This is a genomic window from Bradyrhizobium sp. Ken51 (assembly GCF_055807435.1).
This window is the reverse complement of sequence record NZ_JBVVPB010000004.1, coordinates 1-56,606: the sequence shown is the minus strand read 5'-3', so window position 1 is coordinate 56,606 and position 56,606 is coordinate 1. Positions and strand designations below refer to the sequence as shown.

Here is a 56,606-nt window from a genome sequence, read left to right as displayed (position 1 = left end):
AAGCCGAACCAGTTCGCGCCCTTGGACGGCAGCGTGCGCATCACGCCGACGATCGAGCCCATGATCAGCGCGATGATCCAGGCGAGCGCACCCGTCTTGAGGGTCAGCACCAGGCCCGACAACAGCATGTCGAGATAGGTGCCGGTCCCCATCGGGTTCGGCTCGAAGAAAATTCCCCAGTTCCAGTGGTAGTTCACGTGTCCCCCGCGCGAACGCGCCAGTCATGGATGTCCTGGCGCCTATGCAAATGTCCGGCCACTCTCCCTCCAGAATGGCTGGAATATGCTGCCTCTCCCCGCAAGCGGGGAGAGGCGAACAACTCAGCTTACTTATAGTCGTCCGGGTTTGGCGAGTCCGAAGGTTTCGCGAACTCGTTCTTCAGCTCGGCCGAGATCGGGGTGTTGAGGTTAAGCCCCTTCGGCGGAATCTTCTGGGTGAACCACTTCTCGTAGATCTTCTGGCCTTCGCCGGAGGTGTAGAGCGCGGCGGTCGCCGCATCGACCACCTTCTTGAACGGCGCGTCGTCCTTGCGCAGCATGATGCCGTAGGGCTCAGGCTTGGAGAACGCGTCCTTGGAGATGACGTAGTCGTCGGGCGACTTCGAGCCGGCCACGAGGCTCGCGAGCAGGATGTCGTCCATCACGAAGGCGACGGCGCGGTCGGTCTCGACCATCAGGAAGGATTCGGCGTGGTCCTTGGCCGGGATGATGTTGGCGCCGAGGCTTTTCGCAACATTGGCTTCGGTGAGCTGCTTGATGTTGGTGGTGCCGGCGGTCGAGACCACCGTCTTGCCCTTGAGATCGTCGATCGACTTCAGGCCGCTCGACTTCTTGAAGACGTAGCGGCTGGCAGTCAGGTAATGGGTGTTGGTGAAGGCGACCTGCTTCTGGCGCTCGGCGTTGTTGGTGGTCGAACCGCATTCGAGGTCGATGGTGCCGTTCGCCATCAGCGGAATACGCGTCGCCGAGGTTACCGGGTTGAGCTTGACCTCGAGCTTGTCGAGCTTGAGCTCCTTCTTCACGGCGTCGACGATCTTGTAGCAGATGTCCATCGCGAACCCGATGGGCTTCTGGTTGTCGTCGAGATATGAGAACGGGATCGAGGAGTCGCGGAAGCCGAGCGTAATGGCGCCGGTGTCCTTGATGTTCTTGAGCGTGCCGGTCAGCTCCTGGGCCCCGGCCTGGCCGACGGCGAAGGTCGCGGCGAGCGCGAGGCCGATGCTACGGAAATGTTTCACTTTTTGGTCCCCTTTCAGGATGATGCCGGCGGGATGCAAGCACAAATTGGGTTGGAATAGAATGTGACTTTTGGCTGGATCGCGGCTCCGGTTAACGGCTCAGGCCAGCGGGTGTGTTAGCGGTCCCGGCAATTCCCCGAGATCCCAGAACAGCCCGGCCATCACCGTCAAGGCCTCTTCGGTCAATGGCAGCAGGATGTGCTCATTGGGCGCATGCTGGGAGCAGCCGGGATAGGAGTGCGGCACCCAGATCGTGGGCAGGCCCAGGATCTCGGAGAACACGTCGTTGGGCAACGAGCCGCCGAAATTGGGCAGCACCGCCGGGACCCTGCCAGTGGTCTGACGCACCGAATCCGCCGCCCATGCGATCCAGGGGCTGTCGAAATCCGTGCGCGAGGCGGCAAAGCTCTGCGCCGCCCGCACCTCGACCATCGGAAAGCCCTTCTGCACCAGATGCGCGCGGATCGCCTCGATCAGCCCATCGATCTCAGTACCGACCACGAAACGCAGCTGCAGCACGGCATTGGCGTGGCCGGGAATGGCGTTGGCCGGCTTCTCGATATTGCCCGACGACATAGCCAGCACTTCGAGCGTGTTCCAGGCATAGAGTCGCTCGGCCGCCGAAAGACCCTCCTCGCCCCAGTTCTCGGCCAACGCCGGCTCGTCCTCGGTCGGCACCACCTGCACGTCCGCAAGATAGCTGCGGATCTGGTTGGTGAGCCGGGGCGGCTTCAACGCATCCAGCTGAAGGCGGCCGTGGCCGTCGACCAGCGTCGAGATCGCGTTGACCAGAATGGTCGCGGGGTTGGCGAGCACGCCGCCCCAATTGCCGGAGTGATTGCCGCCGTCGCGAAGGTTCACATCGAGATGTATGCGGATGCCGCCACGGCAGCCGAGGAACAGGGTCGGACGGTCGGCGGACAGGCGCGGCCCGTCGGAGGCCATGAACAGATCGGCGTTGAGTGCATCGCGATTGAGATCGCAGACCTTGCCGAGATCCGGCGAGCCGATCTCCTCGCCCATCTCGAGGATGAACTTGGCGTTGAAGCCGAGCTTGCCGCCGCGGGCCTCGCGCACCGCGCGGAGTGCGGCCATGTTGATGCTGTGCTGGCCCTTGTTGTCGGCCGTGCCGCGACCGTAGAGACGCGTGCCCGAAACCGTGGTGCGCCAGGGATCGCGGCCGTCGCGCCACTCGCCTTCCATGCCATCGACGACGTCGCCATGGCCGTAGATCAGCACGGTCGGGGCCGTCTCGCTCTCGTGGTGTTCGGCGAACAGGAACGGCGCCTTGCCGCTGGGAGATTCGACCATGCGGCTTTCGAAATCGAGCGCGGCGAAAGCGGGCACCATCTCCTGTTCCAGATAGGCGCGCAGCTCGACGCTCCGGTTCGGATTCTGGCTCTCGGTCCGGTAGGCGACGCGACGGTCGAGTTCGGCGAGGAACGCGCCGGATTTGAAATCGTCACGGGCGCGGGCGATGGCATCGGCTCTGGTCATTATTTTCTTTTTAGGTTGTCAGACGAAGGAGCATACCCGATACGGGCAGGCCTTCGAAAGTGGCGGGGACTTCGATAGTCTTGGGATTTCGTTCTTGCTCTCTTGAGATTGGCTTGCCAAGCGCGGCAGCGCCGCTGATTTTGGCCTTGCCAACGTCGCGCTATATGCAAGAACTTCGCCAAGTTCGGGCGCAGCTCTATCATTCGAAGAGCGCCCGGTACAGGGCGCCGGGGGACCATCATGGCCAAGCAGATCAGGCTCAATGCATTTGCGATGAATTGCGTCGCGCACCAATCACCGGGCTTGTGGACCCATCCGCGCGACCGCACTGCCGAATATAACCGCCTGCCCTACTGGATCGATCTTGCCAAAACGCTGGAGCGCGGCCGTTTCGACGGGCTGTTCCTGGCCGACGTGCTCGGCGTCTATGACGTCTACGGCAACAGTCCTGACGCAGCCTTGCGCAATGCAGCCCAGTCGCCCTCGAACGATCCGCTGCTGCTGCTGTCGGCCATGGCGGCGGTGACGCAGAATCTCGGCTTCGGCGTCACCAGCAATCTCTCCTTCGAGCCGCCCTATCCGTTCGCGCGGCGGATGTCGACGCTCGATCATCTCACCGAGGGACGTATCGGCTGGAATGTCGTCACGGGCTATCTCGACAGCGCCGCGCGCGGCGCCGGCAAGGACAAGCAGATCGGGCACGACGACCGCTACGAGATCGCGGACGAATATATGGAGGTCGTCTACAAACTCTGGGAAGGGAGCTGGGAGGACGACGCCGTGCTGCGCGACCGCAAGCGCGGCATCTTCACCGATCCCACAAAGGTCCATCGCGTCAACCACGAGGGCGCGAACTGGCGCATCAACAACACCATTCATCTCAGCGAACCGTCGCCGCAGCGGACGCCCGTGCTGTACCAGGCCGGCACCTCGCCGCGCGGACGGAAGTTCGCGGCACAGCACGCCGAATGCGTGTTCATGTCGGGGCCGTCGGCCAAGGTGATCGCGCCGCGCGTGTCGGCGATCCGTCAGGAGGCCGCCGCGTTCGGCCGCAATCCGGCGGAAATCCTGATGTTCTCGATGATGACGATCATCCTCGGGCGGACAGAGGCCGAGGCGAACGAAAAATATGCCGACTATCGCCGCCACATCAGCCCGGAAGGCGCGCTGGCCCTGATGTCGGGATGGACCGGCATCGACTTCTCCGGCTACGAGCTCGATCAGCAGGTGCGTCATGTTCAGAACGATGCCGGCCGCAGCGCACTCGACAACGTCACCCGCGCCGATCCCGATCGCGTCTGGACCGTGCGCGACGTCATCGAGCATGTCGGCGTCGGCGGCGCCGGTCCCGTCGTGGTCGGCACGCCGGAGACGGTCGCGGACAAGATCGAGGCGTGGTTCGAGGCGACCGACGTCGACGGCCTCAACGTCGCCTTCGCGATCTCACCCGGCGATTTCGAGGACATCGCCGACATGCTGGTGCCGGAGCTGACGCGGCGCGGGCGGTACAAGGCGGAGTACGCGCAGGGCACGTTGCGGGAGAAGCTGTTCGGCGAGGGACGTGCGCGGCTAGGTGCGCCGCATCCTGCAGCGGGGTATCGGGTGGGGAAGAAGGGGTAGGCGGAAGATCGCGCCACACCCTCAGTGTCGTCCCGGCGCAGGCCGGGACCCATAACCCCAGGGAGCAATTTGGCGAAGACTGGTTGTTCGGGACCGGCACCACCTGCGATCGATAAATCACGCGGTATGGGTCCTGGCCCCCGTGCGCAATTGCGCACTAGGCCAGGACGACGAGTTGAGACAGCGTGCCCTACACCTTCCCGTCCACCATCACCTCGATCAGCTTCGTCCCCGGCCGGCCAAACGCCGACGCCAGCGTCGCCGTCAGCTCCCGCGGATCGCTGACCTTGATCGCCTCGCATCCCAGCGCCTTCGCCACGCCCGCGAAATCCACCGGCGGATCGACGAAATCCATGCCGACGTAATTATTGTCGCCGTGGAAGGCGAGCAGACGCTGCTTGATGATGCGGTAGCCGCCATTGTTGGCAATGACCACATTGAGCGGCAGCTTGTGATGCGCTGCCGTCCACAGCGACTGGATCGAATACATCGCGCTGCCGTCGCCGGAGAAGCAGACCACGGGACGATCGGGATTGGCGATGCTCGCGCCGACGGAGGCCGGCAGGCCCCAGCCGATGCCGCCGGAGGCAAGGCCGTGATAGCCGAAGCGGTCGCGGTGCGCACGCAGTGCCGTGATCTGGCGGCTCGAAGTGAGGCCCTCGTCGACGAGGATGGCATTGGCGGGCATCGCCTCCACCATTTGCAGCACCAGCCAGTCTGGATCGATGGGGCTGCGGTCTGCGGCCTTGCCGATCTGCTCGACCAACGCGGTGCGCCGTGCGGTCCAGTTCTTCGGCGCGAGCTCGGCGAGACGTTGCCTCGCACGTTGCGCCAGGGCAGCGCCGCCCATCTCCTTCAACACCGGGATCAGCGCACGCAGCGTTTCCTTCAGATCCGCCTTCAGCGCGATCTCGGCACCGTAGTTCTTGGCGATCTCCCAATCGCCGAGGCCGATCTGCACGATGCCGAGGCCCTCGGGCAGCGCATCGACCTCGCTGTAGACTGACATCCGCAGGGGATCGCCGCCGAGCGCGATCAAGAGATCGTACGGCGCAAGCGTGTCGCGCGCGACTTTCTGAACCCGTGCCAGCGCGCCGACGAAGCTCGGGCTCTCCGAGAGGAAGTGCGAGCCGTAGGGCGTCGAGGATTGGTACGCAGCCGCGCCCAAAAGCTCGGCGAGTTCGGCCGCCTCTTTCAGTGCGTCGCTCTTCACCACCTCGTCCATGGTGACGATCACGGGACGCTCTGCCTTGAGCAGCCGCGCGGCGAACGCGTTTAGTGCCTCATCCGATGGCCTTGTGCGGGCGTCGATGCGGGTGGAGCGGCCGAGGTCGATGCCTGCTTCGCTGTTGAGGATATCGCCGGGCAACGAAATGAATACTGGCCCGGTCGGCGGGGTGGTCGCGACTTTTGCGGCGCGGCGCACGATGCGCGGCAGATCCTCGAGCCGCGTCACCTCGACCGCCCATTTCACCAGCGGCTCGGCCATGCGCACCAGCGGGCCGTAGAGCACCGGCTCCATCAGGCCGTGGCCCTGCTCCTGCTGGCCCGCTGTCAGGATCATCGGCGTACCCGTGAACTGGGCGTTGTAGAGCGAGCCCATCGCGTTGCCGAGGCCGGGCGCGACATGGACGTTGCAGGCGACGAGCTTTCCGGAGGCGCGGCTGTAGCCATCCGCGATCGCCACCACCAGGCTCTCCTGCATCGCCATCACATAGGTGAGATCAGGGTGGTCCTTCAGCGCATGCATGATCGGCAACTCGGTGGTGCCGGGATTGCCGAACAGATGCGTGATGCCCTCGTCCTTAAGCAGCGCGAGAAAGGCGGAGCGGCCGGTGATCTTGTTCTTCATGTTTCCTCCAGGAGCGGACGTTGCCGCAAGGACGAAGGCATGATGGCCGAAATCGCGGGAGGCGCCAAGGAAGCACGGTCATGGCTGCGTTGCGTACGCGAGGCGTTACATTTCCTCGCGCCCCAGCTCGAACGGGTCCTCTCCGCCCGCCCGCTTCTTCTTCTTCGAGCGCTGCCAGACCACACCGGGAAAGCCTTTCAGCGGCACCAGCGGCTCGCCGGTATAGGTCCATTCCTGCAGCTCCCCGATCGCGATGTGATAGAGCGGCTGGCGGCCGGTGCGTTCCCTAAACAGCGCACGGGGGATGTTGACCATATGCGGCCCGCGCGGGCGCTCATATGCGATCGGCGTGCCGCAATGCGCGCAGAAGCTGCGTGCGGTCTTCGTTGCCTTATCCTCGTAGCGGGTCAGCGCCGTCTTGCCTGCGGTGATGCGAAACCGTTTCTTCCAGCTTCCGACATAGGTCGCATAGGCAGCGCCGTGGGCGCGACGGCTGGCGGCGGAGTGATCGTGCCAGGCCCAGCGTGCGGGGACGTCGATCTCGAAGGTGACCTTGCCGCAGAGGCATTGGCCCGTTGCGACTCCTGCGGCGGCTGCGGCTTTGGCCATGGTGAATTCCCTGAATTGTCGTCGTGACCACGACAATACATGATTGTCATTCCGGGGCGCGACGAAGTCGCGAGCCCGGAATCCATCGCACGGCATATCTGAAGGCGGAATGGATTCCGGGCTCGATGCTTCGCATCGCCCGGGAATGACAGACGAGAACGCTTACGCGGGCGTCGGCTCGTCATGCACCGGATAATCCGTATACCCCTTTTCCTCGCCGCCGTAGAACGTCGCACGGTTATACGGCGTCAGAGGGTAATCGTGCTGCAGGCGGCGCGGCAGATCGGGGTTGGAGATGAAGATGCGACCGAAAGCGATGAGGTCGGCATGCCCCTCTGCTATGGCGGCGTTCGCCGTCTCGCCCGTAAACCCGCCGGCGGTCATCAGCACGCCGCTGTAGAGCGGGCGGAACAGCAGCATTGCCGACGGCACGTTCTGCCAGTTGACTTCGGCGCGCCCCGAGCCGCTGGAGCGCGGTTCGATGAAATGCAGATAGGCAAGGCCGAGTTCGTCGAGCGCCTTCACCACGTGCGTGTAGAGCGGCATCGGATCTGGCTCGCCGGAATCATTGGCAATGCCGTGGGGCGACAGCCGCACGCCGACGCGGCCCGCGCCCCAGACGTCGATCGCGGCCTGGGTCACTTCGAGCAGAAGCCGCGCGCGGTTCTCGATCGAACCGCCATATTGATCGGTGCGCTGGTTGCTGCGTGATTGCAGGAATTGCTCGAGCAGATAGCCGTTGGCGCCGTGGATCTCGACGCCGTCGAAGCCGGCGGCGAGCGCGTTCTTCGCGCCCTGCCTGAACGCCTCGACGATTCCCTTGACCTCGTCCGTCTCCAGCGCGCGGGGCGTCTCATAGTCGGAGATCTTGCCGTCGGCGGTCATTGCCTTCATGCCTTCGACCCTGATCGGGATCGCCGAGGCCGAGACCGGCAGCTCCCCGCCGTGGAAGGAGGAATGCGAGACGCGGCCCACATGCCAGAGCTGGAGAAAGATGATGCCGCCCTTGGCGTGCACGGCGTCGACCACCTTGCGCCAGCCCGCGATCTGCGTCTCCGAATAGATGCCGGGCGTCGCCGGATTACCGCGGCCGTGCGAGAGCACGGGCGAGGCCTCGGCGATGAGCAGGCCGCCTTGGGTAGCGCGCTGACCGTAATATTCGGCGTTGAGCTGGCGCGGCGAAAAGCTCTCGCGCTCGGCCCGCATGCGCGTCAACGGCGCCATCGCGACGCGATGCGCGAGCTTGTACGGACCAACCTGCAACGCTTGAAACAATGCCTCGAATTTCATGCCGGCCCCGAAATCATCGATGAGAGGACGAGGATCATAAGAGAAAGGCTCGCAGCTCGGAAGCTGCATGGGGGAATGGCTGGCCAGCCAAAAGAGGCGGGGAATAAAAAAAGCCCCGGGCCAGGCCCGGGGCTTTTTGTCTGTTCAGAATTGCAGGTCAGTATTTTGCGACGACCGCGCCTGCGCCGAACTTGTAGTTCAAACCGACGCGCGCGATGTGGCCCGAGAAATTCGCGGTTGAGTCAAAGCCGCGCGCCGGGCCGGGCGTGAACGGGAACAGCGGATTGAAGATCGTGTATTTCTCGCTGCCGAGATCGTAGTAGAGATATTCGAGCTTGACGCTCCAGTTCGACGCAAAATGGTACTCGCCACCGCCGCCGACCGTCCAGCCCACGCGCCAGCTTTCCACCGCGCCGGCGCTACAGATCACATTGAGGCACGGCGTGCCGCTCGCACCCGTGGGATCCACGATCGAGGTCGACGCCTTGACGTGCCCATAGGCAAGACCGCCGGTCGCGTACAGCATCAAGTCGGGCATAACGGCGGCACCGATCCGGCCGCGCACGGTCCCCAACCAGTCGACCTTCTGATCTTGCGTGGTCATGATCGTCGGGAAGACCGGCAAGGTTCGGGTCACCGTTGAGCTACCCTTGATGTCGGTCGCCGCGATATCGGCTTCGACGCCCCACACCAACGAGCCCGTCTGCACATTGTAGCCGGCCTGCAAGCCGCCCATCACGCCACGCGCGTTTGTTGCCAGCGAAGCCGGGACAAGGCCGCCCGCCAGTGCGACGTCGAGCACGCCCGCGGTGAACACCGGATCATGCGGCACGAGATCGTTCGCACCATCGCCCCACCCATACCCGACATTCACGCCGGCGTAGAAGCCCGACCAGTTGTAGGCGACGGGCAGTGGCGACGCCTTGTACGCCGGCGCACGTGCGGTCATGTCGGCCGCGAGCGCGGGGTACGCCGAGGCGACGCCCAAAGCCACAAACAGGATCGGAGCAAAGCGAAGCATTATCGATATTCCAATTCCGAAGATTGACGGTGACCAGAACTAACCGGCCAACATTCGAAATGGGATAGCAAGTCTTGCAAAAGCGCGGACGACGCGCGCTTTCAAAATCGCATGTAGCGTCCGGGCAACAACCTCAAGTCGCTGCAAGCGCTCTGTCGTCGCCGCAAGCAGGACCGATCGCTGAAGTCCGGACGCGATGGCGCGTTAGGCCGTCTTGATCCACACCGCCTTCACGTTGAGATATTCCTCGACGTGCTGCTTGCCGGATTCGCGGCCGTAGCCGCTCATCTTGTAGCCGCCGAAGGGGACGGCCGGGTCCATCGCCTGGTAGCAGTTCACCCACACCGAGCCGGCACGCAGGCGTTTCGCGACCGCATGCGCCTTGCTGACGTCCCGCGTCCACAGGCCCGAGCCGAGACCGAACGTGGTGGCGTTGGCGCGCTTGACCAACTCGTCCATGTCCTTGAACGCGATCGCGGAGATGACGGGACCAAAAATCTCCTCCTGCGCGATCCGCATATCGTCCTGAACGCCCGCGAACACTGTCGGCGACACGAAGAAGCCCTTTGACAGCGCGCCTTCGGTGACGCGGCCACCGCCGGCGAGCGCCCGCGCGCCCTCCTTTTGGCCGATATCGAGATAGCTGGTGACGCGCTCGAGCTGCTGCTCGGATACCAGCGGTCCGATCTGGGTGTTGGGATCGAGACCGTTGCCGACCTGCAGCTTCTTGCCGAACTCGGCGACGCGGCCGACGAATTCCTCGTAGATCGACTGCTCGACGAACAGCCGGGTGCCGGCGCTGCAGATTTGCCCCGAATTGGCGAACACCGCCATGGCGGCGCCTGGCACGGCCGCATCGAGATCGGCATCCGCGAACACGATGTCCGGCGACTTGCCGCCGAGCTCGAGCGAAACGCGCTTGAGGTTGCCGGCCGAGGCGCGGATGATCGACTGACCCGTGACATGCGAGCCGGTGAAGGCAACCTTGTCGACGTCGTGGTGCGAAGCAAGCGCAGCACCCGCGGTCTCGCCATAGCCAGGCACGACGTTGATGACGCCGGGCGGCACGCCCGCTTCCATCGCGAGCTCGGCGATGCGCAGCGAGGTCAGCGGCGCTTCTTCGGCGGGCTTGAGCACGACGGTGCAGCCGGTCGCGATCGCCGGACCGATCTTCCAGATCGTCGCAGTCAGCGGTCCATTCCAGGGAATGATGGCGCCGACGACGCCGATCGGCTCCTTCAGCGTATAGGAAAAGATTTCGCCAGGCAGCGAGTTCTCGATGGTCTCGCCGTGAATCGCGGTGGTCTGGCCGGCATAGTAGCGCAGCATGCCGACGGCGCGCAGGCGATAGGCGCGGGTCCGGCTGAGCGGCGCGCCCATGTCGAGCGTGTCGAGCTGCGACAATTCGTCGAAATTTTTCTCGACGAGGTCGGCAAGCTTCAGGAGCAAGTTCTGCCGCTCGAAGGGCTTGACCCTGCTCCACGGCCCTTCGAAGGCGCGGCGGGCGGCAGCGACCGCACGATCGATGTCTTCCTTGTCGCCCTCGGCAACGGTTGCGAGCAGTTCGCCGGTTGCGGGGTTGTGGGTCTCGAAGCGCTTGCCGGAGGCAGCATCGACCCACTTCCCATCGATCAGCATCTGCTTGTAGGACCCGTTGGCGAATGGATGGCGCGTGATCGGAATAGCCTGCGACACAGCCATGGCTGAACTCCCTGTCAATGATTGATTGGTTCGATCTGGGCGGGATCGTTGGTCGAGAGAATACTGCGATGCCGGACAGGCGTAAAGGAGAGGCGTAAAGTCGACGCGGAACGAAGACCTCCCATGCCGAGTTGTGCGGGGTCGCGCGAGTGCCATGTTATAGCACGACCGAGCCCCCCGGAGACCGATCCATGCCCCACCCCGCGATCGTCAAGGACAATGTTGCCGTGATCACCGGCGGTGCGTCCGGCATCGGATTTGCCGCCGCTTTGGCCTTCGCACGCGACGGCATGAAGGTGTGTATCGCCGATGTGGATCAGGCGCGGCTGGCGGAAGCCGCAATAAGACTCTCATCCGTCACGTCCGCCACAGACGTGATGACCTTCGCGATTGACGTCAGCAAGGCCGAGAGCGTGACGGAACTGGAGCGCGCCGTGCGCGAGCGCTTCGGTCGCACCGACATCCTCATGAACAATGCGGGTATCCAGCCCGGCAGCACGCTGTTCGGCGAACCCGACAACTGGCAGCGCATCATCGGCGTCAACATGTGGGGCATCATCAACGGCTCGCGCATCTTCGCGCCCAACATGATCGCGCGCGGCGGAGCCGGCCTCATCATCAACACCGGCTCGAAGCAGGGCATCACCACGCCGCCTGGCGATCCCGCCTACAACGTCTCCAAAGCTGGTGTGAAGGCTTTTACGGAAGCGCTCCAGCACGAGCTGCGCAACACTGCGGGTTGCCGCATCACCGCGCATCTGCTGATTCCAGGCTTCGTCTTTACGGGCCTTACCGCGAAGGGCCGGACGGAGAAGCCGGCCGGGGCCTGGACCGCCGAGCAGACCGTGGACTTCATGTTGACGCGGCTGGAGGCCGGCGATTTCTACATCCTGTGTCCGGACAACGACGTCCCGCGCGCGCTCGACGAAAAGCGCATGCTGTGGGCCGCCCGCGACATCGTGGAGAACCGCCCGCCACTGTCACGCTGGCATCCGGACCATGCGGATGCATTCGCGAAATTCGTGAAGGGGGATTAGGCTGTTTAATCCTCATGGTGAGGAGCGCGGAACGCGCGTCTCGAAACATGCAGGCCCGGGTGGGGCCTCGATCCTTCGAGACGCCCGCTTGCAGCGGGCTCCTCAGGATGGGTTACACAGGGGGCGCTCTACAGCGTCTCTTGCTGGTGCCCGCAATTCTTGCAGGCGAACTTGATGCGGGTCTGGCCCTTTGGCGCCTGCACCCGGTTCGGGGCGCCGCATTTACCGCAGACGGCCTCGATGCGGGTATCGCCCTGCTTGACGACGACGGTCTTCTTTTCCATCGATTCGCGGATCAGGCGCTCGGCCTCCTCACGCAGGGATTGTTTCGACAAAGCTCGTCTCCGCGATAAATGCGGGCGAGGCTTATCCCACCTGCGGCGAAATCACAATCCGAAACGGCTGCTCAGACCTCGACAATCACGTAGCTGTCCTCGACATGCACCGGAAACGTCTCGGCAACATACGGCCCTTTCTGGAGTTCCTCGCCGCGCTCCACAGCGACCGGATATGACCTTATCTTGACGCGCTTCGGATCGAACCAGGATTGGCCGTTGCGCATGTCGAACTCCCAGCCATGCCAAGGACAGCGCAGCATCTCGCCGACGCGCGAGCGCTGATAGATGCCGGGCTCGGGGGAGGTCAGCCGCGCCACGCAGGCCGCTTTCTCCAGCGGCGCGCCTTCATGCGGGCAGCGGTTCAGCAGCGCGAAGAACTCGCCATTGACGTGGAACACGACAATGTCGCGGCCGTCGACATCGACGACCTTGTTGCCACCAGGCGGGATCTCCGAGGCGGACGCGACGATGTGACGGGCCATACCGTGCAGACCTTCTCAGAACTTGTAGACGGCGCGGGCATTGGTGCTGAAGATCTTCTTTCGCTCGGCTTCTGTCAGCGGCGTCTTGAAGGCAAAGCGCGGATCGTCGAAATCCCAGTGCGGATAGTCCGACGAAAACAAGAGACGATCGATGCCGACCCATTCGATCAGCGAGCGCAGCTGCCGGGCTTCGTCAGGCTCGTCGATCGGTTGCGTCGTGAACCAGAAATGCTCACGGACGTATTCCGACGGCTTGCGCTTGAGATGCGGCACCTCGCTGCGGAAGCGCTCGAAATGCTGGTCCATCCGCCACACCGCGGACGGGATCCAGCCGAAGCCGCCCTCGATGAAGACGAACTTCAATTTTGGAAAGCGCTCCGGCACGCCTTCGATCACGAGACTGGCAAGCTGTGCCGCAATAGTGTGCGCGTTGGACTGGTGCTCCTCGACATAATAGGACGGCCAGCCGCCACCGGTCGGCGCATGCCCGCCATAGCCGCCGACATGGATGCCGAGCGGCAGACCCAGTTCTTGGGCACGCTCGTAGATCGGCCAGTAGCGGCGACGACCCAGCGGCTCGTTGGCGCGCGGCGAGACGTTGATCTGGACGTATTCGCCGATTTTCGCGCAGCGTTCGATCTCGGCAATGGCGAGATCAACACCATCCTGACCGACCAGGATCGAAGCCTTCAGGCGCGGGTCGCGATGCGACCAGAACGCCAGTTGCCAGTCGTTGATGGCGCGCTGGATCGCGGCGCCGAATTCAAGGTTCTGCTGCGAGAAGATGAAGAGATCGAGCACCTGCAAGATCCCGAACTCGACGTCGAGCGGATCGAGATGCTGCTTCTGCATGAAAGCGAGATCCGAGCCGGGCGGCCCGCCCGTCGGCGGCCAGGCATCTCGCCGCGCGATCAGCGGCGAGGAGCGCGGATAGGGCGTGGTCAACAGATAGGGCGTGCGCAGATGGCTGCCATATTCCTTCAGATGCTGCTGCCAGCGCTTCGGCAGGAACTCGTTGAGATCGTCGGGCGAATGCAGGCTCGGATGGACGTCGCAATCGACGATGCGCAAACGCGAAGCGGCGGGCTTCTCGTCTTCCCGCAGCGGGCGGTCGATGACCTCACTCATGCGAAACCTCCAAAGTCAGTTGGCGAGCGACAGCCGCGGAAACGTCTCCAGCGGGTTGTCGACGCACATCTTCGAGATGATGCTGTTCGGCAGGTTCGGCGGGATCGGATCGTCGCCGTCGAACTGCCAGTGCGGATAGTCGGACGCGAACAGGAACATCTTTTCGGAGCCGATCTGGTCGATGATGTCCTCGACGCTTTTGGCGTCGCCCGGCGCATCGAACGGCTGCATGGTGACGCGGAAATTCTCGCGAATGATCGCTGCCGGCTCGCGCTCGACCCAGGGCACCTCGACGCGCACCCCCCGCCAGGTCTTGTTGGCGCGCCACATGAAGGCCGGCAGCCAGCTCACGCCGGATTCCATCAGCACGACCTTGAGGTTCGGAAACTTGCCGAACACGCCCTCATAGATCAGGCTCAAGATCTGCGCCTGAAACGCCTGCGCCTCGACGAAGTAATATTCGTAGCGGTGCGACGGCCAGCCGGCCGAGCTCGGCGCCTGCCGATATTGCGTGCCGGCGTGGATCGCGAGCGGCAGCTTGTATTTCTCGGCGAGTCGATAGACCGGCCAGAAATGCCGCCGTCCCAGCAGCGTCTCGCCCTGCGCCAGCACGAGGATCGAGACGAAGCGGTGATCGCCCGCGCGGCGCTCGATCTCCTCGACCGCCAGATCCGGGTCCTGCATCGGCACCACGATCGAGGCACGCAAGCGCGGATCGCGCGACAGCCACTCAGTAGCGATCCAGTCGTTGATCGCCTTGCAGAAGTCGGCCGCCATGTAGGGGTCAAACACGGCCTGCGCACCATAGAGCACGTTGAGAATCGCGTGGCTGGCACCCAACTGCTCGAATGCGCCCTTCTGCACCATCGCAAGGTCGGAACCAGGCTTGGCGCCATTCGCCGGACGCCAATCGGTACGGCCCGCCAGCGGCATGGCCGGCGGATAGGAGGTGAGATCGAGCCCGTCGATGGCTCGGCTCACGACCTGCTCTTTCCAGTGATCGCTGAGGTACGGCAGTAGCGTCGTGCGCGTGCCACCGACCGCCGGGTGGATGTCGCAGTCGATCCGCATCGCTGCCATGAGGTTCCTCGCCGAGATCTTGTAATCACATCTTATTGGCGGCGCTCTTGTGCGCCGCCTGTGAAGACTGCCCCTGCCCGTGCGGTTGCGCAAGAGCGCACACCCGCGCGATCCGTCATGGCTCGGTTGCATTTCGCAAGCGCGATATAAAGTTGGCGGAATGTGTTCCAGCGCCAATGCAGCGGAGCGAATTGCTCCGCTGCTTTCTTGCGTATTGCCTATGCTTCTCAAGCCGCCTTCGAGACTTCCATCAGCAGACGTTCCGCCTTGGCATCCTCGATGCGGTTCACCATCCGGCTGCTTTCATGGTTGTCGCGAACCGTCTTGGTCAGGGTGATGCAAGTCTGGATCAGCATGACGATGCCCATGGTGAGATAACCCTTCATCCAGAGGTCGATCGGCAGGAAGAAGATGCCGATGGCGATGAGGAAGGCGGAGGCTGCGAAGGACAAGTATGTGAAAGTCACCCAGGCGCCGCTGTGGGGCTGGCCATTCTGGTTCATGATGGTCTCCTGTTGGTTCGAATGATTGGGTTGGAATCAGGCAGTCGGCGTGCGCTTGGACTTCAACCGTGCCAGCACGTCGTCCGCGGTCGTCTTGAGCCGGGGGCCAAAACCCTGCTCGGCGAGTTTTTCGGCGGTGGCGAGCGGACCGCTGGCGGCATCGAGCTCGACCAGCGCGTCGTCGGCGGCCTGGGCTTCCATCTGCCGCTCACGAAGACGTCTCAAGGTGCTCTCCGCCTCCGGCAGCGTGGATTCGTAGGGACGTGCTGCCTCGATGCCGCTGCGGCGAAGCGAGCGCACCGCTTCCGAGGCACGGGCGACGCGGCGGCCGCGATCGAGCTCGGTGATGCGGGCCTGCGCGCTTGCGACGTGCCGCTTCAGCCGCGCAATCTCGGTTGCGAACAGCGCGCGTGCCGTCAGCGCCGCGTCGCGATCGGCCTCCAGGCCCGCGATGGCTTCAGCGGCATCGTTGGCGAGATCCTCGCGGCCGCCGTCGAGCGCCGCCACGGCGCGGGTCTCGAGATCGGCGATGCGGGCGACAGTCGCCTCGAGCTTGCGGCCTTCTTGCTGGTCCTGTGCGATCGCCAGCGCCAGGGTCCGTTTGCCGCGCTCGAGGGCGGCTGCGGCGTCGCGCATCTGTTGATCTAGGATCAGAAGGGCCGTCCGGTCTTCCAGTTCTTCGCCCGCGGCGGCCACGCTGCCGCGGAAGAGTGTCACTACGGTCTTGAACATCTGAAGCTCCCTGTTATGAGCGTTGCTCACAGATGGTTTGTAGCAACAAACTTGAACATCGTTCAATAAATATTTGAGCGACGCTCAGAAATTTGGCCGCAGATGACTAAGGCATTGGAACGCCGAGAGAAACTTCGATCCGATCTGATCCTGGCAGCGGAACGAATGATCGCCGACAGGGGATTGGCGGGTCTGAAAACCCGCGATCTCGCCCGCGAGATCGGCTGCGCCAACGGCGCCGTCTACAATCTCGTCGCCGATGTGGACGAGCTGATCCTGCGCGTGGGCTCGCGCACTTTGCTTCGGCTCGACCAAGCCCTGAGCACAGCAGAAAGCGCGGGCGAGCCATCGCCGCAGGAGACCCTGGTTCGCATCGCCCTCGCCTATTGCGATTTCGCCGCGGAAAATCTCGAACTATGGCGTGCGCTGTTCGAGCACCGTATGGCAGCCGACAAGCCCCTCCCCGACTGGTCCATCAACGACCAGATGCGGCTGTTCCGCCACGTCTACCAGCCGCTGGCCGCGCTGTTTCCAAAACGCAGTCGGGAGGAGCTCGGCATCACCGCGCGCAGCCTGTTCTCGGCGGTGCATGGCATGGTGACGCTCGGACTGGAGCAGAAGCTGGTCGCGGTACCGCTGCCGGCGCTGCAGAGGGAAATCGCAGGCCTGGTGCGCGCGATGATCGACGGGCTGATCGCGCGGGCGGCGTAGAGGCCGCGAGCACAGCTCAACTGTCGGCGATGCCTGACTAGAATTTCACCTGTCGCGTCGCATGCAGCGCGCTTAGCTTCGCGAGGTTCACGCCTCACTCCGGAGCCTCCAATGCCTCTCCTCATCCGCGGCGGCATCGTCGTCAATCATGATCATTCGCGCCGCGCGGACGTGCTGATCGACGGCGCGACCATCGTCGCGGTCGGGCAGTCGCTCGATGCGCCGACGAGGTGCGAGACCATCGATGCCGGCGGCGCCTACGTCATCCCGGGCGGCATCGATCCGCACACCCATCTCGAAATGCCGTTCATGGGCACTGTCACCGCGGACGATTTCGAATCGGGGACCAAGGCGGCACTGGTCGGCGGCACCACCATGGTGGTGGATTTCTGCCTGCCCGATCCCGGCCAGTCGATGCTCGCGGCCTATCAGGAGTGGCGGCACAAATCCGAGAAGGCGGCCTCCGACTACGGCTTCCACATGGCGGTAACGTCGTGGTCGAACCAGATCCATGACGAGATGGAGACCGTGGTCAAAACCTACGGCATCAACACCTTCAAGCACTTCATGGCCTACAAAGGCGCACTGATGGTGAACGACGACGAGCTCTACAACTCGTTCGCCCGCTGCGCCCATCTCGGCGCCATGCCCGTCGTGCATGCGGAGAACGGCGACGTCGTCGCCCTGATGCAGGAGGCGCTGATCGCGCGCGGTGTCACCGGCCCCGAGGGACATGCTTATTCACGGCCGCCGGAGGTCGAGGGCGAAGCCACCAACCGCGCCATCATGATCGCCGACATGACAGGGACGCCGGTCTACATCGTGCACACGAGCTGCCGCGAAGCACATGAGGCGATCGCGCGCGCACGTGCGGCGGGCAAGCGCGTGTACGGCGAGCCGCTGATCCAGCACTTGCTGCTGGACGCCGGTGAATATCAGAACAAGGACTGGGATCATTCCGCGCAGCGCGTGATGTCGCCGCCGTTCCGCGACAGGTCGCATCAGGATAGTCTTTGGGCCGGTCTGCAAGCCGGCTCGCTGCAGGTGGTCGCGACCGACCACTGCGCCTTCACCACCGAGCAGAAGCGGTTCGGGCGCGGCGATTTCAGAAAGATCCCGAACGGCACCGGCGGCCTCGAAGATCGCCTCGCGCTGCTGTGGACCGCGGGCGTCACCACGGGACGGCTGACGAAGGAGGAATTCGTCGCAGTGACCTCGGCGAACATCGCCCGCATCCTCAACATCTATCCGCGCAAGGGCGCGGTCGCCGTCGGCTCGGACGCGGATGTCGTGGTTTGGGATCCCAAGGCGAGCAGGACTATCAGCGCGAAGCGGCAGATGAGCCGGATCGACTACAATGTGTTCGAGGGCTTTTCCTGCACCGGCGGACCGGCGGCGACGCTGTCGCGCGGCCGAATCGTCTGGAAGGATGGCGATCTGCGCGCCGAGTCCGGCGACGGCCATTATGTCGAGCGCCCGGCGTTCTCGCCGGTGCATGTCGCCAATTCCACCTGGAAAGACCTGACTGCCCCGCAGGCCGTGAGCCGCGGAGCGGTGTCGCCGTAGAGCTGAGATGCGCACAGGATGCGGCGCCGTGAAGCGCGGCCGGTGGCATGCGCCTTGCCTCTTTAGGGTGCAAATCTCTCAAGAGTGAGGCACCCATGAGCGCATCATCTTTCGACCTAAACCGCCGCGGCGTGCTCGGCGGCCTCGGTCTTGCCGGAATGACCGCTCTCGCTCCGGGCTTCGCATGGGCTCAGGGGCGCAGCGAGACGCTGCTGGTGGTGCAGGAATTGGGTCCGAACTCGCTCGACATGCAGGGCGTCGGCTCCAATCAGACCGTGAACGGGCTGTCCTGGAATTGCTACGATCGCCTGCTGAGCTATGCCTCCAAGACGCTCCCCGACGGCACGCTGTCTTATGACCGCGAAAAGCTCGCACCTGAACTCGCCGAGAGCTGGGAGGTTGCGGCCGACGGCATGTCCTGCACTTTCAAACTGCGAAAGGACGCAAAATTTCACGACGGCACACCGGTCACCGCAAAGGACGTCAAATGGTCGTTCGACCGCGCGGTGAAGGTCGGCGGCTTTCCGACCTTTCAGATGTCGGCGGGGTCGCTGGAAAAGCCCGAGCAGTTCGTCGTAATCGACGACCACACCTTCCGCATCGACTATGTGCGCAAGGACAAGATGCTGCTGTTCAACGTCGCGGTGGTCGTGCCCTTCATCATCAACTCGGAGCTCGCGAAAAAGAACGCGACGGCGGAAGACCCATGGGCACTGGCCTGGCTCAGGAACAACGAGGCCGGCGGCGGCGCTTACAGGATCGAAAGCTGGAAGCCGGGCAGCGAGACCGTGCTGGCGCGCTTCGACGATTGGAAGAGCGGACCTCTCCCGAAGCTCAAGCGCGTGATCGCGCGCGACGTCCCCTCCGCCGGCACTCGCCGCGCCATGCTGGAGCGGGGTGATGCGGATATCTCCAGCGGCTTCGCGCCGCGTGACTTCGAGCAGATCATCAAGGAGGGCAAAGTCAAGGTCTCGGGCGTGCCGATCCCGAATGCGCTCTGGTCCGTCGCGCTCAACACCGCAAAGCCGCCGTTCGACAATGTAAAGCTGCGCCAGGCCGTCGCCTGGGCGATGCCCTATGAGCAGATCCAGAACAGCGCGTTCTTCCGACGTGCCGTTCCCATGTATGGCGGAGCAGCAGACGTCTCCAAGCCGGTCTGGCCGCAGGCGTTTCCCTATGTCACCGATCTCGACAAGGCCAAAGCCTTGATGAAGGAGGCAGGCTTCGAGTCAGGGCTAGAGACGACGTTGTCGCTCGACACCGGCACCGCCACGGTCGGCGAGCCGACCGCGATCCTGATCCAAGAGAGCCTCGCCAAGATCGGAATCAAGGCGGCGATCGAAAAGATTCCCGGCGCGAACTGGCGCACCACGCTGAACAAGAAGGAGCTGCCGCTCGCGCTGAACCGTTTCAGCGGCTGGCTCGATTACCCCGAATACTACTTCTACTGGAATTTTCATGGCAACAACTCGATCTTCAACATCTCCTCGTACCAGAACAAAGAGATGGACGCGCTGATCGACAAGGCGCGGTTCACCACGGATGCCGCCGAGTACGACAAGGCCGTGAAGGATTTCATCGCGCTCTGCATGCGCGATGTTCCCGTCGTCCCGCTTAATCAGCCGATCCACGACGTCGCGATGCAGAAGGCCATCACCGGTTACGAGTTCTGGTTTCATCGCGAGCCTGACTACCGGCAGTTCGCAAAGGGCTAGTTTTGACCCGCGATGCTCACAGGGCGTGAGGCGGCTCGCGCCTGCTCGGACGGGAAACTGCGCGCGAGCCGCGCCTCGCTCACGCGCAGCATCGCCGTATCGAGCTTGCCTTGCCGCGATCCATCCAGGGCACAAGCGAAAATCCGGTAGAATTGCGCGCCATCATAGGCGACCAGCAGCAGGTCGACGCCCGCGTTGATGGCTTCCACGACGGCCTGGCAGACGTCGTGCTGGTAGATCGCGCCCATCACGAGATCGTCGGTCATGACGATACCCTGATAGCCCCATTTGTCGCGAATGATCCCCTCGACGACACGCTTCGAATGCGAGGCAGCGCGGTCGGAATCGACGGCCGTGAGCGTGACATGGCCAACCATGAGCGCGCTGCGCGAATGCGACAGCACCTCCCGGAACGGGAGCCAGTCGGTTGCCTCCAACTCCTTCACCGGCGCGTCGAGGTTGGCGCTGAAATGGTGCGTGTCGGTGCGCACGCGCCCGATGCCGGGAAAATGCTTGAGCGTGCCGCCGACGCCGGATTCCTCCAGCCCGCGCACATAGGCGCTCGCGATCGCGCCGACGACAGCCGGATCGGCCGCAATCGCGCGCTGGCCGATCAACGTGTGAAAATCGAGGCGATTGCGCCGGACCGGTGGCTTGAGATCGAGCACCGGTGCGAGATTGAGGTTGACGCCGAGCCCGGCGAGTTCACGCCCGTGGATGCGGCCGAACTCTGCTGCTTTGGCCTGCTGGTCATCGGGGGCAAGCCCGGCAAGCGTCGCCAGCGCCGGCAGCTTCGTCAACGGCGGCGCAAGGTGCCCGACGATGCCGCCCTCCTGGTCCGCGGCGACCACCAGCGGCGGCAACCCGGCGGCTCGCCGCTTGTCCTGGAGCGCCGCGATCTCGGCACGCAGCGCCTCGGCGGTCCGGCCCCGGATGTTGTGCCGGGTGACGTAGACACCGCCGATCAAACCCTGCTCGGCAAGGCGCGCGACCTCCGGGAAGGAGGAATAACCGACCATGAAGTGAGGCCCGAGCTGACGCGCCTCGGCCGTACTGGCGGCAAGCACATCGTGCTTGCGCAGTTCGAATTTCAGATGCGCCGCCGACATCAGGAGCGGCGGAGCGCACCAGAGCATGACGAGCAGCTTGCCCGCGGTGCTGCGCCAACGCCCGCGGCGCAGCAGCACGATGACGATCACGATGCTTGTGACGACAACCGCGATGTTTCCAGCGCCGCGCAGCACGAGCAGATAGGGATCGTTCTTGTTCGCGGCCGCAAATGCGACGAGAGGCGCGGCAAGCCAGAGCAGAATGAGACCGATGCGGTTGAGGGATTGCATGATGCGTCACGCCCAATGTGATGAACGCATCGCACCTATCAAAGCGATTTGCGCCGCGTAAGGACCAAAAGCGCGCCTGCACGAAATCTGCAAAAGACTCCTGAAACCGTGCAGACGACGATCTCACCTTCTGCACGAACGACGTTCAGACTTCGTGATGCCACCATTCACGAAAGGTCTTCTGGACATGACGAGCCTGGCTACGACGATAGCAGCGGACCTCCAGCCGATCAGGCCCTCCTCCATTCCTGCCAAGCTTGGTCTCGCACTGGCACTGGCCGCGGTCGCCGACTGGCTGTTCTATGGCCCACGGATCGGCCTATCGCTGACGCTCTTTGCGATCGCGACGGCTTGCGTGTCGATGCTGTTCAATCATGCGGCGCTGGACCTGCGACGCGGCATCACCGGGGCGGCCATTCTCGTCGCCGGTCTCGTGCCGGCGACAGAGGAGCTCAATGCGCTGTCCTTCCTGATCCTCGTCGCGGCGCTGCTCATGGCACTGCTGCTCGCGACCAATTCGGAGACAACGGGCTTCGCGGACCGTGCCCGGGCGATACGAAACTTTGTCCTGTTCGGGCCCTTCAGGGTCTTCCCCGAAGCGCTTCAAATCTTCAACATGTCGGCACTCACTCGGAGCATCGCACTCTGGCTTCTGCCTGCAGCGCTGAGCACTGTCTTCATAGCACTGTTCGCCGCAGCCAATCCGCTGATTGAGCAGTGGGTGTTCCTGCTCAATCCAAAGCTCATCCTCGACTATGTCAGCATCCCGCGCGTGCTGTTCTGGACCATGATGCTGTCGCTGGTCTGGCCGTTCATCCATGTGCGCTGGCGGCGCAGAAAGATTGTCACTACGACCATCGCAGATATCCCTGTGCCGCCGCCGCTGCAGTCGCAAGTCTCAGCTGAGTTCATGGGCCCGTCCACCATCCTGCGTTCGCTGATCCTGTTCAATCTGCTGTTCGCGGCACAATCCATTCTCGACGGCATCTACCTCTGGGGCCATGTCGCGCTGCCGGCCAACATGACTTATGCCGCCTATGCCCATCGCGGCGCCTACCCACTGATCGCCACCGCCCTGCTCGCCGCCGCCTTCGTGCTGGTGGCGATGCGTCCGGGCGGCCCGGCGGAGAAATCGAAGATCATCCGGCCGCTGGTCTATCTCTGGGTGGGACAGAACGTCCTGCTGGTCGCCTCCTCCATCCTTCGCCTCGACCTTTACGTCGACATCTACATGCTGACCTACGGGCGCATCGCAGCGTTCATCTGGATGGGGCTGGTGGCGCTCGGGCTAATCCTGATCGTCGCCCGTATCGTGCTGGACAAGTCCAACCAATGGCTCGTCGGCGCCAATCTGATCGCGTTAACGATCGCGCTGTATGGCTGCTCGCTGGTGAACTTCGATGCCTTCATCGCCGACTATAATCTGAGCCACAGCAACGAAATGTCCGGTAAGGGCTTGAACATCGACGCCGACTATCTCCTCACACTCGGGCCGCAGGCGCTGCCTGCCCTCGACAAGGTCATCGCTCATCGCCCGGGCGACAACTGCCTTGTGTCGCGGCGCGATCGGCTTGTAGAAGTCCAGCGTCAGGATCTGGCCTGGCGGAGCTGGGGCTTCCGGAATTGGCGGCTCCAGCGCAGGCTGGACGCGCTGGCGAAAGCTCGGCCGGCGGGCTGACGAGGCAGCGGAGAGGTTCTTGGCGCATCGCATTCTCATCGTCGACGACGAAGGCCATATCCGCGAGGTCATCCGCGTCGCTTTGAAGAAAGCCGGCATGGACGTGATCGAGGCGCGCGACGGCAAGGAGGCGCTGAGCCGCTTTGCCGCCGACAAGCCTGACCTGATCGTACTCGACATCGGCATGCCCGAATTCGACGGCCTCGACGTCTGCCGCGAGGTGCGCAAGAGCTCCGACGTGCCAATCCTGTTCCTGTCGGCCCGCGACGAGGAGATCGACCGCATCCTCGGCCTCGAGATCGGCGGCGACGATTATGTGACGAAGCCTTTCAGCCCGCGCGAGCTGGTGGCGCGGGTCAACGTCATCCTGCGCCGTCTCGGTCCGCGCAATGGCGAGGCCAAGCCGGGGCCGTCGGCACTCGCGCAAGGCGGCCTGCTGATCGACCCCGAGCAGCATGTCGCGTCGTTCGCCGGCACGCCGCTAAAGCTGACTGCGATCGAGTTCGGCATCTTGCGCGCGTTCCTGACCCGGCCGACCTCCGTGTTCAATCGCGAGCAACTGATGCGGGCCGCCTACCAGCTCAACATCCAGGTCTCCGACCGCACCATCGACAGCCACATCCGCAACATCCGTGCCAAGCTCGCGTCACTGGCCTGTGACAACGTCATCGAGACCATCCACGGCGTCGGTTTCAAGCTCGGCCGCTGCGAGAAGGAGGCATGAGCGCCGCGCCCGACAAATGGCGGCCGTCGCTTACCCTCGTGATCTTCACGGTGCTGGCGACCGTCGGCGTGCTGCCGCTGGTCGGCCTGTTCTTCTTCCGCCTCTACGACAACCAGCTGATCCGCCAGACCCAGGCCGAGCTGATCGCACAGAGCCGCGTGCTCGCGACGATCTACGCGCAGGAGGTCACAACGCGGCTCGACAGCGGCCTGACGCTCGGCGCCGAGGTGCCGCCGAACGTGCTGCCTGATCCGGGCGACCAGGTCACCCCGATCCGCCCTGCGCTCGACCTCACCGCCAACGATTTGTTGCGGCGGCGGCCCGAGGCGCAAGCAGCAATCCGGCCGGCGCAGCCAGCCTATGTCGATATTGGCGCAAGACTGACGCCGATCATCCGCGAGACCCAGAAGGTGACGCTGGCAGGCTTTCGCATCCTCGATCCCCAGGGCGTGGTGATCGCCGGGCGGCAGGAGGTCGGGCAATCGCTCGCTCATATCGAGGAGGTCGCTGACGCGCTGCATGGGCAATACCGCGCCACCTTGCGCAACCGCGTGCCCGACAAGCCGCCGCCATCGATCTATTCCTTTAGCCGCGGCCTCGGCGTCCACGTGTTTTCGGCAATGCCTGTCATCGTCAACAACCGCGTTGCCGGGGTGATCTACACGACGCGGACGCCGAGCAACATCTTCGACCATCTCTACCAGGAGCGGGCCAAGTTCGTGCTGGCGGGGCTCGCCGTGATTCTCGGCACGATCGCGATTGGCCTCGTATTCTCGCGCACCATCACGCTGCCGATGCGCGAGCTGATCGATCGCGCCACCAGAATAGGCCGCGGCGACCGCGAGGCGTTCAGGCCGCTCCGACATTACGGCACCCGCGAGTTCGCGCAGCTCTCACACAGCTTCCTCGGCATGGCCGAGCAGTTGGCGCGGCGCTCGGATTATATCGCGACGTTCTCGGCCCATCTCACCCACGAGCTGAAATCGCCGCTGACCTCGATCAAGGGCGCGGCCGAGCTGTTACAGGATTCGGTTCAGGGCAAAGCAGGCAGCCTGACGCCGGCCGAGCAGGAGACGTTCATCGCCAACATCCTGTCCGACACAAAGCGGCTGGAGGCGATGGCGCAGCGGCTGCGCGAACTCGCGCGTGCCGAAAGCCTGCCGCAAAACGAGCGTACGGAACTGGCGCCCGTGATTGCCGAACTCAGGAGCCGGTTTCCGGTGAGCTCAATCAAGGCCAGCGGCGGCCTCGACCTGATGATCGGCATGTCAGCTGAGAAGGCGCTGATCGTGCTGTCGCATCTCGCCGACAATGCGATGCGGCACAAGGCTGGGACAATCAGGCTGGAGGCGATCGATGAGCGTACGACCCTGCTTCTGACTGTGAGTAACGACGGCGAGCCGATCTCGGCGCCGAACCGCGACAGGATCTTCGATGCGTTCTTCACCACTCGCCGCGACCAGGGCGGCACCGGGATGGGGCTGGCGATCGCGCGCGCGGTGATGGCGAGTCATGGCGGCTCGATCAGGCTCAAGCCGACCGATCAGGGCGCGGCGTTCGAGCTCCAGTTTCCAATGGGCTAGATCGCGAACACCCACGCGGCGACGATGGTGCCGATGGTGACCAAGCCGGCGATGGTCCAGCCGGCGGCGTATTCCAGCTCAGGATGACCGGTCGCCCGCATGATCTCTGCCGGATCGGCGGTATGCTTCTCTGCCATGACAGCCTCGCACGTTACTTTCCGCGTCATATGTAAGTCGCATCAGCCACCATTAGGTTCCATCACGGAAATGCGAGGGATGACGCAGCTTGGTTTGTTCGCTGATCCGCAAGCAGCAGGGCCAGCCGGCCTTCGCTACACGGATGAATTCGTCGAGGCCGCCGTCGAGCAGGCGCTGATCGGCCGCATCGCAGCATTGCCGCTCCAGCGCTTCCAGTTCGGCGCCTTCGAGGGCAACCGCCGGGTGGCGTCCTTCGGTTATCGCTATGACTACACAGCGCAGCGGCTGGCCGAGGCCGAGCCGATCCCGGACTGGGTCCTCCCCGTCGCGCGGCAGGTCGAGGCATGGGCGGGTCTCGCCGGCGGCAGCGTGCGGCAGGTGCTCTGCACCGAATACGAGGCCGGCGTCGGCATCGGCTGGCATCGCGACAAGCCGCATTTCGACAAAATCCTCGGCCTGTCGCTGGGCTCGTCCTGCAAATTCCGCTTCCGCCGCCGTAGCGGCGACAAATGGGAGCGCCACACGCTCGAAGCCCGGCCGCGCTCGCTTTACATGATGGACGGCGAGGCGCGGTCGCAATGGGAGCACAGCATCCCGCCGGTCGAGGCGCGCCGCTATTCCATCACCTTCCGGACGATGAAGCAGTCCTGACCGGCCGGCCAAACAAAAAAACGCGAAAACAACCCCATGCACAGTAGAACGGCGTGTCGTCGCGAGGCTCGGTCCCGCGGGGTAACCGTTTGACGCGTCGGGGCAAAACAGCCGCACCGCGCAAAGGCGCAAGGCCCGGCGAACTTGCCTTCCAATTCGTGTTTACATGCTAAACTGGTTCCACGCGCCGCGCGGGAGGGAAGCCGCGATTGCAGGTCCAGGGAGGCAAGATGAAAGCCGGTCGATTGATCCTCGCCTGCGCCCTCGTCGTCGCAACCGCCTCCGGCGTCGCCGATGCCTCCGACGCGACGCCCGCAAAAGTCTCGGGCGCGACGGCGCTGGCGCTCGCAGGGGTGATCGCGCCGCTGTCCTCTGCCCTGTCCGGCGCCGAGAAGAAGGCAATGGCGATGCTGTTCGCCGCCAACAGCGACATTCCCTACAAGAAGCCGATCGTGGTGACCGCCGATCGAATCGTCTGTCGCGCCGGCAATGTCGACATCACCGTCCGGAACTGCGAAGTCACATTCGGCAAGAAGACCAGGACGGTGAACGGCTCCACGGCCAACGAGATCTTCGCCACCGAAGCACTGGCCGGGATTCCGCCCGACGGCGCCGCGGGATCGAATTTCGAGAGCCTGACCAAGCTGAGCTGCACGATCGACCCCAATGCCATCCGCCGGAAGGACGGCAGCGGGGCGGATTGCACCTTCCAGCCGGGCAATTGAACCACGCGTGGCGGACGGAGCCGGAAGAGAACCGCGGGTGCCGTGAAATCGCCTCATGACCAACTAACTAATAAGGCGAATTGAAAAGACGGGCCAAACGCGCGAGCCCATATCGGGCACGCAGGGCCGACACCGACATGAAGAATTTTCTCGCATTTTTTCTAATTCTGGGCATCACGGCAGCCTCCGCACACGGTCCCCTACCGATGCTGCCGGCCGCGCCGTCCGATCTCGTGCGGGTCGGCCTCACCGACAACGACACCGCCGCGGGCGGCACCGCGCGGCTGTGCGAGCAGGTCACCTTCTCGCGCGGCCTGCGCTACGGCGAGAGCGAAGCCAATGTGCTCGATGTTGCCACCGCCACGACCAAGGCGGATACGCCGCGGCCGGTGCTGCTGTTCGTGACCGGCGACACCTTCACCGGCGACCGCGCCGCGCCGGAGCTGTCGCGCCAGATCCAGGACCAGGCCATGTGCTTTGCCGCCCGCAACGACATGATCGGCGTGCGCGTCAACTACCGGCTGGCGCCCTCGGCGACGTGGCCGGCGGGTGCGACCGACGTGGCGGCGGCGCTGTCCTGGGTCCACGGCAATATCGACCTGTTCAACGGCGATGCCCGCGAGATCGTCGCGGTCGGCTACGGCGCCGGCGCCTTCCATGTCGCCACCCTGCTGGCCCATCCCGAACTCCAGACCGACCGCGCCGACGTCGCGGCTGTCGTGCTGGTCTCCGGGGTCTACCGCGCCGGCAAGGACGCGAGCGACAGCGAGAAGGCCTATCTCGGCAGCGACGCCAGCCAGTACAACAAGCGTTCGGTCTTCCCCGGCATCCTCAATGTCGACGTTCCGATCGTGCTGGCCTGGGCTGCGGATGATTCCGCCGGCATCACGGCGCAGGGCGAAACCCTGAAGAAGACGCTCTGCGGCGCCGGCCATTGTCCGCGTAGCGCGCTGCTGCGCAGCCGCGACGGCATAGCGAGCGCCTTCGGCCTCGACGGCTCCGGCGACAGCCTCGCCGAGCCGACCCTGCTGCTGGTGCATCAGCTCGAGGCGCGCGGTCTGCCGTAGGGGGTTGCGGACACAGCTCCTGCAAGGTCATGGCTCGGCCGGATATCACTGCACCATACCGGGTACGCATCCTTCCGCGGCCACCCGTTCATCACCGTCATCCTGAGGTGGCCGCTTCTTCGGCGGCCCTCGAAGGACGACGGCCCAACTCTCTCCGCGCGGTAGCAGCGGTGGCCGTTCATCGTTCGAGGCCCCCGGCGCGATGCTTTTCGCATCGCGCCACTCGCACCTCAGGATGACGGAGTTAGATGCACAGGGCACGTCAATACGCTTGCCGTTTCCGTTCGGGTGGCAAGAAGCGCGCCATCCGGCCATAGCTTTGACAAACGCTTGACGTAGATCAACTCCTCTTGCTGCGGAGTGAGCCGACCTCGTTGGGGGCCAACGACAAGGTGTTGAGCATGGGCGTCACCGGCAGAATGCTGTTCGTTTCGATGATCGCGTTCGCGTCGCTCGGCGCGATGTCCGAGCAACGCGCCGATCAACCCACCGCCGACAACGAAATCCGCATCGGCAATGTCATGCCGTATTCGGGACCGCTCTCGGAGTTCGGCGCTATTGGCCAGGCGGAAGCGGCCTATTTCGACATGGTCAACGCGCGCGGCGGCATCAACGGCCGCAAGATCCGCTTCATCACCCGCGACGACAATTCCGATCCGACCACAGCGCTGGAGCTGACCCGCAACCTGGTCGAGACGGACGACGTGCACTTGATGTTCGGCTCGTTCGGCACACCGGGCAATCTCGCCGCGCGCTGGTATCTGAACGCGAAGAAGATCCCGCAGCTGTTCGTCGCCTCCGGCGACGAGGAGCTGAGCCAGGCCAAGGCGTTTCCCTGGACCATGGGCTGGCAGCCGTCGTACCGGTCGGAGGGGCGCATCTACGCCAACTATCTCCAGGCCTATTATCCCAGGAAGAAGATCGTGGTGCTCTGGCAGAACGACCAGTTCGGGCGTGCGCTTCTCAAGGGCATGGAGGAAGGTCTTGGCGATCTGAACCGTCTCGTCCTCGTCGACATCGCTTTCGACATTGCCGACGAGCATCTCGACGGACACGTGTCGATCCTCAAGCGCGCCGGCGCCGATATTTTCGTCTTTCTCGGCGTGCCGTCGACGGCGTCCAAGGTGATCAAGCTGGTGGCGGCAATGAAATGGCGCCCGGTCTTCATCGTCAACGACGCCTCCGCCTCGATCGCCAACGCGATGGCGCCCGCAGGCCTGGAGAATTCGTCCGGCGTGATCTCGGCGGCCTTTCTGAAGGACCCGAGCGATCCCGCATGGAAGGACGATCCTGCCATGAAGGACTGGTTCGCCTTCATGGACAAGTACCATCACGTCGAAAGCACCAACAGCAGCGCTGCGCTCTATGGCTATGCCGCAGCCGAGGCGCTGACGCAGGTGCTGAAGCAATGCGGCGACGATTTCTCGCGCGAGAACATCATGCGTCAGGCTGCTTCGCTGAAGAATTATCAGCCGTCGGTCGCCCTGCCCGACATCAGGATGAACACCTCGCCAACCAGCTATTTGCCGATCAGGCAGATGCGGCTGGTGCAGTTCGACGGCCGTTCCTGGCAACCCTTCGGCGAGGTAATCGAGACGGCGTTTACGGAAGGCGCGGCGCGGTGAGTTGACGTGAGGCGCGTGAGTGAAGCAACAGCGCCGCGGCTAAAACCTCTCCCGCTTGCGGGAGAGGTCGGCGCGAAGCGCCGGGTGAGGGCTCTCTCCGCTTGGGGGCTCTCCCATTGAGGAGACACCCTCTCCCCAGCCCTCTCCCGCAAGCGGGAGAGGTGGCAGACCTTCCTCGCGGCCACAACGGGGGCTCAATCAGGAAAGCCTGTTCGTCCTCACGCCGGCTTCAGCGAGGCCAGCGCGTTCTCCAGCAGCGAGCGTACCCGCGCCGCGTCGCCGGATTTCACCACCGCGGGGTCGAGATAGAGCTCCAGCCCGGGCGCACGCTCGGTGATGATCCCGCTCCTTTCAGCCGCCGCGTCGTTCAGCGCGTCGACCGAATAGGGAATCACTTCGCGGCTGATGCCCTTCATCGTGATCGCGGGCAGCGCGTGGGCGCGGACAATGTCGCTGACCAGCGCGAAGGTTTCGTAGCTCAGCACGATGCCGCCGGGCTCGGCGATCGATTGCAGGCGCGCGGCGAGGTTCGCCTCGGCACCGATGATGGTGTAGTCCATGCGGTCGCTGCTGCCGAAATTGCCGACATTGCAATAGCCGGAATTGATGCCCATGCGGGCCTTGAACGGCAACTCGATGCCAGAGGCGCGCCATTTCGCATTGAGCTCAGTGAGGCGGTGCTGCATGCGCCAGGCCATCTGGAGGCAAGCCTGCGCGTCGGCCCGGTCGCCCTTGGTCTCGGGATCGCCGAAGAAGATCAGCATGGCATCGCCGATGAACTTGTCGACGGTGCCGCCATATTCGTGGGCGACCGCCGACATCTCGGTGAAATATTCGTTGAGGAGCTGCGTCAGTAACTCCGGCTGGAGTCGCTCCGCCGTCGCGGTGAAGTTCTGGATGTCGGAGAAGAAGATGGTGAGCTTCTTGCGCTCGGTGTGGATAGTGACGTCCTTCTGGCCGGAGAAGATGCTCCGGTAGACCTGCGGCGGAATGTAGCGCGAGATCTTCATCGAGAGCGAGGCGAGGAAGTCGTTGGCGGATTCGAGTTCCTTGTTCATGCCCTTGATGCGGCTGGCCTGGCGGCGCTGCAGCGAGAGGAACGACAGGCCGCTGCCGGCGGCGATCAGAAAATAGGCCAGCAAAAACTTGAACGAGAAGATGTTGGCGGCGATCGGCTGGGCGATGATCACCTCCTGGATGCCTCTGACGTCCCCGACCTTCCAGTCCTTCTTCGGGCTCTCGGGGTGGCTGTTGTGGCAGCTAACGCAGGCCGGGCCCATCGTCACCGGAGCGATCAGCCGGACCTTGTCGTTGAACAGCGAGGTCTCGGTCTCGACGATCTTCTGCTCGGGATCGTTGCGAAGCGATTCGAGCGCATCCTTCTCGAACTTGTCGAGCTGGTGCGGGGCGCGGTTCTGGAACGGGAAGTCCGAGACGAAACGGTAGGTGATGTTTTCCTGCTGCGCCCCGATCACCCGCCCGAGTTCCAGCGACAATGTCGCCGGGATCGGGATCGCGCCGGGAACGGATTCGTAGTTGTGAGCGACCTTTGTCGAGCCATTTTGATTGGCGAGGATGCGACCGACCACGTTGGACGCGTAGTAGCTGCGCACGCTGGTAATGACCGAATTGAGATCGACGGCCTGCCGGCGCAGCCCGGTCTTGCTCAGCTCCGTCAGATCCAGCCATACGGCCAGCGGCAGGGCGAGCAGCAGGAAGACGATTGCGGCACCGGTCAGGATACCGCTCTTGCGCTGTTCTTCGGAGATCTCTTGCTTCACTCTTTGGCTCCGTGATGAGCGCTCTTGTCTTGATCTCGGGGGATTTGCGGCACAGAGCCAATAAACGCGCTCCCGCGCAACCCCATTTTATGGTGGTCGCGCCAAGCGGCTTTTCGTTTCATGGCGAATGTTTAAGATCGGCATTGACTTCCATTCACTTCGCCGGGAGATCCACCAAATGACCGAGACCATCCGTATCAAGCGCTTCAATGCGCGCGCCGTCATCGTGCCGATGAACCTCCCGCTCAAAACCTCGACCGGGGCTGTCGCAAAGGCGCCGCTGGTGCTGATCGACTGCGAGACTGACCTCGGCGCAACCGGGCACGCGTATCTGTTCTCGATCACCCCATCGGCCTTGAAGCCGCTGACGGCGATGGTCGCGGAAATGTCGGAGCTCGTCGCCGGCGACGAGCTCCTGCCGTTCGAGATCGAGCGCAAGCTGACCCAGCGCTTCACGCTCCTGGGTTTGGCCGGCCTGCAGCGGCTGGCGCAATCCGGCATCGACATGGCGGCATGGGACGCGCTGGCACGCGCTCGAAGCCTGCCGCTGGCGCGCCTGCTCGGCGGCACGCCGAAACCGGTCAGGGCCTACAATTCGAAGGGGCTCGGCATCATGCCGGCTGGTGCCGCGGTGGAGGAAGCCCACAAGCTGCTGGCCGAGGGCTTTCAGGCCGCAAAGATCCGCGTCGGCCGCCCCGATGCGCGGGAAGACCTGAAGGTGGTGCGCGCGGTGCGCAAGGCCGTCGGCGACGACGTGACGCTGATGTGCGACTACAACCAGGCGCTGACGGTCAGCGAGGCGATCCGCCGCGGCGAGATGCTCGACGATGAGGGGCTGACCTGGATCGAGGAGCCGATCCGTCACGACGATTATGAGGGCAACGCCCGTATCGCGGATGCGCTGCGCACCCCGGTCCAGATCGGCGAGAATTTTGATAGCGCGTTCGCGATGCAATCCGCGCTCTCCGCCGAGGCCTGCGACTACGTGATGCCCGACGTGCAGCGCATCGGCGGCGTCACCGGCTGGCTGCGCGCCGCCGCGCTGGCGCACGCCGCCGGGATCGAGATGTCGACGCATCTGTTCTCGGAAGTCAGCGCGCATCTGCTCTGCGTGACGCCGACCGCACATTGGCTGGAATATGTCGATTGGGCCGATGCGGTGCTCGCGACCCGTTTGCAGATCAAGAACGGCTTTGCGCTGCCGACCGAGGAGCCCGGCAACGGGATTGCGTGGGACGAGGTGGCGGTGAAGAAGTATCTGGTCGAATAGGCCGCGTTTCGTCGCGACGCATCAAAGTGCGGACGTCGGAGCCTGACGATCGCCGAGCGACATGCCGTCCTACGACCGAACAGCGGCAATCATACTCAGCTCGACCGGTGCGCCCCGCGGCAACTCGGCCACGCCGACGGATGTACGCGTGTGACGACCGCGATCACCTAGGCGCCCGATCAGCCGGTCGGAGGCGCCGTTCATGACTTGCGATTGCTGCGTAAATCCAGGCGCCGAGGCGATGTATCCGACGAGCTGCAAGACCTGGGCGATCTTGTCCTCTCCGCCTGCTGCGTGGTTGATGGCCGAAATGCAGAGATCAGCGCAGAGTGCAGCGGCCTCCTGTGCGGCGGCGACATCGACACCTGCGCCGACTTTGCCTGAGTACAGCAGGTCTTCGCCGCGACGCGGCAGCTGACCACTGACATACGCAATTCCACTATGGATGATCACCGGCAAGTAGTTGCCGCCGGGCTTGTTCACGCTACTCATTTCGGTAACCTGCCTTCTTTCCACGTCCCGCTAAGCGATAGAGTTTCGCCGAATGCCAGGTTCGTCGCCGCGGTGAAGGATCGGACAATGGCAGGCGGCGAGTCACGGATCAAGGCTGCGCAGCTTCGCAGTAGGCGGCGGTGCGGATTCAGCCCGACAAGATACGCTCCCGCGAGGTCATGGAAGGACCTGCTACGCGGGCCGAAGAAGGCGTCCCCCTGAGAGGTGCCCGCGCTACCACGTCTCCGCGCCGGGGATTTTCTTGCGCACCGCCCGGCGCTGGATCCAGATGCAGCGACGCACGGATCTGTTGGAGCGGCCGACCGCGGATATTCCTTGGCCGGCCTGCAGCAGTGGCGCCACGTTTTCGCGTAGCGCGCGGCAGCGCTGGAGCTCGGCCTGCCAGTCGATGGTCGCGGCATCAGCGCGCGACGTAATCAGCGCCAGCGCGGCCACCGCAAGACAGCCCACCCGCATCATCTGGAGTTCCTCACTGTGACCCCTCTCCATCGCGCCGGTAGCGGAAGTCGCAATGACCGGCTCCCTGCATGATCGTTTGCGTCCGCGTGAGCTTGATGTCGGAGCCGAAACCTTCCGCGGTCGCGAAGTCGGCGGTGCAGATCAGGAGAAAGCCGAGTTCGGGCTCGCCGAGCGCCTTGTAGAACTCGGCATAGGCGCAGCGCGTGACGTCAAACGCGAATGAATCCTGCGACTGTTCGATGACTTCATAGGCGAGCGCATCGTCGCGGGCGTAGGTTTTGAATGCCGACGAAACCGCCTTGCCGAGATCGCTCTCGTTCTTGGCTTTCCAGAATTCCTCACCGAAACCGCGATAGAGATTGCCGAGCGCCTTGCGCACCAGCGCGTTGGCGCGCACCTCGCCGAGCTCGGCCTGAAGCGCCTTGACGAGGGGCACGAGCACCTGCGCCTGGATCTTTGCTTGCTCGATGACGGAAATGCTCATGGGCGGCCCCGCGTCCGAGACGACGGTAGCACATCAGTGTTGCTATAGGAGATTGTGGCTTGCCGGACCGAGGTCTCGACGAAAAGTCCGTGTACGCTCTTCGAGCTACGCCGGACACGCTTCTCAACGAGATTGGTGGCTTGCCTGGCCGTAGCTCGCGGCGGCAGCCCGCCTGCGCCCTTTGGGCTTCGGCGTGGCATCCTTCTCTCGCTTCGCGAGCGAAGGATGGTGGGCGCGACAGGGATCGAACCTGTGACCCCTACCATGTCAACGTGGGGGTCAACCGCGCATCTCGTTGATTTCCATGTACTTTCGATCAGGCCGGTGACGGCTCGTAAAGCCCTGTTTTCACGCTTTTTCGCGGCTTTGTGGAAGTCTCGTGGGAACGGCCCCGGCGCGCCCGGAGGCTCGTCATGAGTGCCGGAACGCCGCCCAAGGCCGGCATTCCCCTGATCGATCGCCTCCCGCCAGACCGACGAAACGAGATGATCATGGTCGGCCGGGAGGCGCTTTGCCGCTTCGCCTACGCCTACCAGGAGGTCTTCGACCACCACCTGGACCTGTTCGACTATCTCTCCGGGCGGGGCGCCACCGCGGTGATGATCGGGCGGATGCTCAGCGAGGTCGGCATCGCCCGGGAGGACGGCACCCCACTGCCGGCCGGAACGGTCTCGAGCGCCCTTTCCCGCGCGCGAGAGCGCGCGGCCGCCCGCCCGGGCGCGCCCCTGCACGCCCCTACAGCGCCCGGCATGGAAATGCAGGCCCCTGCAAAAGCCGGCAAGAACCTGCATGAACCTGCAGACCGCCGCCGTGAGGCAGGACTTCCCGCGCCTCCTTCAGGACGTTCGGCCTCCCCGCCCCCTCATCCAGAAATTCGGCCTTCGCCGAATTCGCCGGCAACCACGCAGGTGCCGGCGGTCACGCGCCGCTCAGCGGAACTTCTTGAGCAAGTCAGGAACAAACGGAATGATGATGACTAAGAAGAAGACTGTGCACTTTCAGCCCGCCGACCTTGTTGAGGTCGTCGCCGACGGGACGAGCGTCGGCAAGTCGACGCTCGCCAACCGCCTCTGCCATCTCTACCGCGAGGCGGGGCGGGCGGTGACGCTCGTGAGGATCGAGACGGGGCGTCGCCAGACCGCGGAGAGCGGCGCCGCGAACAAGGAGGTCTATATCAAGACCGAGGACTTCGCCACGGCCGCGGGCCGTACCGGCGGCCTGTCCGGCGTCCTCACCGCGCTCTGGGAGGAGATCCTCGAAATTCCCAAGTCGCGGAGCGCCGTGGTGGTGGATTGGGCCGGCGGCTCCTCCCTGCATAGGCTTGAAGTGCTGGCGAGCACGGCCTTCGACACGACCCTTGCGGGGATCGGCGTGCGGGCGCTCTCGATGGTGCTGTCGACGTCGTCGACGGAGTCGATGACCCAGGCCGGCACCTACCTGTCCGGCATCGAGGCGGTCGCGCCCGGTCTGCAGCGGGCGCTCGTCCTGTCCGGCCGCGCCGGCAATTTCGATTTCCCTCCGCTCAGCGAGCAGGCCGAGAGTTTGAGCCGCCTCCGCGACAATGCGGGCGAGATCCCGATCGTCACCATCCCGCGCGTCGCCGGTCGCGCGCTCGAGACGTGCGCCGACGCCGGCCTCGACGTCGCCAGCGCCATGATGATGGACGGCGATGCGCTGGCGCGCCGTCTCGGCATCGACCTCTTCCGCTCGCGCGCTTGCGCGTCCGAACTGGCCTTGTGGTGGCGTATCACCGGCAACATCCTGGCCAGGATCGCGGAGCGGGCGGATGGCAATCGCGCCGCGTAGGCTGGCCCGCCGCGTGGCCTTCCTGCTCCGCCAGCGCGAACACCTGCGCTCGGAGGCCGCCGCCTACGCGCTTCGGCACTACAGAATGCATAGGCGGCTGCCGGCCGGCTACGTCACGGCGCTTCTTCCAATCTCCAGCGTGCGACGCATCCGCGTGCGCGGCGAGATCGAGCACGTGCTCGGCATTGCGCGCATCTTGATCAAACTGAAAGCCATTCTCCGATGAATCCCAGCGATCAAAAAGTCCAGTTTCGCATGGGCTTGACAAACGGTCCGTGACCGCATACCAAATCAATGATCCAACAGTCTAGTTAGTTATATAACGCAGTCATGTTAGGCATAGCGGAGCCAATATCGTGCGCATCGATCTCGACGAACTCTCGCCTTTCCGGCTATTGTCGACCGCCGAGGTCGCGGCCGCCTTGGGCATCAGCGCCGGCTCGGTGCGCAAGGCGGAGAAGGACGGCCGGCTCAGGGCCATCAAGGGTTTCCGCGTCTTGTATTTTTCCGCACGATCCGTCCGAGATTTCGTGAGTGCCAACGGGTCCACGCCGGCGGCGCAGAACGGCGGCGGCGATTCCGGTCCGATGGACATGGTGCGCTGATGGCATACGTGAAGGTCCATCAGATCGGCGGCTACGGCGTGCTGCGGTTCGGCGACGGCTTCTTCGTCTCCGTGTACGAGGCAAAGAGGAAGACGGCATTCGTCCGGTCTCTTCACGAGCGCGCGTTCGCGATTGTGATCGGTGCCGTGCAGGCGCCGGTCGAACGCCGTATCGACGCTCGCGTGGGCGGGGCGCACTGATGGCGTACACCAAAATCCACAAGATGGGCGAGGAGTACTCGGTCTACGCGGACAAGGAAACCGACAATCTCTACGTCGGCGGCTATGACAAGGAGCGAAAGGTCTCGTTCTATCGCTCTCTGTCCACGACCAACCTCGAGACCGCGCTCGTCACGGTGCGATCACTCATCGAGCGCGGCATCACCGGCGATCCCAAGGACGCGCTCGTGCTGAAGCCGCTGCGCACGGTGAGTGAAGTGCTCGAATTCAACCGTGCGAAAGCGGAGGCGCAGGCCTCCGCCGAATTCAACACCATCGCGATGGAGCGCATGAAGCGTCTGATGGGCGGTTCGATGCTGCAGTTCATGGTGCCCAGCACGTTCGAAGCCTTCCGCGACGCCGCAATGGCGGAGGGTCTCGTCCTGTCGAGCGTCGACCGGACGCTGACGGTGCTTCGCAAGGCCTGCGCCGTGGCGGCCGGAGAGCGCCGCCTGCCGCGGCATCATGTGCCGCTTATCCCGTACTTTTGCACCAAGAATATCCTCCGCGCCGCGCCTCCCAAAGGCAGAGTAATGGAGATCGAGGAGATCGCCGCGGTCATCGACGAGGCCGACTTCATCCACTTTCTGATCTGCCTGGTCTGGCTCGCCAATCTCGGGTGCCGGATCGGCGCCTTGCTCGACGCGATCGCGGCGCAGATCGATCACCGCCGAGGGCTCGTCGATCTCAATCCCGCTGGCCGAGTCCAGACCAGCAAATGGAGGCCGACGCTCGCCATTCCCGAAACGCTTACGCCCTGGACGGAAGGTCTCCCGCCGGGTCATCTCGTGCAATGGCGCGGACAGCCGGTCGGCGAGATCGACACGGCCTTCAACGCCGCCTGTCGCCGTGCCAAGCTCGCATCCGGCGGCAACAGCTACTCCATCAGACACGCTCTCGGTCGCTTCATGCGTTCCAAGCACGTCGAGGACGAACAAATCGCCCTCTGGCTCGGCCACATCCAGCCGCCGCATTCGAATGAAACCACGCTCGTCTATAGCCCGTACTCACCGCTCTATCTCCGCGAGGCCAAGGCGGCCGCGGAATCGTTCGTGCGCGCAATCGCCCGCCACTGCCGCCGTCACGATCCGCTGCAGCCGCCGTGGATGAAGGCCTAGGAGATCGACCGACATGACCCGCAATGCGAAGACCGAAAAGAACTACCTCGCCCGCAGCGCGCAGATCGCCGAGGCTGAAGAGAAGGCCGCGCGCCGGAAGCTCGGCCCCGTGGAGCTCGTCAGGGCGGTGATGGCCAAGGAACTGAGCTCCTCGAGCGTGCGCCAGTACCGGTCGGCGCTCATTTTCACCATGACTACCGCGGCCAAGCGTCAGCCCGAGCATGCAGCCGCACTGAACGCCGCCATCGCGCTACTCCGAGATTGGCGCGCTCAAGGCCGCGCCACCGGCAAGCGCACGTCGCAGCAGAAGCAGAAGAACGACGTCGCGGACGATCTTGTGCGGATCGGCCATCGCGCGCTCTCCACCCTAAGCGAGAACGCCGACAACCTGGTCGACTGCCTTGAGTGCGGCGAACTGACGGGCGCCCGCTTCGTCGAATGGCCAACCGCCGTATTCGGGCCGAGCACGATGGCAGGCTACGCATGGGAGCTGACGCTTGTGAACGGCAAGAACAGCAACGGCCGGGCGCATGGCGAGACCCGCACGCTGCGTTGGACCGAACTGCCGGATCATTTCGTCTCGCAGATGATCCTCTGGATCGGCATCGCCAAGACCGCCGCGACGGAGGGGCGCTTCGATACGCTGCAGGATACGCTCGAGTCGCTGATGCGCAGGGTGACGAAGGCGCTATTTCCGCGCCGCACCCAGGCCGAGCACCCGACCTTGTCCTCGGTGCGCCACGCGGCGGCGGCGCGGTTCAAGGCGGCGTACGTCGCGACCGCCACTACCGAGGAGGAAAAATTGCGCGGGCTCGCCATGGTGGCCGCCTTGCTCGGGCATGCCTCCGACGCCACGGCGATGGAGCACTACGCCCGCGCGGACGGTCGGGACGGCCGCTATCCGGTGCCGGTCCCCGATGCCCTCGAAGTCGCCCGCATCCACCGGCGTTATTCCGAGCCCGATCTCGACAAGGATCCGAGCCCGGATACGAGCGGCACGGACCAGTTCGTTTAGCAGGGTGGCGCAGCCGTGCCAGCAGGAATTACAGGAGATCTTGAAGTGACAGAGCACCGCATCAACCTGCGCATGCCGTACTACCAGGCCTATCGGCTGTACCGCGGCCGCAGAGAGGTCGGCGTTCGTCTCTCGGAGAACGTCCCCATCATCGTTCGCGAGGTCGATCCGATCGAGGCGCCGGTCGCCTACCGCGTTCATACCGACGATGATTACGTGACCGATCGTCTGCACGAAGTGAGATCGTTCGAAAGCACGTGCTGGTGGTCCCTGATGGCACATGATGGTCCCGTCAGCGTCCATCGTTTCATCGAGTTCGCGGCGAGAGGCAAGCTCGGCTCGTTCCTCTCGTTCGACGAGCCGCCGCAAATCGGCGAGCGCGACGGCCGCACCATCGAAGAATTCCAACGCGCGTATCCGTTGCACCGCTACGGCGAGTGCGACCGCGATCGTCAAGTCCAGGCGACCGCGAAAGGAGCCCGGCGGCTCGTTTTCTGCGGCGGCTACGTCTACGTGAACGTCGGCGCCCCCGTCTGGTACGTGGCGGAAAAGCCGGCGGTCGGCCGGATCGATGTCTGGCTGGGCCACGAAGCTTTCGATCGCTTCAAGACCAATAATGCCTGGACCGCGGGACCCGACGACTACACGCAGCGCTATTGCTGCGAATTTTCCCGCGCATATGGACTGAGCGAGATCGACGCCGAGATCGAGCGCTTGGCGGACCTGAACACCGAAATCTGCTTTCGGTCGCGTATCGAGACAATGTTGGATCTCGAGATACCCGAACGCACGGCGCGCCTCTGCGCGCGCACGCTGTTCGGAGCCATCCGGCATTACACGTGCGACGACGCATTGCGAGAGGCCGTGCCGCTTCTCGCCGACATGGCCCGTATGAAAACAGCACCGACGGAAAGCGATCTGTTCCGCGTGCTCGAACAGTTTTCCCGCTTCAGGGATCCCAGTTTGATTGAAGGGTACCGACACGCAACCAGCGCGGCACACGACATCGTCAGACGCCTGAATACTCTCGGCTGCACGCCGCTCGCTCAGGAAGACGAAGACGCCCTCGCAGCGCTCGGATCCTGAGGCGCAACGCTCATGATGAATGGCACGACAGGAGGCCCCATGGCGACCCCGCAGTTCTTTTTCGCCCAGCCTCAGTTTCGCGCGTCCGCCTCTGACCTGTCGCTCGCTGTCGCGAGCGACTATTACAAGTTCGAGATCTTCGCCACGGCCGAAGACCGTGACGCACGCTGCGGGCCCACGGCACATCCTGACGTCAGGTACGTGCGAGCGACGGTGGAGGAGATCGTAAGGAACGATATCGGGCTCGATGACATCGGGTGCGGGGTCCCCCTCGATCACCCGCATTTCGAGCAGATCATGGCCCCTCTATTCGACGCTGCGATGGAGAAGCTCTTTCGTGACATGCCGAAGAGGTTGAAGTCGGGAACGCTCGCTTCGACCGGATTGTTCGTCGCTCGCACCCGATTTACGATTACCGCGCAATGTGACGGCGAGTGGGTCAGCTTCCCGGTCGAGGCCATGACGGCTTTCGAGGATGCCGACCGAAGCGTGACGGACCGGACTCTCGAGTGGTTGCACGACCGTCTCGTCCTCACGACGTCGCCCCCGCTGCTCAGCGCACGCCCGAATTAGCCCGGCCAAAACATCGATCATCGATCGCACCCCACCGGCTGCGTCGCAGAACCATCGATGATGACGCAGGATCGTACCAAGTTCGCGTGTTCAGCATCGGAGGCGCATCGCGCAAAGACCTGCGTCCGCTTCCTGGATCTCTGCGCTTTGCGCCAAGCGGCACCAGCCATAAATAGTTTCGCCCTACTTTGTTCGCGTCTTGAACGAAAGTGGCAGTAGCGCCCCAGCGAGGGGCCTCCAGACACTTTGGGCCGTGGTTAGATGCCGTCAACTTGATGATGTTTGTATTCTTCGGTCTCTCGACAATCGTCCTGCCTTCCATCCAATTCGAAATGATATCGAGCGACGGCGTCGTCGGGGTGAGCGATCGCGAAGGCTTTCAGCCACTATTTGTCGTTTCGTTTGCCCGCACCAGGCGATGAGGCGTATGCACTCTCCCACTCCGTGATGAGCGCCAGCTGCTGGCTCGTCGCGTCCGCTCTCGGGCATAGCAGCTCGTACACTTGGAACTCCGCGGATAATCCCTTGGGGCTGATCCGATCGATGCTGCGGAAGAGAAACTCTTCCTCTACCCGCGCTTTGATGGCCTCGCTCGCCAGTACCGTGGTCCCGTAGTTCCGGTTCAGTCCCTCAAGGCGCGCGGCGAGGTTCACGGCAGCACCAACCGCAGTGTAGTTCATGCGGTCGCGCGATCCGATGTTGCCGACGCCGACGTCCCCGACGTGGAGACCAAACCGGGTCCGAATTGGGGGAGACCTTCGGCGGCGAACTCTGCATCCAGCCGGCTTTGAGCACGACGCGGCCTCCAGCCGTTTCGCAAGCGGCGACGGCCCATCGCTTGGCTGCGGCTTCGATGAGCATCGCGCGTGCGATGGCGCCGGTGCTGCGAAACCTGTCGTGAAAGCCGCTTACGCCAGTGCTGGCCCCCGTCAGCTGCATTCCGTATGTGGGATTGACGAATTGCGGACCTGTATTCGCGGCGCCGTATTCGACTCGGTAGCCAGCATTCCCATAAGGCGGTCGCGAGACGGCCCTACTGGTCCTCTTGCTCTAGTTGTTCGGCAAGTCCGTCGTATTCTTCAGTGAGATCCTTGAGCTTTTCGGCGAACTGCGGGTGACCCGTCCCTTCGGCCAGTTGACGCAACCAAAGCGCCCTCTTGCGCGACCTTTCCGTGTCACGATCGATAGGAGCCGTTAGATGCATTTGTCTTTCCTCCTATGCTCATGGAAAAGCCGCCCTGAAGAGCGGCCTTTTCATGCTGACGTAATTTTGTGCGGCGCTCGAGCGCCCGTCCTTGGCAGACGTTCCCTCGGACAATCCATCGTGCAGCGCACCAACCGCTTCGTGCTGCCGCACATCCACCGGCAGTGTTGCACTAGGCTCGCGGAGACTCCGTGCTTCCCTAGCCTGATCACCGAAGGACATTACGAATGAGCCAAGCCATGGTCGCGGCATAGGCAAGTAGAGCAATGCGGATGCCCGCTGCCAGTTGAGGTTTTGACACAGAGCCACATTCACGACCAAACCTTCCCGCCCGAACGGGTGTGTTGATAGTCAGGATTTTCCCGACGGGCGACAAGCGATCTCCCGACTGCCTGGCGAGCTGCCAATCACTATATTCCGTTGGGCCTGAAGTGATCGTGGAGACTCGAAACGTATGTTTTTGAGGGGCCGGCCGGCAACTTTTTGCGCAGCATCAGAAACTACCCGGTCGTAGAGCGAGAAACTTCGCGTGTAGATGCCGGCAAGTCTCGGGCTGCAGGTATGGGCCTTGCGTGTACACTCACCTGCCTGCTTCTGTTCGCAAGTGCAATTGCTTGATCGACAACTTCACTCTACCCGCAACGTCAACCCCGCGCGTTGTCGAAACAAGCGCTCCTCACAAGAGCAGCTCGGCAGGAGTCATCTGAATGTACGGCAGCCTGCTGCTACTCGTCTTTCTAATCGCTCTCTCCGCCTTCGGCCTCGTGGCCTTGGAGGTCGCGGCGCGTCGATCGCCTGGCGGTAAACCTCAAGCGACCAGGCCGAAGCGGCCTGTGAGATAATCCACGTTTCTCGCTCCATGCTGCTGGAGATTGCTGTCAATAGCCGCCGTGCAACGGCGGCTATTGCGGCGGTCTGTCCTTTATCGGCAGATGCGCACCCTCTTTTGGCGATACGCCTTCCGCGGCAGCCGCGGTTGACCATGGTCCGTACCGTACAAGCTTTGATGGTGAGCATCTATGGCCAACAACCTGAGAACATGCTTCTGACGCGCAGCTTTTGTAAGCCCACATTGTTGAACACCGGAAGAACCTAAGCTTTCGGCAATCGCCTGTTGGTCCTTCAATCTGCTCTTGGACGACCTCCCGGACCTGCTCCCGCTAACTCTTCAAACCTCCCTTCCAGCTAGTGGCGAGTTGCTCCAAGTCCACGAAATCCGCAGCCAACCGCCGGCATGTGGCAAGCTGCTCCTTGATTTTCCTTTTCTCTTCGTCTCGGTCCATCTTTGTTGGACGGCCTAGTGGGGGTTGGTTTCAACTGTTGGGAAGAAGCCAGAGAAGTTATCCGAAAGATAGGGCGGGAAGCAGCGCTTCTTAGGTCCGTACTGGCCGAAACGTAGCAGACAAACGACTTTGAAACCTAGCTCCGTGACCTTCGCCGGCTTCGAGCCGTTGAACGCGATCCGCATCTCTGCCGTACGACGAACGGCTCGCTTGCGCTGCCACAAACGAAGCTGTCTCCCGGCGGCAGATGGAGGAGACACGGAAATGAATGTGTGGACTGGAGCTGCGATGCTCGCGATCGCAGCTATCCTGATCGCCATAGGTCGTCCGAATAGGAGCGGGCGAGCACCCACGATTTCTGCGATTTGGAGGGGCGCTCGTTCTTTATCCGCCCGTCATCCTAACTTTTGTGGCGCTCGGCGCTGCGGCCGTCATTTCAGGATTACTCCCCAAATAGCGCCTTCCATAGCGCTGGATGGTGGGCTGGCCCTAGCCTACCGCGTACAAGTACAGAGCCACGATCAGCATAAGTATCGAGACGACGCTGACGATCCACCCCACAGGCCCGTTTGCGCGGGAGCCCCACAATGTCGGCCCATTCTCTTTTTTGGGTGTCATTCTCTCTCCTTGAACGGAGAGTACCAGAGCGCGGCCTTTCAGCACATGAGGCTTCTTAGCACAGTCCGGTTCGGGCATGATCCGGGGGAGATTCGGATCGGAGGCTCGTTTTGCTGGTTGCACTCGTCGTCGTTTTCGTCGTGGTTTATGCCGCTATAGCGCTTGAGCATCCGATCCAGATAGAGAAGTCCGCTTCCGCCCTTTTTGGCGCCGGCCTGCTCTGGACGATCTATGCCGTGGGGGCGACTGACCACGAAGCGATCGTCGGTCAGCTCCGCGAGACGATCGGTTCCACGGCAGGAATCATATTCTTCCTGATGGGCGCAATGACCATTGTCGAGGTCATCGACGCCCACGACGGATTCGAGATCATCACCTCGCAGATCAACACAAAGAAGTTGACGACCCTGCTGTGGCTCATCTGCGCCGTGACGTTCTTTCTGAGCGCAGTGTTGGACAATCTCACCACCACGATCGTCATGGTTTCACTGATCAGGAAGCTGCTGGACAAGCAAAGTGATCGGCTATTGTTCGTCGCGATGATCGTGATCGCCGCGAACGCAGGCGGCGCGTGGTCCCCCATCGGCGACGTCACCACTACCATGCTGTGGATCGGTGGCCAGATCACCGCTCTCGCCATAGTCAAGACGCTGTTCCTCGCGTCCCTGACAAACATGCTGATCCCACTGTTCATCGTGAATTACCAGCTGCGCGGGCGAACTTTCGCGGCTCCCAAGGCCGATGGTAGCGACGTCTCCTTCACGCCCGCCTTCGAACGAAACATCATGTTCACCCTCGGGGTTGCCATCCTGGTCCTGGTGCCGGCGTTCAAAACGGTTACCCACCTGCCGCCCTTCATGGGCATCCTATTCGGTTTGGGTACATTGTGGCTCGTCGGAGAGGTCATTCATCGCCGGAAGCAACCGCAGGAGAGAAGGCGCTTGACCGTGGCGCACGCTCTCACGCAGATCGATCTCAGCTCAATCGTCTTCTTCCTGGGCATTCTACTGGCGGTTGCCACGCTGGAGCACACCCATATTCTCGCCGCCCTTGCAGCTTGGCTCGATCAAAGCATCGGCCGCACCGACGCAATCGTGCTTGCGTTGGGGCTGCTCAGCGCGATCGTCGACAACGTTCCCTTGGTCGCAGCATCGATGGGGATGTATGGAATGAGCCAGTATCCACCGGATAGTTTCCTTTGGGAATTTATCGCCTACTGTGCGGGCACCGGCGGATCGATACTGATCATCGGCTCCGCTGCGGGAGTTGCCGCCATGGGAATCGAGAAGGTCCAGTTCATTTGGTACATGCGAAAGATCAGCGTACTCGCGCTCCTCGGATACTTCGCCGGAGCGGCGGTCTACATTGTGCAGTTCCGGCACTTTCACTGAACCCAGGACGCGCACGCGCCAGGCAGCTTGAATGGACCCGGTTGCTCTTCAGAGAGCCAACGCTCCCCTTCAGCCTTGCAGTCTGCAGGCGTGCGCGGCCGCAGCCCGGTTGCGCGTGCTATCCTTGCCGACCGTCCAGACGACGCCTGGGATGCGCGGGGATCCACGCTGCTGTACTTTTCAGCGTGTCCGACCCCTCCGCAGGGTCGCGAGACGCACCACCCGCACCGGCGTGACGTCGAAGGATTGAAGGCCCGAATTGGGCTGTCTTCGGGACGAAGCACCGCTCAATTTCCAACCACAACAAGCAGAAGCGCGGAAGCAGACATGTCCGACGAGCGACGATTCGACATCTTGTCCCCGGAGTTTCACGCGAAGCCTTTCACGACGCTCGACCGCATGCGAACCGAAGGCCCGGTTGTGCGCTTGAGATTGCCGATTGTCGGCCGCACCTGGCTTGCGGCAAGCCATGAGAGCTGCGCAGAACTGTTGAAAAACAGCCAGGACTTCGCGCGCGATCCCGCCAACGCTGGAAGCAGGACGCAGAAGCGGATCTTGAAGGTTCTCCCGAGGACGCTCGGGCTTCTTGCGTCGAACATGCTTGGCCACGATGATCCGGAGCACCGTCGCCTGCGTGCCCTCGTCGATGAGGCCTTCCAGAGGCGCACGATCGCAGCTCTCAAGCCGACGATCGTTCAGACGGCCGATCGGCTGCTCGACAAGCTGCACGGCAAGCCCGAGGTCGATCTCATGGCAGAGTTCTGCCGAGATCTGCCTCTTTCGGTAATCTGCGCGATGCTAGGGTTGCCGGAGAAGGATCACGATCGGTTCAAGAACTGGTTGGGCGGGTTGAAGGACACTGCGAATGTCTTTGCGGTGATCCGCGCCATCCCCGGTGTGATCAGCGTCGTGCGGTACCTTCGGCGCGTTTCGAGACCCGGTGGCGGGGCGCGGCCCGAGGGGTTGATCGCTGCGCTGCGCGAGGCGGAGATCGAAACCCAGAGGCTCAGCGAAGACGAAATCGTCTCGATGATCTTCCTGCTCTTCGGTGCGGGGCAGGAAACCACTACGCATCTAATATCGGGCGGTCTCTACGCGCTGCTTACGAATAGCGACCAGTTGAGCCGGTTGCGCCAAGACCCCGGCCTGATGCCGACATGCATAGAGGAATGTCTTCGTTACGTCTCCCCCGTGCAGATGACCAAGCCCCGTTTCGCGACCCGGGATTTGATCTGGCAAGGACGTCAGTTCCGGCGCGGCGAGATGTTTGCGGCATTCCTTGCCGCAGCGAACTGCGACCCGGCAAGGTTCGAGCGGCCCCACACGTTCGACATTACGCGCCACCCAAACCCGCACCTTTCGTTCGGCACCGGCGTGCACTTTTGCCTCGGCTTTCAGCTCGCGCGAGCCGAGGCGTCGATCGGAATTCAGCGCATCTTGGATCGCTTTCCCGACTTGCGGCTTGCCCGCGGGGCCGAAGATATCAGGTGGCACAAGCGGCTTGGCATCCGCGCGCTGGCGCGATTGCCGGTGCGACTAGCGGCCTGAGGCCGGTAGCTCCTCTGGGATCAAAAGTCCTGACGATCGGCTGCTCGGCGCCTTGTCACCTCTCTCGATCACCGAAGGATGTTGCGGATATGCCAGACCATGGTGGCGGCATACACGAGGAGAGCGATGCAAATGCCAGCCACCAGTTGAGGCTTCGAAAGAGACGCTCTCGTCAGGAAGAAGACGATGCAAAACAGGACGACGACGCCCAGCAACGAGGGCACATGTTTCATATTCGCCTTCCAATCCTTCTGGGCCGCTGGCGGCAATGCTGCCGTTCCGCACTCAAATACGTCGCCTCGGTCATCCCGCCTCCGGTTCACGGGTCGTACCTGCACCGCGGCGCTTGATCTCCGCCGCGCGAACCTCGACCGACATTTTGGTGCGGTCGAGCGATTCGGCGATCGCCTCCCACGGCGCTACAGCCGCTCGCATCTCCAGGAGCTTAGCCTCGTCCTGTGTCCAGGCCTTAAGACGCCGCACGGGACTTCTCCGGCTCTTGCATACTCTGATTGGCCTTCCGCCTTAGTCGGCCGCGAGGCATCGCGGCTGAATGATACCCGTTAGATCTGCCCGCTGCGGGTGGAAATGAGCCGAATGGAAGAAGGACCTTCCACATTGGCGCTTGTGTACGCCTCTGCCGCTGCAATCAGTTGGGTGACGGCCGAACGGTCGTAGGCGGGGTGCCGCGGGTTCATGTGCAAGTCCGTCTCGATGATCATCACCTGGGTTACCCCGGAGGATTGGACCTCGACGGCAAACGACACGAACGAGACATGCGGGGCTCTAAAGGGCATCGGTTGGACTTTCACAAGCGCGGATCTGGTTGAAGCCCCAGGCGAGGCCGAGCATCGCTGCGACGAGCGAGCCGAGGAGGACTCCCAATTTCGCGGCGGTCAGCAATCCTTCATCCGCGAAGGCGAGCATGGAGATGAAGATGGACATCGTAAAACCGATGCCGGCCAGCAGCCCGACCAGCCAGACCCCGGTCCACGAAACTCCCGGAGCGAGCCGGCACCAGCCGAGTCTCACTGCCGCCCAGGTCGCGCCGACGACGCCGAGCGGCTTGCCGGCGACCAAGGCGAGCGCAGTGCCCAGCGTCACCCACTGCCCGCCTGCAGGCAGACTGGTGTTCGTCAGGCTGACCCCGGCATTTGCCAGCGCGAAGATAGGCATGATGACGTATGCCACCCACGGATGCAGCGCCGTCTGCACCCGAGAGACCGGCGGCAATATCTCACGATGAGCGACCCGAATGTCCCGCAGCGGCTGCGCCAATCTGTGCGGATCCTTGACCTTGACCGCATCGCTGCTTCGCAACTGCTTGAGAGCGCGAGAGACCATCTCCAATGGTGGCTCCCGCAGAGGGATTGCGCGCGCGGGAGTCACCAGCCCGAGCAACACACCGGCAAGGGTTGGATGGATCCCGGCCGTCATGAACCCCATCCAGACCAAGGAACCAGGCAGGACGTAGAATAGCGCAGACCCAACCCCGATCCGTTGAAAGCCCAGAACCGCGAGAATACCGATCGTCGCCATGACGAACCCGCCGGGCTGAAGGCCTGCGGTGTAGAACAGCGCGATGATCAGGACTGCAATGATGTCGTCGATGATCGCCAGAGCGAGGAGGAAGACGCGCAGATTGACCGGGATTCTTCGTCCGAGCAGGGCGAGCACTCCGACCGCGAAGGCGATGTCCGTCGCCGTTGGCACGGCCCAGCCCTGCCCTCGATCCGGGCCGGCGTTGAGGCTCAGATAGATGAGTGCCGGGAGCACGACCCCGCCAATCGCCGCAATTAGCGGCAGCATGGCCTGGTCAAGCCTGCTCAGCGCGCCTTCGTGAATCTCCCGCCGAATCTCCATGCCCACGACCAGGAAGAACACGGTCATCAGCACGTCGTTGACCCAGAAATGCAATGAGCGCGAGAAGACCAGCTCCCCCAGCGCAATCGTCACCGGCAGGTGCCAGAAGTCGTGATAGCTGCGAGCCACCGGGGAATTCGCCCAGACCAGCGCAGCGGCGGCGGCAACGAGCAGGACCGCACCGCCGAAGGCTTCGACGTGCAGGAAACGCTGAAGAGTGCTGAGGGCCTGTTCGGCCAGCAGCTGGGCTTTCGGCAGATCGTCAAACGGAGGATTGTGGTTCACGGGCGCAGGGTCTCCGCGTGGCGGCCCGACCATCGCTTCCCTGTCGCTGCCGATACAGCGAACACCCGACGCGGGTTATACATGGCATGGGCGCCATTTCAACCTCGGACGACGGAACACTGCTGGGTGGGAATTGACCGTGGAGAGTTCAGTCGGCAGTGCTGCATCATCCGCCCTCTCGGGTGGCGGTTCATTCCGGGTGTGCTCGCAGGCGCTCGGAATCCTTTCAGCCTCAGGAGGGGTACCGGCGCAGCTGTTCAGGCCGTTGACCTCGATCAGGCTCATGCGGCGATCTCTCCGTGCACGCCGCCGTCTTAATATCCTCCGGCGTGACGGAGACCAGCACCCGGCCTTCCTGGAGCACGGTGACGCGCTCGACACGACACCACTCAGCTGTTGAATTGGTCAATCGCCTAGCCAAGCTTGGGCTGGTGAATCGAGGGATGCTCGATGCGTTCGCTTCAGTAGCTTAGGCGCTCTCCAGAAGGAACTTGAGAAACTACCGGGCGGCACGCCCATTCAATCGTCACCTGAGACAATTTAGGCCTTGGGCTGGGCCCAATTAGAAGAGCTGATGCCCCGGAGTACCCTCATCTTCGGATATGTACTAACCGGTCAGCAGCCCTGAAAATAGAGCTGCAGCGCCGAGTCCAATGAACGACAGAATTAAGGCCAGCACAACTTCGAGGCGCAACATCTTCCGCCGCCCGCCCGTAGGATTGGGAATCCCAATGGATATGAGGACGCCTGCAGCCACGAGCAAGGCAGCTCCAATTAGGATCTTCATGTTCGCCTTCCTTCTTAAGACAGCAATAGCATCCAAGCCGGCGAGTGGGGCCGATCGGCTTGCCTTACAAGGGTGACCAGTGCGCTTTGGTACTGACTACTTTCAGGACCCACCCTCGTGTCGAAAGTGATAAGATCCCGCCAATGCGTAGCACTTCGGCACGCTACTGGGCATCCGACGAGCCAGCACTTGATCATCTCGAACGCCATGGACTCATCAGAGGCCGCGTGCCTACAACCAAACACCTGGACCGATCAATTGTTACATATCGGTACAACATAAACACGAGCGCAATGGCGGCGAAGACCTCGAGTGAGGCTGCCGCCATGTTCGTGTGGGATTGAAAACGACGAGCATCACTGTCCGCTTCCTCGAATGGGCGTCCTGAAGCGCCCCAGCTTCTCCGGTGATCCATCACGCTTTGCTTTGCGATGCTTGTCCAGCAGCACCGATAGAACCCGGGATGGCGCGCAACTGTAACCAGCTCGATAAAGCGGCTACATCCAAAGGGTCTGAAACTAATCGCAAATCCTTTTGCGGACCGTAACACGCTCGCCAAATCGATTTGTTCGATGACGGACAACAATTCGGCAGTCACGATCTCGATTATAGGAATCATAGAAGTGACGACGATGATGATGACGAGGCCTGACATGTAGGCCGTTTGGACCAACACTGAATTCGACGGCGTTCGAAGTTCCGGCACTCGTTGCCAACGCGGCGATCAGCACCGCCGCCGCGATAATCGACTTCTGCATCTGCAATCTCCTCGGGCTAAACTTCCGAACTCGCGGCTTCTCAATTCGTCCCTGCCTATGCCAAACACACTCGAATGCAAAATGATCGCTCCGTCGGTACGTATTTGTACCGAGCTTCGATCTGCTTAACCCGCCTGCATTCGCAGTCACGACGTCGCGCATGACAAACAGTAAACGACCAACGATTCTCACTGCGCGCGAGAACAACAAAATTTGACCCTGGCCCTTCACTAAACACGTTGCTTCTTTGGAATGGGCACAAGATGAAGCCTCAAAGCAGATTGAGCCGATCAGAAGCAGATCGCCCGCGGCTAAAGAGACCAACACAGTTTGCGCGCCACAGCTTACGCGCTACGAGATCACGCCAACTTATTGAGTTCATCGACCTCCACAGGCCCCCATGGCAAAGCTTGTACGGCGGCGTACGAATTGAACGAATATTAAAAGACAGTTGGTGCCGTAGGATTATAGTGGGCACGAAAAACAACGATCCCAGGCCAGAGCTAGACTGATCCATCTTTCGGATAGGCCTTCTCCAACTGGCGACATCCACCAGGAGGATCGACATGAGCACGGGCAATTATCTGCACGTCACGCGACGGCGATTCTTGAAACATACCGGACTGGCTATAGCTGCTGCTTCGGCGCCGCCTCTAACCGCACCATTCATCTCGACGGCTCTTGCTGACACCAAATCTCTGTCCATCGTGCAATGGAGCCATTTCGTTCCGGAGTATGATAAATGGTTTGACCAGTTCGCAAATGACTGGGGTGTGCAAAACAACATTAGCGTTTCTGTGGACCATATCCCGGTGGCGAACGTCGCCGCCCGCGCGGCTGCCGAAGCCTCGGCCCAATCAGGTCATGATCTGTTCGGCTGGAACGGCGCAGGGGGGGCACACCTCTACCGCAAATTCCTCGTCGATATGACGAACCTCGTCGAGACGACCGAAAAAAAGTACGGCAAAGTCAGCGGGATTGGCCGGCAGATCGGTTACAATCAAGACGATAGGACCTGGTCGGCGTTTCCCGATTTCTACATCAACTTTCCTGCAATGTATCGTAAGAGCATGTGGGACGAGATCGGGATGGAGCCGGACACTTGGGACAACGTTCGTATCGGCGGCGCCAAACTGAAGGCCAAGAACCATCCGGTCGGCATCTCACTCGGGCACAGCAACGACCCCAACACGACTTGGCGGGGCCTGCTGTGGAGCTTTGGTGGCAAGCTCCAGGATTCGGACGGCAAGAACGTTGCGCTCAACAGCAAGGAGACGATCGAAGCCGTCAAGTTCGTCACCGCGCTCTACAAGGAAGCGATGACTTCGGAGGTGCTATCGTGGGACGACTCCAGCAACAACCGCTATCTGGTTGCGGGCGTCGGTTCGATGATCGTCAACCCGATCTCGGCCTATCGCACATTTCAGAAGGCGAACAAGAGAGGCGCCGACGATACGTTCGTGTTAGCTCCACCGAAGGGACCGGTCCGCCAAATCATGGGTGGCGCTTCCGAATTCTACGGAATCTGGAAGTTCGCCAAAAACAAGGAAGGTGCGGTCGAGTTCCTCAAATACTACGCCGATCACTGGCCGGAGGCGTTCAAGGCGAGCGAAGGCTACAACAACCCTTGTTTTGCGAACCTTGTTCCGAAGCCGATGCCGATCTTGTCGAATGACCCGGGTTCGACTCCGAACGACAAGCTCGCGGTGTTGCAAGACTCTGACCAATGGTCGGCCTCTCCTGGATACCCGGGTCCGTCTTGGCCCGCCGTGGACGAGGTCTATAATACCTTTATTCTCTGCGACATGATGTCGAAGGCCGCCACCGGCCAGATGTCTGCCGATGAGTCGGTCAAGTGGGCGCACCAGCAGGCGGAGACGATTTTTGCTAAGTGGCACGGTAAAACCTGAGGTCTTGCTCGGACACGCTCCCGCCGCAGTGCGGATCACGATCATAACCTCCGTCCGCTGACCACATGATTGACGCCCTCGCTGAATTCGCTGGAGGTCCGATGTCTGCGGTATTGACTAGGAATATTGTCAAGAACTTCAGCGGGGTCCCTGCCGTCGACGGCATCTCGCTCACTGTGCCGGATGGCGAATTCATGGTGCTGCTCGGCCCGTCTGGTTGCGGCAAGACGACGTTTTTGCGCATCATTTGCGGACTCGAGCAACAGACAAGCGGCGATCTCCTAATCGGCGGCAATGTCGTCAATGACATTCCGCCCCGCGCGCGCGGGGTGGCCATGATGTTTCAGAGCTATGGTCTCTATCCACACTACACAGTGCGCAACAACATCGCCTTTCCATTGCGCACGCAGCGCGTGCCCTCGCAGCAAATCGACAAGAAGGTGGAGTGGGCTTCGCAGTTGCTCGGCATCAGCCACCTTCTCGATCGGCGCCCGCGCCAGCTCTCCGGCGGCGAGCGGCAGCGGGTCGCGCTTGCGCGTGCGTTGGTCCGCGAGCCGACGGCGCTCCTGCTGGACGAACCTCTGTCCAATCTCGACGCCAAATTGCGCACTTCGGCGCGCCAAGAGATCAAGAACTTTCAGCAGCGCGTCGGCCTCACTACCATCTACGTAACCCACGACCAGGTCGAAGCAATGGGCATGGGCGACCGAATCGCAGTCATAGACCACGGGCGAATTCGGCAGGTCGGAACACCAACCGAAATTTACGAGCATCCCGCCGACGTTTTCGTCGCAACGTTTGTTGGTGCGCCGCCGATGAACATCATTAGCCGAAACGGGGGCGGCTATCTGGGATTCCGACCGGAGAATTTCCTGCCGGGGGATATGATCGAAGACGGCGGCGCGATCGAATTTTCGTTTCGCGTCGATCGCTTCGAGTACCTCGGGTCCGAGCGTATCGTCTACGGCGTTATAGACGGTTTCGATTCAAAACTGCCGATTACAGCGAAGTTGCCGTCGGCGCACGTAGCCGAAAACAGCATTCGTCCCGGCGAGTGGCACTCGTTCGCAGTGAAGAACAGAGCGCTGCGCCATTTCGACGGCAGCGGCAACCGCAGCACACAACACTGAGCCGGAATTTGCCAATGACTGCCATCGCAGAGCCAGTTGCCAAGCCGGTTTCGCGCTTTCATTTCATCCTCGATCGGCGCGAAGTGCTGGAAGCGGTTCTCGTAGCGCCGGCGATCCTCTACGTCCTGTTGCTGGTGGGCTTGCCGCTCTTGCTGGCGGTCTACTATTCGCTCAGCGCATATACAATTTACAATCCTACCTGGAAGTTTGTCGGTCTCGCAAATTTCGAGCAGATCCTCCAGGATCCAACATTCCTCGATACGCTGCGCAACACCTTCATTTTCACATTCGCGTCGCAACTGCTCGGTCTCGTGCTCGGTAAATTTGGCGCGTTTCTTCTGTTGCAGCCCTTCCCCGGCCGCAAGATTGTGCGAGCGCTGATCATCCTGCCTTTTGCGGTGCCGGTGGCGCTCGCTACAATCGCCTGGGAATGGATGTTCGATTCTCTCTACAGCGTGATCAATTGGACCATGATCGCCGCCGGCTTGCTCACGCGCCAGGAGGCGCCGAACTGGCTAGGCAATCCCTACCTCGCGATGCTGTGTATCGTCATCATTAACGCCTGGCGCTTCTTTCCATTCGCTATCGTGATCTTCCTCGCTGGCATTACTGCGGTTCCGCAAGACGTGATCGACGCTGCAACGGTAGACGGCGCGGGCTTCTGGCGCCGCAATTACCAGATCATCCTGCCGATGATCCTGCCGATCATGGCTATCGGCCTGATTTTTGGCATCGTATTCACTTTCACGGACCTTTCCATCGTCTTTCTGCTGACCATGGGAGGCCCCGGTGGCGCCACTTCCGTGCTGGGCTTTGCGGGCTTTCAGACCGGCATAGTTTCCGGAGACGTGTCGCACGGCGCAGCCGTTTCTCTCTTTATGTTGCCTGTGCTGATGGTCGTGGTGATCTTCATGCTGCGCTTCATTCGTCGCCGGGAGATCTGATATGTCGCCCGCTGTTGCCCGCCCGCTCCGCGCGGCCGCTTTTTACCTCGGTATCGCATTCTTCTTGATTCTAGCTGCGTTTCCGTTCTACTGGATGGCGATCACGGCATTCAAACAAAACAGTGATCTTTACGACATCGCTAATGTCCCTTTCTGGTTCAACGAGCCACCGACGCTTGAGCACGTCAAGTATTTATTCCAGGAGACACTGTTCGCGCGCTGGCTGCTGAACTCTCTGATCATCGGCGTCTGCGTCACTGCCATCACGTTGGTCACCGCGATTCCCGCCGGCTACAGCCTAGCACGCATGACCAGCCGCAAGGGTGAAGCACTCGGTATCGTGATCTTCCTGACTTACCTGGTGCCGCCGACCTTGCTGTTCCTGCCGCTGTCTCGAATCATCGCTGAACTTGGTCTGCAGAACTCGATGTGGTCGCTGGTGCTGGTCTACCCGACCTTCACCATCCCGTTCTGCTCGTGGCTGCTGATGGGATTTTTCAAGGCGTTGCCAGTGGAGATAGAGGAGGCCGCGATCGTCGATGGCTGCAGCTTGTTCGGCGCCTTCATCAAGATGGCGGTCCCGCTCTCGCTGCCGGCCATTTTGACGGTGGTGATCTTCACGTTCACCCTGACGCTGCAGGAATTCGTCTACGCACTGACCTTCGTCTCGTCGTCGGACCAGAAGCCGATCACTCTGGGAGTCTCCACCGACCTGATCCGGGGCGACGTCTTCTTCTGGGGCGAGATTATGGCCGGAGCCTTGATCGCCGCGGTCCCGGTGGCTATCGCCTACAATGTCTTCCTCGATCGCTTCATCGCCGGTATCACCGGGGGAGCCGTCAAGTAAGCTGACTTGCTTCGGACGCGGAGCGACGGTCATCCGGAAGCCCGCATTGGCGGGATCCCTTTCATCCGAGGGGACTTGCGTCGTCCACGGCGGCCGAACGAGGCGTCGGCGGTCTTCAGCCCCGCGGCCGCGGCGTCAGCCAGGACACCGCATTTGTCCAGGCCGCCCATGCCGTGCATCTCGTTGCAGACCTTCTTGCTGCCTGCATCTGCTGAAGCATCTGCGCAGGCACCGACGGATGCCTACCCAGGACCAAGCTCGCGTACCCAGCCGGTGGTTCTGGCCTCCCCAGCGAGGATTTCAAGCCGTACACGGGTGCGGCATCACGTTTCGGCCTGAACGTGCGTCTAGCGACCTGAAAAGGGGTGGGGAGAGGCGCCCCCCTTGCACCGGAACGAGCTGCCGCGCAGGCCACCCTTCCGGCACGTTCTCACAAGAAAGACTCCCGAGCGGCCGCCCCTTCTTTTCCCGCGTGCTCTTCAGCCTCTTCGGCAAGCTTGGTCCACTCGCCTACAAGCGGCAACCAAGGTTGCCTTGCGAGTGGGCTGCCCGCACGTTCTGCGAGTTGCCGGCATTCGCCGGCCTCACGCCAAAATCGATCTACATCGGTCTTGCTAACGTGCATAGTCGGCAGTTGCTGGCGAACCGTACACATTGGCTTCCGCCACCTTCTCCCGATCCCCGCCCAGCACGCGTTGCACCGAGACGAAGAACACCGGCACCATCAGCAGCGCCAGGATCACCACCGCGATCATGCCGCCCATCACGATGCTGCCGAGCGCCTGCTGGCTGGCGCCGCCGGCGCCGTGGGCGACGGCCATCGGCAGCACGCCGCAGATGAAGGCGAGGCCCGTCATCAGGATCGGGCGGAAGCGCAGGCGACAGGCCTCGATGGTGGCGTCCACCAGCGGCTTGCCTTCTTTCCGCAGATCCTTGGCGAACTCGATGATCAAGATCGCGTCCTTGGCCGCAAGTCCGATGATGGTGATCAGGCCCACGGTGAAATAGACGTCGTTGGGCAGGCCGCGCAGCATTGCAGCGACCACGGCGCCGACGATGCCGAGCGGCACGGTGAGCAGCACCGCCAGCGGAATGGTCCAGCTCTCGTACAGCGCGGCCAGACACAGGAACACCACGAATACCGAGAGCCCGAGCAGGAACGGCGCCTGCGAGCCCGACAGCTTCTCCTGCAGCGACTGCCCGGTCCATTCATAGCCGAAGCCGCGCGGCAGCTTGCCGGCGAGCCGTTCCATCTCGGCGATGGCATCGCCGGAGGTGAAGCCGGGTTTCGCCTCACCCGAGATGCGCACCGCCGGGTAATAGTTGAAGCCGGTGATCTGCGTCGGGCCGCGCGCCCATTCGACGGTGGCAAAGGACGAGAACGGCACGAGCTGGCCCCGGCTGTTCTTGACGTTGTAGTTGAGGATGTCCTCGGTCCGCATGCGGTCGCGGGCATCGGC

At 62.8% G+C, this 56,606-nt stretch carries 58 protein-coding genes (1 of these 58 running past the window's edge); 28 read left to right on the top strand and 30 right to left on the bottom strand.

The genetic code is table 11. The features are described from left to right. From AC0L27_RS09585 to AC0L27_RS09575, 3 genes are all read right to left on the bottom strand, one after another. Positions 1-197: the 5' end (the start) of an amino acid ABC transporter permease gene (locus tag AC0L27_RS09585; RefSeq protein WP_354061372.1), read on the bottom strand. Its footprint begins 535 nt before the window's first position; the window shows 197 of its 732 coding nt (coding positions 1-197); the start codon lies at positions 195-197; its stop codon lies off the left edge, out of view. 128 nt (positions 198-325) lie between these two features. Continuing rightward, on the bottom strand, positions 326-1,237 hold the full coding sequence (locus AC0L27_RS09580; protein WP_275171048.1) for an amino acid ABC transporter substrate-binding protein: 912 nt from the start codon (positions 1,235-1,237) through the stop codon (positions 326-328). A gap of 99 nt (positions 1,238-1,336) precedes the next feature. Next, positions 1,337-2,734 carry a M20 family metallopeptidase gene (locus tag AC0L27_RS09575; RefSeq protein ID WP_354061369.1) on the bottom strand — a complete coding sequence of 466 codons (1,398 nt, stop codon included), beginning with the start codon at positions 2,732-2,734 and terminating at the stop codon, positions 1,337-1,339. A gap of 240 nt (positions 2,735-2,974) precedes the next feature. Here AC0L27_RS09575 and AC0L27_RS09570 point away from each other — a divergent pair, with 240 nt between their 5' ends. Further along, on the top strand, positions 2,975-4,354 hold the full coding sequence (locus tag AC0L27_RS09570) for an LLM class flavin-dependent oxidoreductase (protein WP_275171046.1): 1,380 nt from the start codon (positions 2,975-2,977) through the stop codon (positions 4,352-4,354). A 190-nt stretch (positions 4,355-4,544) separates the two neighbouring features. On the opposite strand, the gene AC0L27_RS09565 is transcribed toward AC0L27_RS09570, so the two are convergent. The 5 genes from AC0L27_RS09565 to AC0L27_RS09545 all read right to left on the bottom strand — a co-directional run bounded on the left by AC0L27_RS09565 (position 4,545) and on the right by AC0L27_RS09545 (position 10,827). Further along, a complete protein-coding gene (locus AC0L27_RS09565; protein WP_354208291.1) occupies positions 4,545-6,206 on the bottom strand; it encodes a thiamine pyrophosphate-binding protein in 1,662 nt (553 codons plus the stop codon). A 105-nt stretch (positions 6,207-6,311) separates the two neighbouring features. After that, positions 6,312-6,815 (bottom strand): GFA family protein, encoded by a 504-nt coding sequence (locus tag AC0L27_RS09560; protein ID WP_275171044.1) that lies wholly within the window; start codon positions 6,813-6,815, stop codon positions 6,312-6,314. A 162-nt stretch (positions 6,816-6,977) separates the two neighbouring features. Next, on the bottom strand, positions 6,978-8,105 hold the full coding sequence (locus tag AC0L27_RS09555; protein WP_275171043.1) for an alkene reductase: 1,128 nt from the start codon (positions 8,103-8,105) through the stop codon (positions 6,978-6,980). 157 nt (positions 8,106-8,262) lie between these two features. After that, entirely contained in the window at positions 8,263-9,126 is an 864-nt protein-coding gene (locus AC0L27_RS09550; protein ID WP_275171042.1) for an outer membrane protein, read from the bottom strand. A gap of 204 nt (positions 9,127-9,330) precedes the next feature. Next, on the bottom strand, positions 9,331-10,827 hold the full coding sequence (locus AC0L27_RS09545; RefSeq protein ID WP_275171041.1) for an aldehyde dehydrogenase family protein: 1,497 nt from the start codon (positions 10,825-10,827) through the stop codon (positions 9,331-9,333). A 191-nt stretch (positions 10,828-11,018) separates the two neighbouring features. Between AC0L27_RS09545 and AC0L27_RS09540 the strand changes: the two genes are divergently transcribed. After that, positions 11,019-11,864: an SDR family NAD(P)-dependent oxidoreductase gene (locus AC0L27_RS09540; RefSeq protein WP_275171040.1), complete on the top strand. Its 846-nt coding sequence runs from the start codon at positions 11,019-11,021 to the stop codon at positions 11,862-11,864. A 128-nt stretch (positions 11,865-11,992) separates the two neighbouring features. Here the strand turns inward: AC0L27_RS09540 and AC0L27_RS09535 are convergent, their stop codons facing one another. From AC0L27_RS09535 to AC0L27_RS09510, 6 genes are all read right to left on the bottom strand, one after another. After that, entirely contained in the window at positions 11,993-12,199 is a 207-nt protein-coding gene (locus tag AC0L27_RS09535; protein WP_007615092.1) for a hypothetical protein, read from the bottom strand. Between the two features lie 71 nt (positions 12,200-12,270). Then, complete coding sequence (locus tag AC0L27_RS09530; RefSeq protein WP_275171039.1) at positions 12,271-12,684, bottom strand: Rieske (2Fe-2S) protein; 414 nt, start codon at positions 12,682-12,684, stop codon at positions 12,271-12,273. 15 nt (positions 12,685-12,699) lie between these two features. Continuing rightward, on the bottom strand, positions 12,700-13,812 hold the full coding sequence (locus AC0L27_RS09525; protein WP_473318785.1) for an amidohydrolase family protein: 1,113 nt from the start codon (positions 13,810-13,812) through the stop codon (positions 12,700-12,702). Positions 13,813-13,827: 15 nt separating this feature from the next. Beyond that, on the bottom strand, positions 13,828-14,892 hold the full coding sequence (locus AC0L27_RS09520; protein ID WP_354208293.1) for an amidohydrolase family protein: 1,065 nt from the start codon (positions 14,890-14,892) through the stop codon (positions 13,828-13,830). Between the two features lie 227 nt (positions 14,893-15,119). Next, positions 15,120-15,395: a YiaA/YiaB family inner membrane protein gene (locus tag AC0L27_RS09515; protein ID WP_354208294.1), complete on the bottom strand. Its 276-nt coding sequence runs from the start codon at positions 15,393-15,395 to the stop codon at positions 15,120-15,122. A 36-nt stretch (positions 15,396-15,431) separates the two neighbouring features. Next, positions 15,432-16,127 (bottom strand): PspA/IM30 family protein, encoded by a 696-nt coding sequence (locus AC0L27_RS09510; RefSeq protein WP_275171036.1) that lies wholly within the window; start codon positions 16,125-16,127, stop codon positions 15,432-15,434. A 102-nt stretch (positions 16,128-16,229) separates the two neighbouring features. On the opposite strand from AC0L27_RS09510, the gene AC0L27_RS09505 reads away from it, so the two are divergent. From AC0L27_RS09505 to AC0L27_RS09495, 3 genes are all read left to right on the top strand, one after another. Then, positions 16,230-16,838: a TetR/AcrR family transcriptional regulator gene (locus AC0L27_RS09505; RefSeq protein ID WP_354255238.1), complete on the top strand. Its 609-nt coding sequence runs from the start codon at positions 16,230-16,232 to the stop codon at positions 16,836-16,838. A 111-nt stretch (positions 16,839-16,949) separates the two neighbouring features. After that, positions 16,950-18,404: a dihydropyrimidinase gene (gene hydA / locus AC0L27_RS09500; protein WP_473318783.1), complete on the top strand. Its 1,455-nt coding sequence runs from the start codon at positions 16,950-16,952 to the stop codon at positions 18,402-18,404. A 95-nt stretch (positions 18,405-18,499) separates the two neighbouring features. Next, entirely contained in the window at positions 18,500-20,119 is a 1,620-nt protein-coding gene (locus AC0L27_RS09495) for an ABC transporter substrate-binding protein (RefSeq protein WP_354208297.1), read from the top strand. On the opposite strand, the gene AC0L27_RS09490 is transcribed toward AC0L27_RS09495, so the two are convergent. Then, on the bottom strand, positions 20,116-21,459 hold the full coding sequence (locus tag AC0L27_RS09490) for a glycoside hydrolase family 3 N-terminal domain-containing protein (protein WP_354208298.1): 1,344 nt from the start codon (positions 21,457-21,459) through the stop codon (positions 20,116-20,118). The genes AC0L27_RS09495 and AC0L27_RS09490 overlap by 4 nt on opposite strands. 187 nt (positions 21,460-21,646) lie before the next feature. On the opposite strand from AC0L27_RS09490, the gene AC0L27_RS09485 reads away from it, so the two are divergent. The 3 genes from AC0L27_RS09485 to AC0L27_RS09475 are packed head-to-tail and all read left to right on the top strand — an operon-like array spanning position 21,647 to position 25,444. Next, a complete protein-coding gene (locus AC0L27_RS09485; RefSeq protein WP_354208299.1) occupies positions 21,647-23,137 on the top strand; it encodes a DUF4153 domain-containing protein in 1,491 nt (496 codons plus the stop codon). Between the two features lie 19 nt (positions 23,138-23,156). Next, positions 23,157-23,861, top strand: a complete 705-nt coding sequence (locus AC0L27_RS09480) for a response regulator transcription factor (RefSeq protein ID WP_354208300.1) — start codon at positions 23,157-23,159, stop codon at positions 23,859-23,861. Further along, entirely contained in the window at positions 23,858-25,444 is a 1,587-nt protein-coding gene (locus AC0L27_RS09475) for an ATP-binding protein (protein WP_354208301.1), read from the top strand. Before AC0L27_RS09480 ends, AC0L27_RS09475 begins: the two co-directional genes overlap by 4 nt. Here the strand turns inward: AC0L27_RS09475 and AC0L27_RS09470 are convergent. Further along, a complete protein-coding gene (locus AC0L27_RS09470; RefSeq protein ID WP_007597071.1) occupies positions 25,441-25,581 on the bottom strand; it encodes a hypothetical protein in 141 nt (46 codons plus the stop codon). The two genes, AC0L27_RS09475 and AC0L27_RS09470, sit on opposite strands and share 4 nt — an antisense overlap. A 79-nt stretch (positions 25,582-25,660) precedes the next feature. Here AC0L27_RS09470 and AC0L27_RS09465 point away from each other — a divergent pair, with 79 nt between their 5' ends. The 4 genes from AC0L27_RS09465 to AC0L27_RS09450 all read left to right on the top strand — a co-directional run bounded on the left by AC0L27_RS09465 (position 25,661) and on the right by AC0L27_RS09450 (position 29,650). After that, positions 25,661-26,233, top strand: a complete 573-nt coding sequence (locus AC0L27_RS09465) for an alpha-ketoglutarate-dependent dioxygenase AlkB (RefSeq protein ID WP_354208302.1) — start codon at positions 25,661-25,663, stop codon at positions 26,231-26,233. A gap of 230 nt (positions 26,234-26,463) precedes the next feature. Next, positions 26,464-26,958 (top strand): hypothetical protein, encoded by a 495-nt coding sequence (locus AC0L27_RS09460; RefSeq protein WP_354208303.1) that lies wholly within the window; start codon positions 26,464-26,466, stop codon positions 26,956-26,958. A 137-nt stretch (positions 26,959-27,095) separates the two neighbouring features. Beyond that, a complete protein-coding gene (locus tag AC0L27_RS09455; protein ID WP_275171027.1) occupies positions 27,096-28,025 on the top strand; it encodes an alpha/beta hydrolase in 930 nt (309 codons plus the stop codon). Between the two features lie 401 nt (positions 28,026-28,426). Beyond that, a complete protein-coding gene (locus tag AC0L27_RS09450; RefSeq protein ID WP_354208366.1) occupies positions 28,427-29,650 on the top strand; it encodes an ABC transporter substrate-binding protein in 1,224 nt (407 codons plus the stop codon). 218 nt (positions 29,651-29,868) lie between these two features. Here AC0L27_RS09450 and AC0L27_RS09445 read toward each other — a convergent pair whose 3' ends face one another. Further along, on the bottom strand, positions 29,869-31,431 hold the full coding sequence (locus AC0L27_RS09445; protein ID WP_275171023.1) for an adenylate/guanylate cyclase domain-containing protein: 1,563 nt from the start codon (positions 31,429-31,431) through the stop codon (positions 29,869-29,871). 178 nt (positions 31,432-31,609) lie between these two features. Here AC0L27_RS09445 and AC0L27_RS09440 point away from each other — a divergent pair, with 178 nt between their 5' ends. Beyond that, entirely contained in the window at positions 31,610-32,701 is a 1,092-nt protein-coding gene (locus AC0L27_RS09440) for an enolase C-terminal domain-like protein (protein WP_354208304.1), read from the top strand. Positions 32,702-32,770: 69 nt separating this feature from the next. Here AC0L27_RS09440 and AC0L27_RS09435 read toward each other — a convergent pair whose 3' ends face one another. The 3 genes from AC0L27_RS09435 to AC0L27_RS09425 form a co-directional block, all read right to left on the bottom strand. Continuing rightward, positions 32,771-33,193 carry a RidA family protein gene (locus AC0L27_RS09435; protein ID WP_473318774.1) on the bottom strand — a complete coding sequence of 141 codons (423 nt, stop codon included), beginning with the start codon at positions 33,191-33,193 and terminating at the stop codon, positions 32,771-32,773. A gap of 234 nt (positions 33,194-33,427) precedes the next feature. Further along, complete coding sequence (locus tag AC0L27_RS09430; RefSeq protein ID WP_354208306.1) at positions 33,428-33,673, bottom strand: hypothetical protein; 246 nt, start codon at positions 33,671-33,673, stop codon at positions 33,428-33,430. A 10-nt stretch (positions 33,674-33,683) separates the two neighbouring features. After that, positions 33,684-34,157, bottom strand: coding sequence for an L-2-amino-thiazoline-4-carboxylic acid hydrolase (locus AC0L27_RS09425; protein WP_354208307.1), 474 nt, complete (start codon positions 34,155-34,157; stop codon positions 33,684-33,686). 413 nt (positions 34,158-34,570) lie between these two features. Between AC0L27_RS09425 and AC0L27_RS09420 the strand changes: the two genes are divergently transcribed. The 9 genes from AC0L27_RS09420 to AC0L27_RS09380 all read left to right on the top strand — a co-directional run bounded on the left by AC0L27_RS09420 (position 34,571) and on the right by AC0L27_RS09380 (position 40,578). Beyond that, a complete protein-coding gene (locus tag AC0L27_RS09420) occupies positions 34,571-35,137 on the top strand; it encodes a hypothetical protein (RefSeq protein WP_473318768.1) in 567 nt (188 codons plus the stop codon). Beyond that, positions 35,124-35,963, top strand: coding sequence for a hypothetical protein (locus AC0L27_RS09415; RefSeq protein WP_473318764.1), 840 nt, complete (start codon positions 35,124-35,126; stop codon positions 35,961-35,963). The genes AC0L27_RS09420 and AC0L27_RS09415 overlap by 14 nt, the downstream gene beginning before the upstream one ends. Beyond that, entirely contained in the window at positions 35,944-36,189 is a 246-nt protein-coding gene (locus AC0L27_RS09410; protein WP_473318762.1) for a hypothetical protein, read from the top strand. Before AC0L27_RS09415 ends, AC0L27_RS09410 begins: the two co-directional genes overlap by 20 nt. A gap of 130 nt (positions 36,190-36,319) precedes the next feature. Further along, a complete protein-coding gene (locus tag AC0L27_RS09405) occupies positions 36,320-36,568 on the top strand; it encodes a helix-turn-helix domain-containing protein (protein ID WP_473318760.1) in 249 nt (82 codons plus the stop codon). Continuing rightward, positions 36,568-36,768 carry a hypothetical protein gene (locus AC0L27_RS09400; RefSeq protein ID WP_473318758.1) on the top strand — a complete coding sequence of 67 codons (201 nt, stop codon included), beginning with the start codon at positions 36,568-36,570 and terminating at the stop codon, positions 36,766-36,768. The genes AC0L27_RS09405 and AC0L27_RS09400 overlap by 1 nt, the downstream gene beginning before the upstream one ends. Then, positions 36,768-37,904, top strand: a complete 1,137-nt coding sequence (locus AC0L27_RS09395) for a hypothetical protein (protein WP_473318756.1) — start codon at positions 36,768-36,770, stop codon at positions 37,902-37,904. Before AC0L27_RS09400 ends, AC0L27_RS09395 begins: the two co-directional genes overlap by 1 nt. Before the next feature lie 13 nt (positions 37,905-37,917). Then, positions 37,918-38,919, top strand: coding sequence for a hypothetical protein (locus tag AC0L27_RS09390; RefSeq protein WP_473318754.1), 1,002 nt, complete (start codon positions 37,918-37,920; stop codon positions 38,917-38,919). Positions 38,920-38,934: 15 nt separating this feature from the next. Then, entirely contained in the window at positions 38,935-40,005 is a 1,071-nt protein-coding gene (locus AC0L27_RS09385; protein ID WP_473318752.1) for a hypothetical protein, read from the top strand. 39 nt (positions 40,006-40,044) lie between these two features. After that, complete coding sequence (locus tag AC0L27_RS09380) at positions 40,045-40,578, top strand: hypothetical protein (RefSeq protein WP_473318750.1); 534 nt, start codon at positions 40,045-40,047, stop codon at positions 40,576-40,578. Between the two features lie 386 nt (positions 40,579-40,964). Here the strand turns inward: AC0L27_RS09380 and AC0L27_RS09375 are convergent, their stop codons facing one another. After that, positions 40,965-41,387, bottom strand: coding sequence for an adenylate/guanylate cyclase domain-containing protein (locus tag AC0L27_RS09375; protein WP_473318938.1), 423 nt, complete (start codon positions 41,385-41,387; stop codon positions 40,965-40,967). 224 nt (positions 41,388-41,611) lie between these two features. After that, the gene (locus AC0L27_RS09370; protein WP_473318748.1) at positions 41,612-41,782 is read right to left on the bottom strand and encodes a hypothetical protein; all 171 of its coding nucleotides are present in this window, start codon (positions 41,780-41,782) and stop codon (positions 41,612-41,614) included. Positions 41,783-43,793: 2,011 nt separating this feature from the next. Between AC0L27_RS09370 and nhaD the strand changes: the two genes are divergently transcribed. Further along, on the top strand, positions 43,794-45,074 hold the full coding sequence (gene nhaD, locus AC0L27_RS09365; RefSeq protein WP_473318746.1) for a sodium:proton antiporter NhaD: 1,281 nt from the start codon (positions 43,794-43,796) through the stop codon (positions 45,072-45,074). Positions 45,075-45,254: 180 nt separating this feature from the next. Here the strand turns inward: nhaD and AC0L27_RS09360 are convergent, their stop codons facing one another. Next, positions 45,255-45,803 (bottom strand): hypothetical protein, encoded by a 549-nt coding sequence (locus AC0L27_RS09360; RefSeq protein WP_473318742.1) that lies wholly within the window; start codon positions 45,801-45,803, stop codon positions 45,255-45,257. Positions 45,804-45,950: 147 nt separating this feature from the next. Between AC0L27_RS09360 and AC0L27_RS09355 the strand changes: the two genes are divergently transcribed. After that, positions 45,951-46,622, top strand: a complete 672-nt coding sequence (locus AC0L27_RS09355) for a cytochrome P450 (RefSeq protein WP_473318740.1) — start codon at positions 45,951-45,953, stop codon at positions 46,620-46,622. A 68-nt stretch (positions 46,623-46,690) separates the two neighbouring features. On the opposite strand, the gene AC0L27_RS09350 is transcribed toward AC0L27_RS09355, so the two are convergent. From AC0L27_RS09350 to AC0L27_RS09325, 6 genes are all read right to left on the bottom strand, one after another. Further along, positions 46,691-46,855: a hypothetical protein gene (locus AC0L27_RS09350; protein ID WP_473318737.1), complete on the bottom strand. Its 165-nt coding sequence runs from the start codon at positions 46,853-46,855 to the stop codon at positions 46,691-46,693. Positions 46,856-46,925: 70 nt separating this feature from the next. Then, positions 46,926-47,105, bottom strand: a complete 180-nt coding sequence (locus AC0L27_RS09345; protein WP_473318735.1) for a hypothetical protein — start codon at positions 47,103-47,105, stop codon at positions 46,926-46,928. An 80-nt stretch (positions 47,106-47,185) separates the two neighbouring features. After that, a complete protein-coding gene (locus AC0L27_RS09340; protein WP_473318733.1) occupies positions 47,186-47,344 on the bottom strand; it encodes a hypothetical protein in 159 nt (52 codons plus the stop codon). A gap of 64 nt (positions 47,345-47,408) precedes the next feature. Beyond that, positions 47,409-48,803: a Na+/H+ antiporter NhaA gene (nhaA, locus tag AC0L27_RS09335; protein ID WP_473318732.1), complete on the bottom strand. Its 1,395-nt coding sequence runs from the start codon at positions 48,801-48,803 to the stop codon at positions 47,409-47,411. A 574-nt stretch (positions 48,804-49,377) separates the two neighbouring features. Continuing rightward, on the bottom strand, positions 49,378-49,557 hold the full coding sequence (locus AC0L27_RS09330) for a hypothetical protein (RefSeq protein ID WP_473318730.1): 180 nt from the start codon (positions 49,555-49,557) through the stop codon (positions 49,378-49,380). A gap of 518 nt (positions 49,558-50,075) precedes the next feature. Beyond that, positions 50,076-50,315, bottom strand: a complete 240-nt coding sequence (locus tag AC0L27_RS09325) for a hypothetical protein (RefSeq protein ID WP_473318729.1) — start codon at positions 50,313-50,315, stop codon at positions 50,076-50,078. Between the two features lie 566 nt (positions 50,316-50,881). Here AC0L27_RS09325 and AC0L27_RS09320 point away from each other — a divergent pair. From AC0L27_RS09320 to AC0L27_RS09305, 4 genes are all read left to right on the top strand, one after another. Further along, positions 50,882-52,225, top strand: a complete 1,344-nt coding sequence (locus AC0L27_RS09320; protein WP_473318727.1) for an extracellular solute-binding protein — start codon at positions 50,882-50,884, stop codon at positions 52,223-52,225. A 101-nt stretch (positions 52,226-52,326) separates the two neighbouring features. Continuing rightward, positions 52,327-53,355: an ABC transporter ATP-binding protein gene (locus AC0L27_RS09315; RefSeq protein ID WP_473318725.1), complete on the top strand. Its 1,029-nt coding sequence runs from the start codon at positions 52,327-52,329 to the stop codon at positions 53,353-53,355. Positions 53,356-53,369: 14 nt separating this feature from the next. Next, complete coding sequence (locus AC0L27_RS09310) at positions 53,370-54,299, top strand: carbohydrate ABC transporter permease (protein WP_473318723.1); 930 nt, start codon at positions 53,370-53,372, stop codon at positions 54,297-54,299. A gap of 1 nt (position 54,300) precedes the next feature. Beyond that, entirely contained in the window at positions 54,301-55,146 is an 846-nt protein-coding gene (locus AC0L27_RS09305) for a carbohydrate ABC transporter permease (protein WP_473318722.1), read from the top strand. Positions 55,147-55,760: 614 nt separating this feature from the next. Here the strand turns inward: AC0L27_RS09305 and AC0L27_RS09300 are convergent. Next, the coding region (locus AC0L27_RS09300) for an efflux RND transporter permease subunit (RefSeq protein WP_473318720.1) at positions 55,761-56,606 on the bottom strand (846 nt) is incomplete at its 5' end.

Coding starts and splice junctions, on each gene's coding strand:
- AC0L27_RS09400 (WP_473318758.1), top strand. CDS start 36,568: ATGGCATACGTGAAGGTCCATCAGATCGGCGGCTACGGCGTGCTGCGG.
- AC0L27_RS09530 (WP_275171039.1), bottom strand. CDS start 12,684: ATGGCCCGTCACATCGTCGCGTCCGCCTCGGAGATCCCGCCTGGTGGC.
- AC0L27_RS09380 (WP_473318750.1), top strand. CDS start 40,045: ATGGCGACCCCGCAGTTCTTTTTCGCCCAGCCTCAGTTTCGCGCGTCC.
- AC0L27_RS09465 (WP_354208302.1), top strand. CDS start 25,661: ATGACGCAGCTTGGTTTGTTCGCTGATCCGCAAGCAGCAGGGCCAGCC.
- AC0L27_RS09435 (WP_473318774.1), bottom strand. CDS start 33,193: ATGAGTAGCGTGAACAAGCCCGGCGGCAACTACTTGCCGGTGATCATC.
- AC0L27_RS09505 (WP_354255238.1), top strand. CDS start 16,230: ATGACTAAGGCATTGGAACGCCGAGAGAAACTTCGATCCGATCTGATC.
- AC0L27_RS09415 (WP_473318764.1), top strand. CDS start 35,124: ATGATGATGACTAAGAAGAAGACTGTGCACTTTCAGCCCGCCGACCTT.
- AC0L27_RS09410 (WP_473318762.1), top strand. CDS start 35,944: ATGGCAATCGCGCCGCGTAGGCTGGCCCGCCGCGTGGCCTTCCTGCTC.
- AC0L27_RS09510 (WP_275171036.1), bottom strand. CDS start 16,127: ATGTTCAAGACCGTAGTGACACTCTTCCGCGGCAGCGTGGCCGCCGCG.
- AC0L27_RS09490 (WP_354208298.1), bottom strand. CDS start 21,459: ATGCAATCCCTCAACCGCATCGGTCTCATTCTGCTCTGGCTTGCCGCG.
- AC0L27_RS09425 (WP_354208307.1), bottom strand. CDS start 34,157: ATGAGCATTTCCGTCATCGAGCAAGCAAAGATCCAGGCGCAGGTGCTC.
- AC0L27_RS09560 (WP_275171044.1), bottom strand. CDS start 6,815: ATGGCCAAAGCCGCAGCCGCCGCAGGAGTCGCAACGGGCCAATGCCTC.
- AC0L27_RS09330 (WP_473318730.1), bottom strand. CDS start 49,557: ATGAAGATCCTAATTGGAGCTGCCTTGCTCGTGGCTGCAGGCGTCCTC.
- AC0L27_RS09520 (WP_354208293.1), bottom strand. CDS start 14,892: ATGGCAGCGATGCGGATCGACTGCGACATCCACCCGGCGGTCGGTGGC.
- AC0L27_RS09370 (WP_473318748.1), bottom strand. CDS start 41,782: ATGCATCTAACGGCTCCTATCGATCGTGACACGGAAAGGTCGCGCAAG.
- nhaA (WP_473318732.1), bottom strand. CDS start 48,803: ATGGTCGGGCCGCCACGCGGAGACCCTGCGCCCGTGAACCACAATCCT.
- AC0L27_RS09495 (WP_354208297.1), top strand. CDS start 18,500: ATGAGCGCATCATCTTTCGACCTAAACCGCCGCGGCGTGCTCGGCGGC.
- AC0L27_RS09430 (WP_354208306.1), bottom strand. CDS start 33,673: ATGATGCGGGTGGGCTGTCTTGCGGTGGCCGCGCTGGCGCTGATTACG.
- AC0L27_RS09325 (WP_473318729.1), bottom strand. CDS start 50,315: ATGCAGAAGTCGATTATCGCGGCGGCGGTGCTGATCGCCGCGTTGGCA.
- AC0L27_RS09350 (WP_473318737.1), bottom strand. CDS start 46,855: ATGAAACATGTGCCCTCGTTGCTGGGCGTCGTCGTCCTGTTTTGCATC.
- AC0L27_RS09315 (WP_473318725.1), top strand. CDS start 52,327: ATGTCTGCGGTATTGACTAGGAATATTGTCAAGAACTTCAGCGGGGTC.
- AC0L27_RS09395 (WP_473318756.1), top strand. CDS start 36,768: ATGGCGTACACCAAAATCCACAAGATGGGCGAGGAGTACTCGGTCTAC.
- AC0L27_RS09320 (WP_473318727.1), top strand. CDS start 50,882: ATGAGCACGGGCAATTATCTGCACGTCACGCGACGGCGATTCTTGAAA.
- AC0L27_RS09475 (WP_354208301.1), top strand. CDS start 23,858: ATGAGCGCCGCGCCCGACAAATGGCGGCCGTCGCTTACCCTCGTGATC.
- AC0L27_RS09540 (WP_275171040.1), top strand. CDS start 11,019: ATGCCCCACCCCGCGATCGTCAAGGACAATGTTGCCGTGATCACCGGC.
- AC0L27_RS09460 (WP_354208303.1), top strand. CDS start 26,464: ATGAAAGCCGGTCGATTGATCCTCGCCTGCGCCCTCGTCGTCGCAACC.
- AC0L27_RS09555 (WP_275171043.1), bottom strand. CDS start 8,105: ATGAAATTCGAGGCATTGTTTCAAGCGTTGCAGGTTGGTCCGTACAAG.
- AC0L27_RS09470 (WP_007597071.1), bottom strand. CDS start 25,581: ATGGCAGAGAAGCATACCGCCGATCCGGCAGAGATCATGCGGGCGACC.
- AC0L27_RS09515 (WP_354208294.1), bottom strand. CDS start 15,395: ATGAACCAGAATGGCCAGCCCCACAGCGGCGCCTGGGTGACTTTCACA.
- AC0L27_RS09565 (WP_354208291.1), bottom strand. CDS start 6,206: ATGAAGAACAAGATCACCGGCCGCTCCGCCTTTCTCGCGCTGCTTAAG.
- AC0L27_RS09440 (WP_354208304.1), top strand. CDS start 31,610: ATGACCGAGACCATCCGTATCAAGCGCTTCAATGCGCGCGCCGTCATC.
- AC0L27_RS09340 (WP_473318733.1), bottom strand. CDS start 47,344: ATGATCATCGAGACGGACTTGCACATGAACCCGCGGCACCCCGCCTAC.
- AC0L27_RS09485 (WP_354208299.1), top strand. CDS start 21,647: ATGACGAGCCTGGCTACGACGATAGCAGCGGACCTCCAGCCGATCAGG.
- AC0L27_RS09450 (WP_354208366.1), top strand. CDS start 28,427: ATGGGCGTCACCGGCAGAATGCTGTTCGTTTCGATGATCGCGTTCGCG.
- AC0L27_RS09420 (WP_473318768.1), top strand. CDS start 34,571: ATGAGTGCCGGAACGCCGCCCAAGGCCGGCATTCCCCTGATCGATCGC.
- hydA (WP_473318783.1), top strand. CDS start 16,950: ATGCCTCTCCTCATCCGCGGCGGCATCGTCGTCAATCATGATCATTCG.
- AC0L27_RS09575 (WP_354061369.1), bottom strand. CDS start 2,734: ATGACCAGAGCCGATGCCATCGCCCGCGCCCGTGACGATTTCAAATCC.
- AC0L27_RS09305 (WP_473318722.1), top strand. CDS start 54,301: ATGTCGCCCGCTGTTGCCCGCCCGCTCCGCGCGGCCGCTTTTTACCTC.
- AC0L27_RS09570 (WP_275171046.1), top strand. CDS start 2,975: ATGGCCAAGCAGATCAGGCTCAATGCATTTGCGATGAATTGCGTCGCG.
- AC0L27_RS09310 (WP_473318723.1), top strand. CDS start 53,370: ATGACTGCCATCGCAGAGCCAGTTGCCAAGCCGGTTTCGCGCTTTCAT.
- AC0L27_RS09545 (WP_275171041.1), bottom strand. CDS start 10,827: ATGGCTGTGTCGCAGGCTATTCCGATCACGCGCCATCCATTCGCCAAC.
- AC0L27_RS09525 (WP_473318785.1), bottom strand. CDS start 13,812: ATGAGTGAGGTCATCGACCGCCCGCTGCGGGAAGACGAGAAGCCCGCC.
- AC0L27_RS09550 (WP_275171042.1), bottom strand. CDS start 9,126: ATGCTTCGCTTTGCTCCGATCCTGTTTGTGGCTTTGGGCGTCGCCTCG.
- AC0L27_RS09390 (WP_473318754.1), top strand. CDS start 37,918: ATGACCCGCAATGCGAAGACCGAAAAGAACTACCTCGCCCGCAGCGCG.
- AC0L27_RS09455 (WP_275171027.1), top strand. CDS start 27,096: ATGAAGAATTTTCTCGCATTTTTTCTAATTCTGGGCATCACGGCAGCC.